Below are 54,893 nucleotides of genomic sequence, written 5' to 3' on the forward strand. Positions count from 1 at the left end.
CCCGGCGCGGCAGGCGGCGGCGTCGTTGCCGACCGGCCCCCGCGCCTCGAAGGCGAGGGCGCTGTCGGCCCCGGTGCGGACCACGGCCAGCTTGGTGCCCCGGCCGAGCCCGAAGGCCGGTGCGCCGGCGGCCCCCGCCACCACCACGCCGGGGCCCGCGCCGAGCGGCTCCAGGGTCAGCCGGGTCGGTCCGCTGCCGCGCACGCACGCCACCTGGCGGGGCCGCAGCCAGCCCAGCTTCCACTTGTGCCAGCCGAACAGGTCGGGGGCCAGTCCGAACTGGCTGCCCATCAGGTCCCAGTCGCCGACGTACGTGTCCCAGTCGCCCTTGCCGTCGGCGGGCCGGTGGTACAGGTCGGGCAGGTCGAAGACGTGCCCGGTCTCGTGGGCCAGCACCAGCCGGTCCGGCGGATGGTTCTCGAACACCGTGACGACGCGCCGGACGTCGGTGCCGTCGGCGCGCATCGGGGTGTCCAGGTTGACGACCTTCGTGGCGTCGGAGTCGACGCCGGGAGCGTCCGGGTCGGCGACGAAGTAGACGACGTCGTAGCGGGAGAAGTCCACGTGCGGGTCTGCGGCGGCGAGCGCGTCGCGCAGGTAGGCGGCCCGGTGCCCGGGGCTCCAGTCGCGCCGTATGTCGTACGCCGTCGACGGCTTCGGCATGCGGATCCAGTGCCGCAGGGGGTGCGGGCGGAGCGTGAACGCGCCGTAGGAGGCGTGCCGGAAGAAGCGGGTGGTGGCCGGGAAGTGATCGGCGGCCAGTTCCGCCGTCGCGGTCAGCGGCCGGGAGTCCGGGAAGGAGAGGAACACCATCACCGCGTCCAGCGAGCGGGCCGGACGCGGGTAGGCGGCGTTCCAGGTGTCCAGGCCCTCGGAGTGGTGGGCCGCGGTGCGCCGCAGCGCGCAGGGCTGCGGGGAGAAGGGCTCGGCGACCGAGGGTGCGGTGACCAGGGAGGTCGCCGCGAGCGCCGACATGGTGGTGCACACCGCGGCCGTGCTGCGCAGTCTGGGCCGGACCGTCCCCGTGGTGCGGCGGCCCGCTCCGAGGCCCTTGAGGACCTCGCGGGGAAGTCGCCTCAGGGGGAGCTGGCGCGGCACAAGGACCTCCGGGTGCGGTTCGCGGGACACCGCACCCAGCTTGTGCATGTTTGTCGTACTGCGCCCTGTTCGCCTGCACCGGTCGGGTGAGTCGCCGGGGGCTCCGCCGGGGTCCGCCGGAGCCGGCACCCGCACCCCCTTCACGGAACGTCACGACTGGTCGGAGGCGTGTCGAAGGCCGTCCAGAGACGGACAGAAACGATCACCCTGAGGGCTCACTCGGTCCGGAAAGCGGTTCGGCGGCTGGAAGAGCCCGGAGTCAGCCTCTATGATCGGCACACTTTCCTGCACGGACAGACGGACCGAGATCGAGGCACTGCGGGAGCGAGCGGTGAGCGGAACCTCCGAAGGGCCGGCGCCCGGGGCAGACCTCGACCGGTCGACCGTCACGGACAGTGACGTCGGCCTGGCCGCACGTGCGGGGTTCCCGGCCTATCGCTCGGTGTTCACGGCCGCCCCGCTCGCGATGGCCGTCGTGGACCCCGAGGGCCTGGTCGTCAGCGCCAACGACACGCTGGGCACGCTGCTCGGCACCGACCCCGCCGAGCTGGCCGGCCGCGCGGCGGCCGACCTGGTCGACCTCGCGTCCGACGCGGACGCCTGGCACGCGTACCGCGAGGTGCTGTGCGGCCGGCAGCCCCGGCTGGACTGCACCCGCCGCCTGAAGCGGGCCGACGGACACTCCCTGTGGGTCCAGGTCACCGTGGCGCGACTGGCCGGGGACACGCCCGGTCTGCTGCTGTCCGTCTGCGACATCAGCGCCCGGCGCGAACTCCAGGCCCGGCTGCGGCACCTCCAGATGCACGACCCGGTGACCCGGCTGCCCAACCGCGCCCTGTTCTTCGAACGGCTGACGGCCGCGCTGGAGGCGGAGTCGTACGAGCACGGCGGCACCGGCCGGGTCGGCCTGTGCTACCTGGACGTGGACGGTTTCAAGGCCGTCAACGACACCCTCGGCCACCGGGTCGGCGACCGGCTGCTGGCCGCCGTCGCCGAGCGGCTCACGCGCTGCGCGGAGGAGGCCGCGGGCACGCGGACCGGGGTGCCGCTGGTGGCCCGCCTCGGCGGCGACGAGTTCGCCCTGCTGGTGGAGGACTCCACGGGTACCGACCAGCTCGCCGAGCTCGCCGAGTCCGTGCTGGCGGCCCTCCAAGAGCCCTTCGAGCTCTCCGGCCGCCGTCTGTCGGTCACCGCGTCGGTCGGCGTGGTCGAGCGGCACACCGCCGGGACGACGCCCACCGCGCTGATGCAGGCGGCCGACACGACCCTGTACTGGGCCAAGGCCGACGGGCGGGCCCGCTGGACGCTGTTCGACCCCGAGCGCAACGCCAGCCGCATGACCCGCCAGGCGCTCGCCGCCACGCTCCGTCCGGCCATCGACCGCGGCGAGTTCGCCCTGGAGTACCAGCCGCTGGTGGGCATGGACGACGGGCGGGTGCGGGGCGTCGAGGCGCTCATCCGCTGGAATCACCCGCAGTTCGGCGTGCTGGCGCCGAACCGGTTCATCTCGCTGGCGGAGGAGGACGGCTCGATCGTGCCGCTCGGCCGCTGGATCCTGCGCACCGCCTGCCGGCAGGCCCGCCGCTGGCAGCTCGACCACCCCGGCGAGCCGCCCCTCTTCGTCAGCGTCAACGTGGCGGTCCGCCAGGTCTGGGACTCCGACCTGGTCGCGGACGTGGCGGCGATCCTGGAGGAGACGGGCCTCGCCCCGCACCTGCTCCAGCTGGAGCTGACGGAGTCCGCGGTGATGGGCTCGGCGGGCCGGCCGCTGGAGGTGCTGAAGGCGCTGAGCGACATGGGCGTCCGCATCGCCATCGACGACTTCGGCACCGGCTACTCGAACCTGGCCTACCTCAGCCGGCTGCCGGTGTCGGTGCTGAAGCTGGACGGCGCCTTCGTCCGGGGCTTCCAGTACGCCGGGGTCGCCGGGGCCTCCGACACCGCCGACGCGTCCGGTGCAGCCGACGCGTCCGGCGACGCCGCGGTGAACCCGGCCGACGAGGTCATCGTCGAGGCGATGGTCCAGCTCGCCCACCGGCTCGGCCTGACCGTCACCGCCGAGTGCGTGGAGACCTCGGACCAGGCGAGCCGGCTGCGCCGCATCGGCTGCGACACCGGCCAGGGCTGGCTGTACTCCCGGCCGGTGGCGCCGGACCGCATCTCCGCGCTGCTGGACGCCTCCCGCACGCCCGGGGTTCAGGCCGGCGCGGGCAAACCGTAGGCGTCGGCGATCAGCTCGTAGGAGCGCAGGCGGACGTCGCCGCCGTGGGCGTTGGCGGTGAGCATCAGCTCGTCGGCGCCGGTGCGCTTCTGCAGGTCGTCCAGACCGGCGCGGACCTCGTCGGCGGTGCCGTGGACGACGTTGGCGTTCCAGGACTGCACGAACTCGCGCTCCATCGGGCTGAAGACGTACGCCTCCGCCTCCTCGGGCGTCGGCACGAGTCCGGGGCGTCCGGTGCGCAGCCGGACCATGTTCAGCGCGGCGGCCAGCACCTGCCGACGGGCCTCCTTCTCGTCGTCGGCGGCGAGCGCGGCGACGCCGATGAGGGCGTACGGCGCGTCCAGCACGGCGGACGGGCGGAAGGACTCGCGGTACAGGTCCAGCGCGGGGATCGTGTTCTGCGCGGAGAAGTGGTGCGCGAAGGCGAAGGGCAGCCCCAGGGTGCCGGCCAGCCGGGCGCTGAAGCCGGAGGAGCCCAGCAGCCACACCGGCGGCCGGTGCGGGGACTGGACGCCACCGGGGGACGTGGCCTGCACGGGGCCCGGCACGGCGTGGATACGGCGGTAGGGGTGCCCGTCGGGGAAGTCGTCGTCGAGGAACCGGATCAGCTCGGCGAGCTGCTGGGGGAAGTCGTCGGCACCCTCGTTCAGCCGGTCGGTGCGGCGCAGCGCGGCGGCGGTCGCCCCGTCGGTGCCGGGCGCCCGGCCCAGGCCCAGGTCGACCCGCCCCGGCGCCATGGCCTCCAGCGTGCCGAACTGCTCCGCGATCACCAGCGGCGCGTGGTTGGGCAGCATGACGCCGCCCGAGCCGAGCCGGATGCGGCCGGTGTGCGCGGCGAGGTGCGCGAGGATCACGGCGGGCGAGGAGGAGGCCACGCCCGGCATCGAGTGGTGCTCGGCGACCCAGTACCGGTGGTACCCGCGCGCCTCGGCGAGCCGCGCGATGTCCACGCTGGTGCGCAGGGCGTCGGTGGCGGTGCGGCCCGCGCCGACGGTCACCAGGTCCAGTACGGAGAGGGGGACGGGCGCGGTGCCGTGGGCGGTGCCCCGGATCTCCTCTGCGGCGTCTGCGGCCATGGTGGGGTGCCTCCTGTTGGTCATGCCGGTGCGCGGGTCGCTGCGCTGGCTAACAGGAGGATGCCTCCGGTTATTCCCCGGCGGGGGCCTTGAGGCTGTCCAGGAACGTGGTGAAGGCGGGGACTGGGAAGGCAAGGGTGCCGTAGGCGGGGTCCTTGGAGTCACGTATACACACGTGAGCGGTACCGTCCGCGATCTCCACGCAGGAGTCGCCGTCGCCGGGACCCGAGTAGCTCGACTTCCGCCAGTTGCCGAGGGTGTCCACGAGATGCCTCACAACTCTTTCGCCAGCTTGTGGATGAGGTCACGCGACCGTTCAGGCTCGATCGACGCGGCCTCCACCTTACGGAAGAGTGTTCGGAACGAGGCCAGTTGCGCTTCGGAGTCGATAAAGGCAGCGCCGTGCGGCGCATCGCGCACGACGGTGTCCAACTTGGGCACGGTGCCCTCCGCATACGCCATCGCACTGCCGGCCCCTGCGAAGCCTTCCAGCTCGAAGGGGATGATCCGCACGGTTACATGCTCCGCTTCGGAGAGTTCGACCAGGTGCGTGAGCTGGGCGCGCGCTGCGGCACGGTCACCGACCATGACGCGCAACGCCGCCTCGTGGATGACGGCCCGGTACGGAGTGGGGGCGGGGCGTTCGAGGATCACCTTGCGTTGCATGCGGTGACGGACTCGCGACTCGATGTCTTCCCTGGGCAGTTCCGGGACTCGGTAGGAGTAGACCGCACGGGCATAGTCCTCCGTCTGCAACAGACCGGGGATGTAGAGGAACTGGACCTCCCGCAGCGAGACCGCGTGGTGCTCCAACTCCGCGAGGTCGAGGAAGGGCGTGGGCAGCACCTCCCGATACTGTTCCCACCAGCCGCGCACCCGACTGGTGGCCATGGCGACCAGCGCCTCGATCAACGCTTCGTCCGAGCACATGTACTGGGCCGCCAGGCGACGCAGCCGCTTCTCACTCACGCCCGCGAGGCCGGCCTCGATCTGGCTGATCTGTGCCGAACTCACTCCCAACAGGGCCGCGGCCTCACGCGACGCGAGACCGGCCGCGTCACGTAGTCGGCGCAGCTCGACCGCCAGGCGCATCTGACGCGCCGTCGGCTCTCGCCTCAGTGCCATCTCCAACCCCTCCCAACACGTCCTTGCGCGCGGCTCGTTCGAGGGGCAGATTACGCGACCGGCTTGCCAGACTTAAAATTCTAGGTCTACCGTCGGTGACGCGCCGCACACTCTGCGAAACGCCGGGGCACCGGAAGCGCACCACTCCGTCGTGCCATGACGGACGCGGCACTGCCACCGCTCCCCACTCCCTCTCCCCTCCGCCGTCTCGACAGGAGCGAGCCATGCCCGAAAGCGAACCGTGGGAGTACTCCCTCTACATCCCCAACGACCCCAGAGCCGTCACCGTCTGCCGCCGCACCCTCCGCCTGATCCTGACCATGCACGGCCTGATCCGCCTGGTGGACGTGGCGGAGCTGCTCGCAACGGAGCTGGTGGGCAACGCCGTTCGGCACACGAAAGGGCCGGCGGCTCTGCGGGTGCGCTGGTCCGGGACGGGAGTCCTCCGCCTCGGCGCCTGGGACGCGGACCCGTCCCCGCCCGAGCCGCCGCAGCCGCTCGACCAGGCCGTGGACCGGGAGGACGGGCGGGGCCTGGCACTGGTGCGGGCCTGCGCCGACGTGTGGGGCTGGCAGCCGCTCGCACGGGAGGGCAACCGCGGCAAATACATCTGGTGTGAGCTGGGCACGCCCCCGGCGGCCGCATCCCGCACGGCCTGACACACCGAGCCATAACGCCCACACCGCCACGGTCACGCGGCCTGGCAGGTGGCACGTGCGTCTGTCTCGGCCCTGTTTCTCATGGGGCTGATCGGCTGGCTGGTCGCTTGGCTCAGGGCGCGACGGGCGGGCTGACTCCTCCTTCACCTGAGCCGGGACCAGGTCAGGACGGCGTAGCCCTCCCCCTCGCGGGGTGCCCTGGTCCACGAGCGGGTGGTGAAGCGGTGCAGGGCGCCGCCGGTGAGCGCGGACCGGGGCAGGGCCAGGGCGTACTCGTCCTCCAGCGCGGCCAGCAGGCGACGTTCGCCGTCCTCGCCGGTCGCGTCCTCGAACAGCCGGGCCGGGTCCAGGGGCCCGGGGATCTCCCCGCTGCGCTCGGTCTCCTCGCCCCGCACCGTGAACGCGAACAGCTCCCGGCCCCGTTCCGCCACCGACAGGTGGACCAGAAGCTCCGTGCGCGTCCGTGCGGGCCGGACCCAGAGCGTCACGCACCGGCCCCCGGCCGAGGCCGCCGTGGCGGGGGACACGAAGAACTGGTTGCCCGGCACGTGCGAGGGGTCCTCCTCGAAGCCGAACGCCCACCCGGACGCCGTCCGTCCCACGGAGAGCACCGCGCGGTCCTCCCAGGGTTCGGCGCCGCCCGCCCTCGGGCGGCGGTTCTCGAAGAAGCGCTCCCGGGGTCCGGCCGGCCGCGGGCTCAGCCCCTCGCAGCCCGGCTCGCCGATCAGGGCGGGCAGGCCGGCCGGTTCGGCGCCCTCCACCCACAGGCAGCGGTAGCCGCTGCGTATCCGGTTGCGCGCGTCGTCCACCAGCCAGCGCAGGCCCGGCGGGTCGAGGTCGGGCACGGGTTCCGGGGTCGGACCGGTGCGGCCCGCGCGCGGTGTGGACACCAGTTCCCGCCAGCGTTCCGGCGTGACCACGCGCCCCAGCACCGAGTCGGCCGTCAGGCCCACCGGCGCCACCAGGTCCGGGCCCGGCGGCGACCAGGACGGCGCCGCCGCCCGGATCGTCCGCCACGCCCCGTCCGCGTCGCCCCAGCGCGCCGCCTCCCGCGCCTCGGACACCGCCCGGCCGAACGCCCCGCCGGGCTCGTACCGGTAGGTGCCGTCCTGGATGCGGGCGACGAGGTCGTCCGCCGCCGCCCGCAGCCCGTCGTCGGCCTCGCTCCCGAGGGCGAGGGTCCCCGGGGACTCCCGGTACCGGTTGTCCTCCACGTGCGCCGCCGCAAGGACCGGCAGCAGCTCGTCGGTGCAGCGGGGATCGGCCACCAGGCCGGTGAAGGCGAAGCGCAGGTCGACCGCCGGGCGGACCGTGAGCTGACGCAGCAGCGCCGCGGCTCCCGGCCGGCCGAACGACCGTGCCTCGGTGAGCAGTTCGGTGGCCGTCTCCACCCGTCCGCGCAGCGCCTCCTCCCTGGCCCGGGCGACGTTGGCGTCCTGGGCGCGGGTGGTGGCGTTCTCGAACCCGGGCACGGAGCCGGCCCGGTCGGCGTGGAACGCGCGGTACCGCGCCTCCATGTACGACCGGAACGACGGGTACCGGTCCGGGAGGTCGCCGTTCCAGCCCTGGTACACGTACAGCGCCCACTCGCCGTCCGCACCGACGTCGCCGGGGTCGAGCAGGGCGTGTGACATGTCGGACTCCGTCTCCAGCCGCAGCGCCCGCCGCCACATCCCCGCCAGCAGGCGGTTCTCCTCGGTGGGGTCCTCGGCGAGGAGTCCCTCGTAGACCTCCGTGAGCCCGGTGGGATCCCCGAACCAGTCGATCTCCGCCACGCCGCCCAGCCGGTACACCGACGCGGTGGCGTCCACCCACCATCCGTCGGAGGCGGCCAGGAACTCCCGGTACGAGGGCGGAAGCCGGGTGCCGAGCCGCTGCTCGGCCGCCGCGACGGCCTCCTCCGAGGCGGGCGGCTCCCCGAGCCGCTCCCGGTGGGTGCCGTACTCGTCCGGAACCCACTCCTCCTGCCAACGACCCAGGAAATCAGGCCAGTTGAAGTCACCGTTCGTCGTCATGCCGGGCATCCTGTCACCCGGCGCCGACAACGGGCCGTCAGGCGAGCCAGTGGCCGTCGCGCATCAGCGCGCGGCCGGTCAGCTCGTTCTCCTCGCGCCAGGCCTGGACGCGGCGCGGGACGAGGCGGAACCAGCGGTACGGCGTGGCCGAGGCGCGCGGGTCGAAGCCGGTGCGTGCGGCGAACCGGTCGCCCCGCCGCGGCGGCAGGGCGTCGATGTCCAGCACCTCGACGTCGGCGTCGATCACGGTGACGTCGCGGGTGTGGCCGAGGGCGAGCCGGGCGACCCGGGTGGCGGCCAGGTTCCGGCCGGTGGGGCTGTCCGCCGGTGTGGCCGCCAGCAGTGCCTCGCCGTCCCAGTCGAAGGACAGCGGTACGAGGTACGGGACGCCGTCCGCCGAGGCGCTGGCCACCCAGACGTCGACGTCGTGGGCGAGCCGGTGCTCGGTGTCCTCGCGGCGCCGGGCGCGGGAGCGGGGGGCGGAGGCGGTGGCGGAGGCGGAGGCGGAGGCGGAGGCGGTGCTCATGGTCACTCCTGGCGGTCGAGGGTGGCACGACCACCCGGTTCCGGCCGGGCCGGTCGTCGTGGTCCGAGCCTCCTCCGGACCGGATGCGGGGCGCTTCCGTGCCGGCCACGGAAACCACCACGGACGGTGAACCGCCCACGGATAATGGCCCGGTGACCAGTCCAGGGATATCGGCGCGGGAAGCGGAAGTGCTCGCGCTGCTCGGAGAGCACCTCAGCAACGCGGAGATCGCGGCCCGGCTGGTCCTCTCCGTGCGCACCGTCGAGTCGCACGTCTCCTCGTTGCTGCGGAAGTTGGGGGTGCCGGACCGGCGGGCGCTCGCCCGGCACGCGGCCGAGGTGGCGCGGGCCGAGCGGTCGCGTTCGGCGCCCGCCCTGCCGGCGCCGTTGACGGCGTTCGTCGGCCGGGTGCGGGAGCGCGGGGAGCTCGCCGAGGCGGTGAAGACGCACCGGCTGGTGACCGTGACCGGTCCGGGCGGGGTCGGCAAGACGCGTCTCGCGCTGGCGGTGGCGGCGGACCTGGCCGGTGACTTCGCGGACGGGGTGTGGTTCGTCGACCTCGTCCCGGTGACCGAGCCGGACCGGGTGGGGGCGGCGGTCGCGGCGGCCGTGGGCGTGGGCGAGCAGCCCGGGCGCGGCGTGGACGACGCGGTGCCGGCCGCGCTGGCGGACCACCGGGCGCTGCTGGTGCTGGACAACTGCGAGCAGGTGCGCGACGGGGTGGCGCCGTTCCTGGAGCGGCTGCTCGCGGCCTGCCCGGAGCTGCGGGTGCTCGTGACGAGCCGGGCCCGGCTGATGGTGCCGTTCGAGCGGGTGCTGCCGGTTCCGCCGCTGTCCGTGGAGGGCGGTGACGCGTCGGACGCGGTGGCGCTGTTCATGGACCGGGCCGCCGCCGTCGGCCAGCCGCCCGGCCCCGCGGCGGGCGACGGGGTCGTGGCCGTCTGCGAACGGCTCGGCGGCATGGCGCTGGCGATCGAGCTGGCCGCGGCGCGCTGGTCCACGCTCGGCCTGGACGGCCTGACCGCCGGTCTCTCCGACCCGCTGCGGATCCTCACCGGCGGGCCCCGCGCGGACGGCCGGCACCAATCGCTGCGGGCGGTACTGGACTGGAGCCACGACCTGCTGGACCCGTGGGACCAGGCGCTGCTGCGCCGGGTGTCGGTGTTCGTCGCGCCGTTCACCGCCGAGGCGGCCGCCGAGGTCGCCGGATTCGATCCGCCGGATCCCGCCGCGGTGGTCGACGGGCTCGGCAGGCTCGCCGAACAGAGTCTGCTCACCGTGACGCCGACGGCGACCGGCACCCGCTACCAGGCGCTGGAGACCATCCGCCAGTACGGGACCGAGCGGCTCGCCGGCGCCGGTGAGCTGACCGGGGTCCGCGCCCGCCACCTGCGCTGGTGCCTGACCGCCGCGACCGCCCTGGAGGACACGTCGGGCACCGGCTGGCGGGCCCGGTTCGACGCGCTGGCGGACGACCTGCGGGCCGCCCTCTCCTGGGCCGCCGGCCTGCCCGGGCGGCGCGCGGACGCGTACCGCCTCGCCGTGTCGCTGGCCGGCCTCGCCTTCTCCCGCACCCTGCTCGGCGAGGCCCAGCAGCGCCACGAGCAGGCCGCCGCCCTCGCCGCCGACGACGGCGCGCGGGCCGAGGCGCTGCGGCAGGCCGCCGCGGTGGCCGGGTGCCGCAGGCTCGGCGACGACATGTACCGGCTGCACCGCGCCGCCGCCGATGCCGCCCACCGGGCCGGGGACGACGCGGGCGCGTGCCGCGACCTGGCGGCGGCGGCCACCGTCGCGTACCGCTTCTCCTCCCTGTTCGAGCGGATCCCGCCCGTGGCGGAGGCGGCGGCCCTCCTCACGCGGGCGCGGGGACTGGCCGACGGGGCCCCGGCCACCGAGGCGGCCGTCGCGCTGGCCGAGGCGGCGGTGCTCTGCGACGCGTACGGCGCGCTCCAGGGCGCCGCGGAGAACACCGCGGAGGACACGGTCGTACGCGCCGAACGAGCCGTCGCGCTGGCCCGGCGCACGGGCGACCCGGTGGCGGAGTCCGCCGCCCTCGACGCGCTGTCCGGCGCCCGGAGCTGGGCCGGTGACGCCTTCGCCGTCGCGGCGGCCGCCCGGCGCCGCGTGGACGTCCTCGCTCCCGTCGCGCCGAGTCCCGCCCGGACGCACGAGGCGCTGGACGCCCTCGCCATGGCCGCCGGCACCGCCCTCGGCGTGGGGGAACTGCGGGACGCCCGGCGGTGGGGCCGGCAGCTCGCCGGCCACCCGCTGCTGGCCGAGGCGGGCCACCACGCCACGGCCTGGCTGCTGGTCGCGGACGCGTTCGCCGGGCACGCCGACGAGGTGACCGGCCACAGCGCGCGGTTCCTGGACGCCTGGGAGCACAGTGGCCGCCGGCCGTCGCTGTCCCTGGGCGCCGCGGCCGCGTCGGTCGCCATGGTCCACGGCCTGCGCGGCGACCACGAGGCCCGGGCGGCCTGGCTCGCGGTCGTCGGCCGGGTGGACACGGCGCCGGAGCAGCACCGTCTCGGTTACGGCGCGGTCTTCGACGCCGTGGTCCTGCTCCACCACGGGGACGCCGACGCGGCCCTGGAGCGGCTCGCCCCGGAGCCCGACGAGGTGTGGAAATGGGTGTGCTGGATCTGGCTGCACTGGTACGTGGCCCTCAGGGCGGAGGCGGCGGTGCTCGCCGGACATCCGGAGGCCCGGGCCCGCGTCGAGGCCGCGCGGAAGGTGGTCGCCGGCAATCCGGTCGCCACCGCCCAGCTGGACCGCGCGCGGGCGCTGCTCGACGGTGACCTGCCGGGGCAGCTCGCCGCCGCGGCGGCGTTCGACGCGGCCGGCTGCCCCTACCAGTCGGCGCGCACCCTGCTGCTCGCCGGGGGCGAACACGCCGCCGCCGGCGAGGCCGCGCTCGCCGGGCTGGGGCTCGCGGCCCGGCCCGTCCGGTAGCCGGGGGGCGCCACCGGCGGGGCGGGCCCGCGTCGTCGGCCCGCCCGTCCACCGGCCGCGCGGCCTCAGCTCACCGCCTGCTTCACGAGGGCCGCGATCCGCTCCTCCACCTCGGGCGTCGCCTCGGTCAGGGCGAAGGCGGTCGGCCACATCGCGCCCTCGTCCAGCTTCGCCGGGTCGTTGAAGCCGAGCGTCGCGTAGCGCGCCTTGAACTTCGCCGCGCTCTGGAAGAAGCAGACGACCTTGCCGTCCAGCGCGTAGGCCGGCATCCCGTACCAGAGCTTCGGCGCGAGCTGGGGAGCGGTGGCCGTGACGACGGCGTGGACGCGCTCGGCCATGACGCGGTCGGAGTCCTGCATCTCGGCGATCTTCGCGAGGAGGTCCCGCTCGGCCTCCGCCGCCTTGTCCGCCTTCGAGCCGCGACGCGCGGCCTTCTTCTGCTCCTGGGCGTGGTCCTTCATCGCGGCCCGCTCCTCGGCCGTGAAACCCTCGTACGTGCTGTCGCCGGTGGTGGTCATGGTCCCTCCCGTGGTCGTGGTTCCCATCGGCCGGTGTGCCGTGCCGGTTCCGGCCGCTGTGATCACATCCTTTCGCCGCCGGGGCGCGCACGCCTCCGTATCGACCACGGAAAGCACCACGGGAACATCACGGAAGCACCCCGGGACGTCTCACGCCTGGATCACCGGCTCCCGCGTGAACAGCGCCCCGAGTTCCGGTGCGTTGACCCGCCGGTCGGCCAGCCGCAGCCCCTCCCAGACGGTGACCTGGCTGGCGGTGAGGAGCGGCTTGCCCAGCTCCTTCTCCAGGACCGGGATGTGCGCCGCCGTGTGCAGGGCGGTGCCGGGCAGGAGGACGGCCTCCGCGTCCGGGTGGTCGGCCGCGCGGGCCAGCGCCAGCACCTCGGTCTCGGTCCAGGTGCCGGCCTCCGCGGCCGTGACGACGCCGGAGCCGGCGACGGAGACGGTCTCCAGGCCGCCGGTGCGCAGGAAGTCCGCGAACAGCCGGGCCACGTCCTCCGGGTACGTCGTGCCGATCGCGACCCGGCGCAGCCCGAGCTCCTTCGCCGCGTGCACGAAGGCGAAGGAGGTGGAGGAGGCCGGCAGGCCCGCCGTCCGGGCCAGGAACCGCACCTGCTCCTGGGCGCCCTCCCAGCCGTGCACGAAGCCGCCGCTGGTGCAGGCCCACACCACGGCGTCGGCGCCGGCCAGGCGCAGTTCCGCCGTGCTCTCCTCGAGCTGCCGCGGCGAGCCCATCTCGCGCAGGGCGTCCACGCGGTGCGCGTCCCCGCCGGTGTCGGTGTGCACCAGGTCCACTCGGATGTCGCTGCCCAGGAGCTGCTCGATGCGTGGGTAGTCGTCCTCGCCGGAGTGTCCCGGGTACAGGAATCCCAGTGCTGTCATGTCCACCCTTCCCGCTGCTGTTCCGTGCCAGGAACTTCCGGAGTCTCTGGAAGTACGGGACCGGCCGGCCCCGGCACCGTGGGGCCGGTCCGCGCCGCCGGGTCGGTCGGCGCCCGGTACGGCCCCACGGCACGGGTACCCAGTCGGCGCGGTGCCGCCCCCACCGTCACCGGGTTGGCCGAGATCACCGGGGTGCGCGGCCCGGCCTCCGGCCGGCGCGTCCGGCAGCGTGCCCGAGGCGGCGCCGGAGGGGACCGCGCCGCCCAGGTCGTCGTCCCGCGCCGGCCATCCGGGCGGGGTCCGGGCCGGTCCCGTCGGGCACGCGGGGGGGCGTCGGGCCGTCGTACCGGGCCGAAAAAGACCGGCATAACCTTCGGGGGTTCGGGTAGCCGCGCGCCCATGGCTCCACCACACAGAACCCCTCCATGGGGCATATCCGTCCGAAGGCCCGGGAGTTCGGGGCCCACTCGCCGATCGCTGCTCGCGGGGGCAGCGGCGCTCGGCGCACTGGGAGCCACCGGCTGCTCGCGGGTCGCGACCGCGTCGAACGTGAAGGGCGGCGACCTGCTCGACCGGCTCAGGGCCCAGGGCGTGGTCCGGCTCGGCATCGCGGGCGAGATCCCCTTCGGGTACATCGACAGGAACGGTGAGCTGACCGGCGAGGCGCCGGAGCTGGCGAAGGTCGTCTTCAAGCGGCTCGGGGTGGACCGGGTGCAGCCGGTGCCGACGGAGTTCGGCTCCCTCGTCCCGGGGCTGGCGTCGCAGCAGTTCGACGTCGTGGCGGCCGGGATGTACATCAACCCGGACCGCTGCGAGCAGGTCGTCTTCTCCGACCCCGACTACCAGATGCTCGACTCCTTCATCGTGCGCAAGGGCAACCCGCTCGGCCTGCGCGACTACAAGGACGTCGTCGAGAAGAAGGCCAGGTTCGCGACCGGCACCGGGTACGCCGAGATCCAGTACGCGGTCGAGGCCGGGTACGAGGAGCGCGACATCCTGATCGTGCCCGACCAGGTGGCCGGCCTCAACGCCGTCGAGGCCGGGCGCGTGGACGTGTTCGCGGGAACGGCGCTGACCACCCGCGAGGTGGTGAAGAAGTCCTCGAAGGCCGAGGCGACCGAGGCGTTCAAGCCGGTCGTCGACGGCGAACCGCACGTCGACGGGGGCGGTTTCGCCTTCCGGCCGACCGAGACCAACCTGCGGGACGCCTTCAACGTCGAGCTCCACAAGCTCAAGAAGAGCGGTGAACTGCTCCGCATCCTCAGGCCGTTCGGGTTCACCGAGGACGAGATGACCGATCTGACCGCGAAGGAGCTGTGCGGCGGATGACGTCCGGACTGTGGGAACTCGTACTGAGGGGCGTCTGGGTCACCGTCCAACTGCTCTTCCTCAGCGCCCTGCTGGCGACGGCCGTCTCCTTCGTGGCCGGCGTCGCGCGCACCCACCGGCTGTGGATCGTCCGCTTCCTCGCGGGCTTCTACACCGAGGTGTTCCGCGGCACCTCCGCGCTGGTGATGATCTTCTGGGTGTTCTTCGTGCTGCCGCCGGCCTTCGGCTGGCAGCTGGTGCCGATGTGGGCGGGCACGCTGGCGCTGGGCCTGACCTACGGGGCGTACGGCGCCGAGATCGTGCGCGGCGCGCTCGCGGCGGTGGACCCGGCGCAGAAGGAGGGCGGCATCGCCCTCGGCTTCACGCCCTGGCAGCGGATGCGGCTGATCCTGCTGCCGCAGGCGGTGCCGGAGATGATCCCGCCCTTCTCCAACCTGCTGGTCGAGCTGCTCAAGGGCACCGCCCTGGTGTCCGTCATGGGCATGGGCGACCTGGCGTTCAGCGGCAATCTGGTGCGCCTGGCGCTCCAGGAGAGCGCGGAGATCTACACGTACGTCCTGCTGATCTACTTCGTGATCGCGTTCCTGCTCACGCGGGGGATGCGCGGTCTGGAGAAGAAGCTGAAGGCGGGCGTCGGCGAGGCGGTGCCGAAGCGCGGCGCCGTCACCGCCGAACCGGCCGGGACCGGGGGTGTCCGATGACATGGGACTGGAACGCGGTCTCCGCGTTCATGCCGCACTTCTGGGACGGCCTGCTGGTCACCCTGCGGATCCTGGTGCTCGGCTCGCTGATCTCCTTCGTGCTGGGTCTGGTGTGGGCGCTGCTGATGCGGCTGCCGTCCCGCTGGGTGACCTGGCCGGTCGGGGTCGTCACGGAGTTCGTGCGCAACACCCCGCTGCTGGTGCAGCTGTTCTTCCTCTTCTACGTGCTGCCCGAGTGGGGCGTGACCGCCTCGGCGCTGACCACCGGCGTGATCGGCATCGGCCTGCACTACTCGACGTACACGATGCAGGTCTACCGGGCCGGCATCGAGGCGGTGCCGGCCGGCCAGTGGGAGGCCGCGACGGCGCTGAACCTGCCGCTCGGCCGGACGTGGACCGCGGTGATCCTGCCGCAGGCCGTCCGCCGGGTGGTGCCCGCCCTCGGCAACTACGTGATCTCGATGCTGAAGGACACGCCGCTGCTGATGGCGATCACGGTGCTGGAGATGCTCGGTGAGGCACGGCTGTTCTCCCAGCAGAACTTCCAGTTCACCGAACCCCTGACGGTGATCGGCGTGGCCTTCGTCATCGTCTCCTACCTGGCCTCCCTTGCCCTGCGAGCCCTGGAGCGACGCCTTGCCCACTGACACCCTCCCCCATCCCGGGAAGAGCCCCGAGCGCAGCGACGGCGAGCTGATCCGCCTGGAGCGGGTCACCAAGCGGTTCGGGGACAACACCGTCCTCGACCACCTCGACTTCACCGTCGACGCCGGCAAGCACGTCACCCTGATCGGCCCGTCCGGGTCGGGCAAGACGACGATCCTGCGGCTGCTGATGACCCTGATCGAGCCCGACGAGGGCACGATCACCGTGGACGGGAAGAGGCTCTTCCCGGCGAGCGGGAAGGAGCGGCGCGAGGCCCGCAAGCAGATCGGGATGGTGTTCCAGCAGTTCAACCTGTTCCCGAACATGAGCGTGCTGCGCAACATCACCGAGGCACCGGTCACCGTGCTCGGCATGGCCAAGGACGAGGCGGCGGAGCGCGCCAGGGGCCTGCTCGACCTGGTGGGCCTGGCCGACAAGTGCGACGCCCGCCCGGCCCAGCTCTCCGGCGGCCAGCAGCAGCGGGTGGCGATCGCCCGGGCGCTGGCGATGCGGCCCAAGGTGCTGCTGCTGGACGAGGTGACCTCCGCGCTGGACCCGGAGCTGGTCGCGGGCGTCCTCGACCTGCTGCGGGACATCGCGCGCAGCACCGACATCACCATGCTGTGCGTGACCCACGAGATGAACTTCGCCCGGGACATCTCGGACCAGGTCCTGATGTTCGACTCGGGCCGGGTCATCGAGGCCGGTGCGCCGGAGAAGATCTTCAGCGAGCCGGAGCACGACCGGACCCGGGAATTTCTCAGCGCGGTGCTGTGACGGCGGGCGTGCCCCGACGTCCGAGGTCGGGACGCCGGGGCACGCCACTGGCATATGCCAGAGTGCCAACGCCGCAGCCGGGGGCGCCGGAATCTCCTCAACGCCCCCTCACGGAAAGCTCTTCGGCGACTATCGTGAAGGTGACCCGCTGTCCGGACCAGGGCCTTCGAAGCGAGCGCAGGGGGAGACCGCCGTGGCGCTGCAGCACAAGCCGACCGCGCCGCACCACTCGGTCCAGGACGCGCTGCGCGCCCTGGAGACGGTGGCGCGGCACAGCACCGGAATCACCGACAGGGAACTCGCCCGGCACTCCGGCCTCGGCCGGGAGCGGCTGACCCGGCTCCTGCCCATGCTGCGCCACGAGGGCTACGTCGAGCAGACCGCCGACGGCGCCTACGTCACGGGCGCGGCCCTGGCCCGCCTGGGCGCGGCGCACGGCCGTGAGGAGGCCCTGCGCGACACGCTCCAGCGCACCCTGGACCGGCTGCGCGACTCGGTGGGCGCCGCCGTCTACCTCGGCCGGTACGTCGACGGCGAGGCCGACATCGTCCAGTACGCCGACGGCCCCGCCGCGCCGCGGGTGCACGAGTGGGTGGACTTCCGCGTCGCGGCGCACGCCACCGCGGCCGGCAAGAGTCTGCTGTCCCAGCTGGACCACGCGGGCCGGCGCGACCACCTCGCCCGGCACGGGACGGTCCGGCTGACCTCGCGCACGATCACCAGCGACCGTCTGCTGCTGTCCCGCCTGGAGTCGCAGCCGCCCACCATGCCCGTCCTCGACCTCCAGGAGTACGCGGTGGGCACGGTCTGCGCGGCCGTCCCGCTGACGGCCGGCTCCGTCGCGGGCTGCCTGGCCCTGTCCCTCCCCGTCGAGCACGCGCACCGGCTGCGGCGGGCCGCGGACGTCCTGAACCGGAGCGCGGCGCGGGTCCTGCTGTCGCTGGCGATCTAGTGCCGCGGCAGGCGACGTTCGCCCGGTGAGGAGCGGCGTCCGGTGCGTGCTCCGGGGGTTCCCCCGGCCGGAGGCCGGGAAAGTGCCGGCCGGAGGCCGGGGAAGTGCCGACCGGAAGTCCTCGCACTGGACGTACGCGGGCTTCCGGCCGGTGCGGCGAGTGGGGGCACCCCCTCCGGGGGAGCGTGCCGGGCGCCGCGACGGGGCGAACGTCGCCTGGTGCGGCACTAGGCCCTGCCCGTGCGGCGGGTGGTCGTGAGCACCCCTTCGGACCAGGTAGTATTTTCGTCGTCGCCGACCGCGGGAAGCGGAAGGCGGGAGTCATGCGCCGCTAGCTCAGTTGGTTAGAGCAGCTGACTCTTAATCAGCGGGTCCGGGGTTCGAGTCCCTGGCGGCGCACAGAAGAGGGCCCCTCGCACACGCGAGGGGCCCTCCTTCGTTCGTTCAGAAGGTCACGTCCGAGCAGGCGTAGAACGCGTTGCCCGTGTCGGCGACCGTCCACACCGACAGGATCACGTGGTGCCCGCTCAGCCCGGACGGCAGGGTGCCGCTGTGGGAGAGCGTGGCCGGCGGCTGCTTGCCGCCGTAGGGCACCGTGAAGAACGGCGTGAGGTTCAGGTCGGACCGGGACAGGGCGTGGTCCTGGTTCCAGCCCGGCTTGGTGACGTAGTACCGGAAGTCGGTCGTGGCGTGCCGGGCGGTGAACTGCCAGCGGAAGGTGTAGCTCTGCCCGCCGTTCACCTTGGTGGTCGGCCACGCCCGGCCGTCGGGCTGCCGGGGCGCGTCGAGCGGGGCGAACGACCCGTTCCCCGCGGAGCAGATCTTCCCGTCGGCCGGACCGGCGGCCGGGAAGCCCTTGGGCCCCTCGACGCTCTGCGGCTCCCACTGGATGGAGCCGCAGCCGGTGACGGTGCCGTTCTGGCACACCTTCTGCCGGCTGACGGGGAGGTCGGTGTAGCCGTGGCCGCTGGCACCGCCGGACGAGAGCACGAGGGCTCCGGTGGTCGCGATGCCCAGCGCCGCGGCGGACAGCTTGGTCCTGGTGCGCATACTGCTTCTCCTGTGACGTGGGGGAAGTGCAGCGAGCATTTCTTGGTCTAGACCAAGTCACAGGTTATGACCGCCGGTTGAACATGTCCATACCAATCGAAGAACCCGGTACGACCCCGTTCACACCTCTGGTCCCGCTCACACCCCCGGCTCCGCCCGTCCCGCGCAGAACGCCACCGTCAGGTCCTTCACCAGCACCTTGCGCTCGTAGTCGTCCAGCTCCACCAGCCCCCGCATCGTCAGTCGGGTCACCGTGTCCTCCACCGAGTCCACGACCGAGGTGAGCACGCTCGCCCGCTGCGCCGCGTCCAGCGCGGCGATCCGGCGCCGGTGCATCGCGGCGGCCACCTCCGGGGCGTACTCCACCCGGGCCGGCCGCACCGAGAACACCTCCAGGCCGACCGGCGCCGCGTCCGCCGCCACCAGCCGGGTCAGCGTCTCCCCCGCCACGTCCGCCGCGCCGCGGACCGTGCCCGCCGGCTCCACCGGCACCCGGGCCAGCGCCGCCTCGACGCACTCGCGCAGGTACGCCTCGTGGTCCTCGACGCCCAGCGTGGCCCGCACGGTGTCCCGCACCCGCCACACCACCAGCGTCACCGTCCGCAGGGGGACCCCGTTGCCGTCGGCGGCGGGCATCGGCTCGCTGCGCCAGTGCCGCAGCCGCACGTCGACCCGGCGGCGCAGGAACAGCGGGTTCACCCACATCAGGCCGGTGCGCCGGACGGTCCCCCGGTAGCGGCCGAACAGACCGAGCACCCATGCCTGCCCGGTCCGGCCCCGGGCCAGCCCGCCGAAGCCGAACAGCCCCAGCGCCCCGGCGGCCGCGTACGCCGCCCACTGCGCGGGACCGAGCCCGGCGCCCGCCTGCGCCGGCAGCCCCAGCGCCTCGACGACGGACGGCGGCACGGTCCCGGCCCACCAGGAGGTGAGCGCACAGCCCACCACCCCGCAGACGCCCGCGGCCACGCCCGCCGTGCCGGGCAGCACCCGGGCCGGACGCTCCGACAGCTCCGGATCGACCGCGGCCACCGGCCGGGGCCGCGCCACGGTGGGGCGCCGCACCCGCGGCTGCTCCCCCGTGCCCTGCCGACTGCCGACGACCGCGGGCCGCAACGGCACCGGCGGCGTGGCGGGGTCGTCCCGGAACAGGAGGTGGACGGGGATCTCGGTGGTCGCCTCGTTGCGGATGAGCCGCGCGGGCCGACCCGCGCCCTCCACCGGCCCGTCGGGCCCAGGGGCCGGGACGGGAGCCGATGCCGATGCCGATGCCGATGCCGATGCCGGGACGGATACCGACGCCGACGCCGACGCCGGAACCGACGCCGATTCCGATGCGGGTGCCGATGCCGGACCCGGTGCCGGGGTGGACGAAGGTGTCGTCGAAGAGGTCGTACTCATGCGTGCTCCAGCCTCCGCGCCAGATGCGTCATGAACGGGTGATCACGAACGGTGACCCCGGGGGGCCGGTCACGAGAAGAGCCGTCGCCAGGTCTCCGGGCCCGGGTAGCCGTCCGCCGCGCCGCCGCGCCAGCCCTGGGCGCGCTGGAAGGCTTCGACGCCCCGCCGGTCCGCCTCGTCCCAGCGCGGCCCCGGTCCCCTCGTGCAGTACGTGCCGAATCCTTTCCTCATCAGCTGTTCGCCGAGCCGGGTGACGTACGGGTTGTCGGCGCCCGGGCGGAACATCGCCCGGCCCGGATAGCCGGGCACCCCGTGCGAGGCGGGCGGGGCGGACGTCCCCGGCCGGTCCGAGGCGGTGACGGGGGCCCCGCCCGCCGCGGACGCCGTGGCGTTCGTCACCCCCTTGTAGCGGTAGGGGAGGTACTTGGCGGAGTCGTTCCAGTAGGCGTAGGGCGTGGACCGCCTGCGGGTGTGCGGCGGGGTCTGCTCGTAGGCCGTGTAGGAGGTGTGCGCGTCGTTCGCCCAGCCGCCGAAGATCACCACGTGGGAGCCCTGCTGCGGGGCGGACGCGTTGTGGAACAGCAGGATGTCGCCGGGCTGGAGCTCCTCCTTGGTGATGCGGTCCGCGAAGGCGCCGAGGCTCCCGGTCCATTCGTTCGTGGGCAGTTTCCATGCCATCGACACATAGCCCGAGCAGTCCTGCCGGTAACCGTCGGACCAGAAGGAGGTCGCGCTGTAGGGGACCTTCGCCGTGACCCACTTCTCGGCCCGCTCGATGATGTCCGTACGGGTGATCGCGGGCAGCCGCGTACCGGCCGCGGGACCCGCGGGGCGGCCCGTCGGACCGTGCAGCGGGGCCCTGGTCCCCTGCGGGGTGTCGCTTTCCTCACCCGCCGGGACGCCGGGCCGGTGGGGCCCGTGGGCGGCCGGGGCCGCCGCCGCCTCGCCCGCGCCGAGGGCGGCGGTCGCGGTGGCGGCGGCCACGACGAGGACGCGGTGGGCGGCCGGATGGGCGAGGGCACGGCCGGCCGGGGCATGCGGCAGGACGCCGCGCCAGTGCCGGCAGCCGGGGCAGTCGCAGTCGCTCGCGGGATCGATGTCCTCGAATACCGGAGTCTCCATGCGATTCCCCTCACACTGCAGGTGAAAAAGTCCGCGGCGGCGTGCGCACGGGCGCACGGTGATCAGTCTCACAACTGTCTTGCCCGCGCGCATGTTGACGGCCCGAACGATGTACCCGGATGGCGCGCACGGGGGACGCCCGTCCGGCCGTGGTCCGGAGCACCCGTCGGCGTCGGGTAGAGTTGTCCAGGTCAGCAGGCGCCGCTAGCTCAGTTGGTTAGAGCAGCTGACTCTTAATCAGCGGGTCCGGGGTTCGAGTCCCTGGCGGCGCACAGACGGTCGAAGGCCCTCCGTACACACGGGGGGCCTTCGGCGTACCCGGGGTCCGGGCCCCTTGCGATCATGACGAACGCCGTAGAACTCTGGTCCGGTTGGGGGGACGGATGCCGAGGGGGGCATCATGCAACCGGGGGCCGCTGTCCTCTGTCTAGGTAAAGTGTGGATGCCGTGGTGACAGCAACCCACCATTGTGACGTCCGTGAAGGTCGAGGGGGACCCGGCGGACCAAGAAAGCGACGAAACGCGCGTTGACTCGCGTGTGGGGGGATGACTCATGACGTCGACGCCGACGGGCGCCGGGCAGGACCAGGACCCGTCTCAGACGACCCAGCTACGGGTGCCTTCGCACCGGAACTGGAACACCGGCACGTTCCGCCGGATACGCAAGGCGCTGCCGAAGTACGACTACGAGCACTACAGCCGGCTCGCGGGCCCCCTCACCCAGCCGGACCCGCACAAGCCGTACAAGGTGCAGTACCGCTCGCTGCTGTCGCAGGAGCCGCACCGCATCTGGGTCGCCCTGATGCTGGCCGGGGCCCCGCTGCTCTCGGTGGTGCTGCTGGTCTGGCTGCTCCAGCCCCAGCACTGGACGGAGCGCGACTACCCGGCCTTCGACTGGCTGCCGGCGCTCGACATGGTGATGCTCGTCTCGATCGGCCTCATCGAGCTCTTCCGCTGCCTGAACGTGCTGTCGAACGCGCACGCCACGCTGGTCGCCCGGGACCCCATACCCGTGGTGCCCGAGACCGGCACCCGCGTCGCCTTCCTCACCTCCTTCGTGCCCGGCAAGGAACCGCTGGAGATGGTCACGAAGACCCTGGAGGCGGCCGTCAAGATCCGCCACCGCGGTCTGATGCACGTCTGGCTCCTCGACGAGGGCGACGACCCCGAGGTGAAGGCGGTCTGCGAGCGCCTCGGCGTGCACCACTTCTCCCGCAAGGGCGTCGCCAAGTGGAACCAGGCCAAGGGCCCGCACCGCGCCAAGACCAAGCACGGCAACTACAACGCCTGGCTCGACGCGCACGGCGACGACTACGACTTCTTCGCCTCCGTCGACACCGACCACGTGCCGCTGCCCAACTACCTGGAGCGGATGCTCGGCTTCTTCCGCGACCCGGACGTCGGCTTCGTCATCGGCCCGCAGGTCTACGGCAACTACGACAACCCGATCACCAAGGCCGCCGAGTCCCAGCAGTTCCTCTTCCACGCGCTGATCCAGCGCGCGGGCAACCGCTACGGCGCGCCGATGTTCGTGGGCACCTCCAACGCGGTGCGCATCAAGGCGCTGAAGCAGATCGGCGGCCTGTACGACTCGATCACCGAGGACATGGCGACCGGCTTCGAGATCCACCGCCACAAGAACCCGGCCACGGGCCGCAAGTGGCGCTCGGTCTACACCCCGGACGTGCTCGCCGTCGGCGAGGGCCCGAACGCCTGGACGGACTTCTTCACCCAGCAGATGCGCTGGTCGCGGGGAACGTACGAGACGATCCTCAAGCAGTACTGGAAGGGCTGGTACTCGCTGCCGCCGAGCAAGCTCTTCAACTACACGATGATGATCATCTTCTACCCGATGTCGGCCCTGAACTGGATCCTGGCGGCGCTGAGCTGCGCCCTGTTCCTCGGCGCCGGCGCCTCGGGTGTGAACATCGACCCGGTGGTCTGGCTGATGCTCTACGGCAACGCCTCCGCCCTGCAGATCGGCCTGTACGTCTGGAACCGCCGCCACAACGTCTCGCCGCACGAGCCGGAGGGCTCCGGCGGTGTGGCCGGCATGGTGATGTCCGCGCTGTCGGCGCCGCTGTACGCGAAGGCGCTCATCGACTCCGTGCTGCGACGCAAGAGCAAGTTCGTGGTCACGCCCAAGGGCGACTCGGCGAGCCCGGACACCCTGTTCGGGACCTTCCGGTACCACTGGTACTTCATCCTCATCTTCGCCGGCTCGATCACCGCCGGCCTCGTCCTCGGCCACTCCCACCCCGCGATGATCATCTGGGCGACGTTCGCACTGCTGATCACCGCCTCGCCGATCTTCGCCTGGCGGCACTCCCTGCGGGAGGCGAGGAAGAAGCCCGCCTCGGCGGCTCCCGCGGAGCCGCCCGCCCGAAGCGAGGACGCGGCGCCCGCGGGGCCGTACCAGCCGCATCCGCTGCCCGCGCAGGACGCGTTCCACGGGACGCGGGACGCGCACGAAGCGCACGGGGCGCACGAAGCGCACGGGGCGCACGCGCCGCGGCAGAAGCCCAGCTGGGCCGCCTCCCCCGACGGGGACAGCGACCAGACCATGCAGATCGCCCTTGGTGGACTTGGGGGACGTAAGGAATGAAAGACCGTGCCGGCCGCCGCCGCGCCCGTCGCTTCGCGATAGGCACGGCGGTGGTAGTAGCGCTGGCCGGGATGAACGGGCCGTGGCTCTACCGCTTCGGAACCGAGAAATACCACCAGTACAAGATCAACAAGCCGGAGTACAAAGCCGCCAACGGCAAGTGGGAGATCATCGAGTTTCCCGAGAAGTACCGGCAGAACACCATCCACGCGGCGCTGCTGCGCACCGGCAAGGTGCTGCTCGTCGCGGGGTCGGGCAACAACCAGGACAACTTCGACGACAAGAAGTACGACACCCGGATCTGGGACCCGGTCAAGGGGACCATCAAGAAGGTGCCGACGCCCACCGACCTGTTCTGCACCGGCCACACCCAGCTCGCCAACGGCAACCTGCTGATCGCGGGCGGCACCAAGCGGTACGAGAAGCTCAAGGGCGACGTCACCAAGGCCGGCGGCCTGATGATCGTCCACAACGAGAACCCGGACAAGCCGATCACGCTGCCCGCGGGCACCACGTTCACCGGCAGGGGCAACGGCAAGACGTTCGTCTCCAAGGACCCGGTGCTGGTGCCGCGCGCCAAGAAGGTCTTCGACCCGGCGACCGGCAAGTTCCTGCGCAACGACCCGGGCCTCGGCCGGATCTACGTCGAGGCGGAGAAGAGCGGCGCCGAGTACGAGACGGGCACCGAGGACAACTACCGGATCCAGGGCCTGTCGGGCGCCGACGAGCGCAACACCTACGGCATCGCGCAGAAGCTCGCCCTCGACAAGAAGGACTTCCAGGGCATCCGGGACGCCTTCGAGTTCGACCCGGTCGCCGAGAAGTACATCAAGGTCGACCCGATGCACGAGGCCCGCTGGTACCCGACGCTCACCACCCTGAGCGACGGCAAGATCCTCAGCGTCTCCGGCCTCGACGACATCGGCCAGCTGGTCCCGGGCAAGAACGAGGTCTACGACCCGAAGACCAAGAAGTGGACCTACCTCGACAAGGTCCGCCAGTTCCCGACGTACCCGGCGCTGTTCCTGCTGCAGAACGGCAAGGTCTTCTACTCGGGTTCGAACGCCGGCTACGGCCCCGACGACGTCGGGCGCGACCCGGGCGTCTGGGACGTGGAGACCAACAAGTTCACCGAGATCCCCGGCATGAGCGACCCGAACATGCTGGAGACCTCGGGCACCGTGCTGCTGCCGCCGGCGCAGAACGAGAAGTACATGGTGATCGGCGGCGGCGGGGTCGGCGAGTCCAAGCTGGCCAGCGAGAAGACCCGGATCGTCGATCTCAAGTCCGACGACCCGAAGTTCGTGGACGGGCCGTCGCTGGAGAAGGGCACGCGCTACCCGCAGGCCTCGATCCTGCCCGACGACACCGTGCTGGTCTCCGGCGGCTCGGAGGACTACCGGGGCCGCGGCGACTCCAACATCCTCCAGGCGCGGCTCTACCACCCGGACACCAACACGTTCCAGCGGGTCGCCGACCCGCTGGTGGGCCGCAACTACCACTCGGGCTCGATCCTGCTGCCCGACGGGCGCCTGATGTTCTTCGGCTCCGACTCGCTGTACGCCGACAAGGCCAACACCAAGCCGGGCAAGTTCGAGCAGCGCATCGAGATCTACACGCCGCCGTACCTGTACCGGGACTCGCGGCCCGACCTGTCGGGCGGCCCGCAGACCATCGCGCGCGGCGAGTCGGGGACGTTCACCTCGCGGGCGGCCTCGACGGTCAAGAAGGTGCGGCTGATCCGGCCGAGCGCCTCGACGCACGTCACGGACGTCGACCAGCGGTCCATCGCCCTGGACTTCAAGGCGGACGGGGACAAGCTGACGGTGACCGTGCCGGAGGGCAGGAACCTGGTGCAGTCGGGGTGGTACATGCTGTTCGCCACCGACGGTGAGGGAACGCCGTCCAAGGCGCAGTGGGTGCACGTGCCGTAGCGCTCGTACGGGGTGTCAGCAGGGGCGCGGGAGCGCTGTGGCCGGCCACAGCGCTCCCGCGCCCCTGCTTCTCCTACTTCTCCGAGCCCTGCGCCAGTTTCAGGGCGTACTCGGTCCACCAGGCGCCGGCCTTCGGGCCGCCCTTGCACTCGCCGTCCGACTCGCCGGGGCGCTTGACCCAGAGGTAGGCGTCGACCAGGGGGTCGGCCGTCCTGGTGGTCGGCGTCTCGCCGAGGGCGCGGCCCGGCGGGTTGCACCAGCGCTCGTCCGCGGCGCCCTCGGTGTAGGGGCCGTTGCCGTTGCGGCTGGTGTCGATGACGAAGTGCTTGCCGCCCACCTTGGCGGAGAGCTGCTTGCCGTAGGCGATGGAGTCCTCGGTGGTGTAGAAGTTCGACACGTTGACCGCGAAGCCGTCGGCCTGGTCGATGCCGGCCCACTTCAGCGGCTCGAAGATCTGGTCGGGGTGGCCCCAGCCGGCGTTGCCCGCGTCCAGGTAGACCTTGGTGTTCTTCAGCGCCGTGAGCTTGGCTATGGCGCCCTTGAGGAGGTCGTAGCGCTCCTCGTGGAACTCGTCCGGCGTGCAGCCGTCGACCAGGTGGAGCACCGCGTCCGGTTCCAGGACGACCGTGGCGGCACGGTCGCCGATGCCCTTGGCCACGCCGTCGATGAACGCGCGGTAGCTGTCGCCGTCGGCGGCGCCGCCCTGCGAGTACTGGCCGCAGTCACGGTGCGGGATGTTGTAGAGGACGAGCAGCGCGGTGCGCCCGGCCTTGTCGGCGGCCTCGGTGAAGCCGCGGGCCTGCTCCTCCGGGTTCTCCGGGCTGATCCACTCGCCGGTCGGCTGCTGGGCGATCTTGCGGATCCGGGCGGCCTCGTCCTTCTTCCCGGCCTTCTCCAGGTGCGCGACCTGCTCGGCCGCGTGACTGTCCGGATTGACCCAGAACGGGTCGGCCTCCTTGGGCTGCTGGGTGATCCCGGCCGCCGCGTCCTTCTTCTCGTCCCCGCCCTCACCGGACGAGGAGCACCCCGTGATCAGCAGTGCCGCCCCCAGCACCGCCGCGGACGCCCGCCTCGCGGTCGTCGTTCCGACCCCCCTGCTGCCGTACATCCAGCCCCCCTCGGTGCACTGTTCGAAGGCTCAATCCTGACATACGCGGGTCATGAGCCGGTGCCCGTGAGGTAGGCGGAGACGACCACGTTGGCCGTGTAGCGGCCGGTGGCGCGGTCGAAGGTGCCGCCGCAGGTGATCAGCCGCAGTTCGGCCCGTCCCGGGGCGCGCGGCCCGTAGGCCTGCCGGGCGTCGAAGTCGTCGCGGTCGAGGACCTGGACGTCGTCGACGGTGAACTCGGCGGCCTCGGCGCCGGCGCGGACCACCCGGAGCGTCTCGCCGGGTTCCAGGGTGCTGAGCTTGTAGAAGACGGCGGGTCGGGTCTCGGTGTCGACGTGCCCGACCATCAGAGCGGTCCCGGCCGCCCCGGGGGTCACGCCGGCCGCGTACCAGCCGACGGTGTCGGCCTGGGCGAAGGAGGGCGGTTCGATCGCGCCCTTCGCGTCGAGGCCGCGCTCCGTCACCGGGGCGCTGACGCCGAGCCCGGGGACGTCGAGCCGTTCGGGCGGGGCGTCGCGGAGGGGCGGGTGGGCGGGGGGCAGCCGTATGTCGGGGGGTCGTCCGGCCGCCGCCATGTCGCCGGTGGCCGGACGGGATATGCCCTCGCGCACGTCGGTGGCCTCGCGGCCCCACAGCCACAGCCCGAGGAGCAGCACCATCCAGGCGATGCCGCTCACCAGCCGGCCGGGGCCGACGGGGCCCACGGCGGCCTGTTCCCGGCGTCGATCACGGTCGGACATGGTCAGTCCGCCCCGCGGCTCCGGCTGCGGACCCCGCGCAGCCCCACGGCGACGGCGGCGATCCCGGCGAGGACCAGGCCGGTCACGGTGTGCGCGGTGCCGGGGGGATCGACGCGTGCCGCGTCGTCGGAGTGCGGCGCGGCGAGCCGGGCGGCACCGCCACCGCCCGCGTCGACGGGGGCGACGGGAGAGGAGGGGGCGGACGGGCGGTGCGCCGGCCGATGGGGCGCGTCGACGGTGATGGTGCCCTGGCGGGCGTCCCGGCCGCAGGTGACCCGCACGGCGTAGGCACCGGCCGCCGCCGAGGAGCGGACCCGGCTGGAACCGACGAGGACGCCGCCCTCGTCGGCCGCGGAGAGCCGCACGTCCGACTCGAACGCCGCCGACACGGCGACGGCCGTCCGCTCGGTGCAGTCGGGTACGCGGAGCGCCACGTCGGCGCCGGGCGCCGGTGAGGACGGGGTCACCGCGACCCCGTCCCCGTCCGCCGCGTACGCCGCCGGTGCGACCGGCGTGCACACCGCGGCCAGCACGGCTCCGGCACAGAGAGTTACCTTCAGCGAGCCCATCGTGTACCTCCAGTCCCCTGGAGGCTCCCCCGCGGAGACCGCCCCCGCATCCGGTGCGGGGGCGTTATTGCGCCGAACGGGCGACGCGGGGGACGCGGGGGGTTTCAGACCCGCTCGACGAGGTCCGCGATGGAGTCGACGATCCTGGACGGCCGGTACGGGAAGTTCTCGACCTGCTCGGGCCGGGTCAGGCCGGTGAGCACCAGGAAGGTCTGCATCCCGGCCTCCATGCCGGCCAGCACGTCGGTGTCCATGCGGTCGCCGATCATCGCGCTGGTCTCGGAGTGGGCGCCGATCGCGTTGAGCCCGGTGCGCATCATCAGCGGGTTGGGCTTGCCCGCGAAGTAGGGCTGCTTGCCGGTCGCCTTGGTGATCAGCGCGGCCACCGCGCCGGTCGCCGGGAGCGGCCCTTCGGTGGAGGGGCCGGTCTCGTCGGGGTTGGTGCAGATGAACCGGGCACCGGCGTTGATCAGCCGGACCGCCTTCGTCATGGCCTCGAAGGAGTAGGTGCGGGTCTCGCCGAGGACCACGTAGTCCGGTTCGTGGTCGGTGAGGATGTAGCCGATGTCGTGCAGGGCGGTGGTCAGACCGGCCTCGCCGATGACGTACGCCGAGCCGCCGGGCCGCTGGTCGTCCAGGAACTTGGCGGTGGCCAGCGCGGAGGTCCAGATGGCCTCGACCGGCACCTCCAGGCCCATGCGGCGCAGCCGGGCGTGCAGGTCGCGCGGGGTGTAGATCGAGTTGTTGGTCAGGACGAGGAAGGGCTTGCCGGACTCGCGCAGCTTCTTGATGAAGGCGTCGGCGCCGGGGATCGGGACGCCCTCGTGGATGAGCACCCCGTCCATGTCGGTGAGCCATGACTCGATGGGCCTGCGGTCTGCCATGTGCGGGTCTCCTGCCGTACGCGGTCCAGCGTGCGCCCCAGCCTAAACAGAGCGGGATCTTCGGCGGAACGGCCGCTCAGCTTCCGGTGGCCTCCTTCCAGGCGTCGACGTACGAGGTGAGGTTCCGCTCGATGTCGTTCCAGTCCGGCTCGAAGATCTCGACGCCGTCCATCAGCTCGGCCAGCTCGACGGCGTTGTCGTCGGTGGCCTTGACGTCCTGGCGGGCCGCGAAGCCGCCGCCGATCTCGCTGGCCTGCGCCTGTGCCTTCCGGCTCAGCATGTAGTCGAGGAGCTTCCTGCCGTTCTCGGTGTGCGGGGCCTTGGTGACCAGGCCCGCCGCGTACGGCAGCGCGAAGGTGGTGGGCCGGCCCCCCTCGGGCGCCGGGAACCAGATGCCGAGGTTCGGCATGGACTTCGACTGGGCGTGGTTCATCTGCACGTCGCCGTTGGCGACGAGCAGTTCGCCCTTGTCGACCTTGGGCGCGAGCTTGCCGGTGGAGGCGGACGGGCCGACGTTGTTGGCCTGGAGCTTCCTCAGGTACTCCATGGCCCGCTTCTCGCCGCCGAAGTCGTGCATGGCCTTGATGAGGACGGCGGTGCCGTCGCCGGCGACGCCCGGGGTGGAGTACTGGAGCTTGTTCCTGTACTTCCCGTCGAGCAGGTCCTCCCAGGTGGTGGGGGCCTGCTTCAGCTTCTCGGTGTTGTGGACGAAGCCGAAGTAGTTGTTGACGACGGCCGTCCAGGTGCCGTTCTCGGCCTTGTCGGCGCCGCTGACCCGGTCGGCGCCCTTCGGGACGTACTTCTGCAGCAGGCCCTTGGTGTCGGCCTGCTGGATGAACGGCGGGAGGGTGACGAGGACGTCGGCCTGCGGGTTGCTCTTCTCGCGGACGGCGCGCTGCACCATCTCGCCGGAGCCGCCCTCGACGTACTCGACCTTGATGCCGGTGTCCTTCTCGAAGTCCTTGAAGACCTGGTCGTACCAGCCGTCGCCGTTCTCTCCCTTGAGGCCGTCGGCGCTGTAGACGGTGACGGTCTTCTCGTCGGAGGCGGCCGAGGTGCCGGAGCAGGCGGTCAGGGGGAGGGCGAGGACGGCGAGGGCGGTGATCGGCTTGAGGGCGTTCCTGGGCATGGCGAGGCGGACTCCTTGCGTGTCGGGGAGGAGGACGGGCGGGCGGTTACCGGTACGAGGCTCTGGTGCGGATCCTGGAGACGGCGAACAGGACCAGCAGGGTGGCCGTCATCAGGACCACGGCGATCGCGGAGCCGGTGAACAGGGAACCGCGGTCGGTGGAGGCGTGGATCAGGACCGGCAGCGGGGTCCAGTCGGGCGGGTAGAGCATCATCGTGGCGCTCAGCTCTCCCATGGAGAGGGCGAAGCAGAGCCCGGCGGCGGCGGTCAGGGACGGCAGCAGCAGGGGGAGCCGCACCCGCCACAGGACGTACGCGGGGCTCGCGCCGAGGGAGGCGGCGGCCTGTTCGTACGCCGGGTCGAGGCGGGTGATCGCGGCGGAGACGGACTGGTGGGCGAAGGCGGTGACCAGCACCGTGTGGGCGATGATCACGATCCAGCGGGTGCCGTTGAGGAGGAACGGCGGCTGCGAGTACGCGACCAGGATCGCGAGGCCGACCACCACCGAGGGCACGGCGACCGGCAGCACGAACAGGGCGTCCACCACCGTGCGGTGGCGCTTCCTCGACGCGGCGGCGGCGAGCGCGGCCCAGGTGCCGACGGCCAGCGCGAGCAGGCTCGCGGTGAGGCCGGTGACCAGACTGGTGATGAGTGCCTGCAGGGCCTCGCCGCGGGTGGCGGCCCGGTAGTTGCCGGTGGTGAGGCCGGAGGGCAGGACGCCCGACCAGTGGGTGGCGAAGGAGGCGCCGAGGACGACGAGGAGGGGCAGGGCGAACAGGGGGAGGAAGAGGACGAGGAAGACGGCCCACAGGGCCCGCCTCGCCCCCCGGCTATGCACCAGCACGGCGGCTCACCACCCGGTACAGGCCGTACAGGCCCACGGAGATCAGGACGTTGACGACGGCGACCACGCAGGCGCCCGGGTAGTCGGACTCCAGGATCGCCTTGCCGTAGACGAGCATCGGCAGGGTCGTGACACCCTTGGCGCCGGTGAACAGGACGATGCCGAACTCGTTGAGGCACAGGACGAGGACGAGGCTGCCGCCGGCCGCGAGGGCGGGCAGCGCCTCCGGCAGGATGATCCGCCGCACGATCCGCGGGGCGCGGGCGCCCAGCGAACTGGCCGCCTCGATCTGCGCGGCGTCGATCTGGGAGAACGCGGCGAGCAGCGGGCGCATCACGAACGGCGTGAAGTACGTGATCTCCGCGAGGAGGACGCCCCAGGGCGTGGTGAGGAACTGGAAGGGGCCCTCGGCGGCGCCCGTGACGCCCGTCCACGCTCCGTTGGCCATGCCGACCGTGCCGTAGACGAACAGGAGGGCCAGCGTGATCAGGAAGGAGGGGAAGGAGAGGAAGACGTCGATGAACCGGGAGACCGCGCGGGCGCCGGGGAACGGCACGAAGGCGATGACCAGGGCGAGGACGAAGCCGAGGACCAGGCAGCCGGCGGTGGCGGCCGGCGCGAGCCAGACGGTCGTCCACAGCGCCTCGCGGAACGACTCGGAGGCGAAGACGTCGGCGTACGGCTGGAGGGAGGTGCCGCCGGTGTCGGGCCGGACGGACTGCCGGACGACGAGGGCCAGGGGGTAGAGGAAGAAGACGGCGAGCAGGGCGACGGGAGGAAGGGCCCACAGGAGCGCCGCACGGGGGCGCGGGTCCGTGTCCGCTGCGCGGCTGCCGCCGCTCGGGCGCGACCGGCCGCGCCCGGCCCGCACCCGGGAGACGGCCTCAGTCACCGTTCACCCCCGCGGGCAGCAGCACCGCGTCGTCCGGTGCGAAGTGCAGCGTCACCGCGTCTCCGAGGGCCGGCGGGTCGCGCAGTTCACGCAGGTCGGCCATGATCCGGTGGCCGTTCACGTCGACGTGGAGCCGGTGGGTGGCGCCGCGCCACTGGATCTCCGAGAGCGTGCCGGTGAGCCGGTTGGGACCGTCGCCGATGCCGACCCTGTGCGGCCGGACGCAGAGGGTGGCGCGCGCGCCGGTGACCGCGCCCGCCGTGTCGACGTCGACCTCCGTGCCCGCGAAGTCGGCGCCCTCGGTGCCAACGGTCACCGGCAGGAGGTTCGCGCCGCCCACGAAGGACGCCGTGAACTCGTCGGCCGGCGCCCGGTACAGCTCCCTCGGGGTGCCGCAGGCCCGGAGGCGGGCCCTGTCCATCACCGCGATCCGGTCGGCGAGGGTCAGCGCCTCGATCTGGTCGTGGGTGACGTACAGGATCGACACGTCGGGGAGTTCGCGGTGGAGGCGGGCCAGTTCGGCGAGCATTCCCGATCGCAGCTGGGCGTCGAGGGCGGAGAGGGGCTCGTCGAGGAGGAGGACGTCCGGACGGACGGCGAGGGCGCGGGCGATGGCGACGCGCTGCTGCTGACCGCCCGACAGCTCGCGCGGGTGGCGGCGGGCGAAGGCGGCCATGCCGGTCATCTCCAGGGCTTCGCCGACCCGTTCGCGGATCTCGGCCTTGGGCGCCTTGCGGGCCTTGAGGCCGAAGGCGACGTTCTCCTCGACCCGCATGTGCGGGAAGAGGGCGTAGCTCTGGACGACCATGCCGATGCCCCGTCGGTGCGGAGGCAGGTCGGTGACGTCCCGCTCGCCGAGGAAGACCCGCCCGGAGGCGGGCCGTACGAAACCGGCGACCGCCCGCAGCGCGGTGGTCTTGCCGGATCCGGACGGCCCGAGCAGCGCCATGACCTCGCCCGGTCCGACGGTGAGGTCGAGGGCGTCCAGGACGACGTTGCCGTCGTAGGCGACGGTGACCGAGTCGAAGCGGATGCCACTGCCGGTGGTGCTCATCGGCCGGCCGCTCCCCGCAGGAGGGCGGGCAGGTCGGCCACGGAGTCCAGCACGTGGGTCGCGCCCGCCGCGTGGAAGGCGTCGTCGCCGTGGGCTCCGGTGCGCACCCCGGCGACCAGTCCGGCCCCGGCCCGTACGCCGCTGAGCACGTCGTAGGAGGTGTCGCCGACGACGGCGACCTGGGCGAGGGAGTCGGCGGCCCCGGTGCGCAGGAACGCCTCCAGCACCATGTCCGGGTACGGCCGTCCGCGCCCGCCCGCGTCGGCGGGGCACAGGGTGAGCGGCACCAGACCGTGCCAGCCGAGGGCGCCGAGGACGGCGTCCTGGGTGACGCGGGCGAACCCGGTGGTCAGGACGACGGTCCGGCCGTCGGCGGCGAGTTCCTCGACGGCCTCGCGGGCGCCGGGGACCGGGGCGACGAGGCCGCCGGCGACGAGTTCGCCGTACGCCTCCTCGAAGGCGGCGTTGGCGCGCTGCGCGCGCTCCTCGTCGCCGAAGAGGTGACGGAAGACGGAGATCTTGGACTCGCCCATGGTGGCGCGCACGTAGGCGAGCTTCTCGGCGTGGTCGGGGGTGCCTGGCTCGACGCCGAGTGCGCGGGCGGCGGCGCCGAAGGCGCGCTCGACGAGGCCGCCGTCGGCGACGGTGGTGCCGGCCATGTCGAGGACGACGAGGCGGATGTCGGGGGTGGTCGCGGTCATCGGGGGTTCACCAGCCCAGTTCGTTCGCGGTGGTCTCGGCTATGGCGGGCGAGCAGGTCATGCCGCGCCCGCCGGGCCCGGTGACGAGCCAGACCCCTTCGCGTACCTGTTGCCGGTGCACCACGCGGGTGGTGTCGGTGCACTGCGCGTACACGCCCGCCCAGCGGCGGCGGATCCTCGGCAGCGGGCGGCCGAGGAGGGACTCGACGACTCCGGTGAGGTGCTCGTAGGGCTCCTCGACGGTGTCGAAGGCGAAGGGGTGCTCGTACTCGTGGGTGTCGCCGATGGTCAGCCCGCCGTCGGCGCGCTGGACCATGAGCAGTTGCATGCGGTGCTCGGCGGCGGTGGCCGGCTGCGCCTGCCGGGCGTTCAGCTCGTCCAGGGCGGGCGAGGCGTACGCCGGGTAGTAGCGGAAGCTGTCGGCGTCGGCCACCGAGGTGGTCAGGGTCTCGCCGAGCGGGTCGGTCTGCATCATCTGCAGGCGGACCCGGCGCACCGGCAGCTCGGGCCCGGCCAGTTCGCGGACCAGGCCGCCGAGCCAGGCACCGGTGCACAGGACGACGGCGTCGGCGGTGTGGGTGTCGCCGTGGTCGTCGCGGACGGTTCCCGGTCCGGTCACCTCGCGGACCTCGCGGCCCGGCAGGAAGGTGTAGTTCGGGGACTTCGACAGCTCGGCGCGGAGGGCGAGCTGCGCGGTGCGCGGCTCGACGGCCGCGTCCCGCTCGCAGTACAGGGCGGCGTCGAACTCGCCGCGCAGGGCGGGGTTGACCGCGCGGGCCTCCCCCGGGGTGAGCAGCTTGTAGCCGCGGGCGGCGGCGTCCGCGCGGGTCACGGCGGCCTCGGCGACGGCCAGTTCGAGGTCGCCGCGGACCGGGGTCAGGGAACCGTTCGGGCGGAAGCCCAGCGCCGGGACGCGGCCGCCGATCCCCTCCCACAGCTCCCGTGCCCGCAGCGCGGTGTCCAGTTCCTCACCGCCCGCGCGACCGCTCACCCAGATCTGGCCGAAGTTGCGCAACGAGGCGCCGCGAGCCTCCCGCTCGCGCTCGATCTGTACGACCTCGTGGCCGCGTTCCACCGCTTGCCAGGCGTGCATGGTGCCCACCACGCCGGCTCCTACGACTGTCACTCTCACGTCCGTCACACTCCTCGCCATCGGGGAACCGGAGGGGTCCGGCCGTCGACGAGAGCGTGAACCCGGCATCACGTTTGGGCTAGACCCGTTACCTTTTCGTTATGGGCGAGTGGGTGGATCCACGGACTTTCCGGACGGTCTCAGCCGCGCAGACGGGCCGAGAAGGAGAACCGGTCACCCCGGTAGAGCGTGCGCACCCGCTCCAGCGGCAGGCCGTCGGTGTCCCGGGAGACACGGTGGATGAGCAGCATCGGCAGGGCGGGCGGGGTGCCGATGAGCAGCGCCTCGCGCGGGGTGGCGAGCACGGTCTCGATCCGCTCGTCGGCCTCGCCGAAGGCGATGCCCCGCCCGGCGAGGTGGGCGTAGAAGGAGGAGTCCGGGTCGAAGGCGGTGTCCAGGTCGGGCAGCCGCTCGACGGCGACGTACGTGCTCTCCAGGCCGACCCGCTCGTCGTCGGCGAGGAGCACGCGCTCCAGATGCCAGACGGGCTCACCGCGCGTGAGGCCGGTCTCGGCGGCGAGCGCCTCGGGGCACGGGAAGCGGTCGAGGGTGACGAGCACGCGTCCGGGTGTACGGCCCTGGCGGCGCACCCCCTCGGTGTAGCTGGCCAGCGACAGCGGCTGCTCCAGCTTGGGGCCCGCGACCACCGTGCCGCGGCCCCGCCGGCGCAGCTTGCCCTCCAGCACCAGCTCGCGCAGTGCCTGCCGGACGGTCTCGCGGGCGACCTCGTACCGCTCGGAGAGATCGCGCTCGGTGGGTATCGGCGCGCCCTCCCCCAGCTCGCCGACGAGACGGTCGATCCGCGCCTTCACGGCGTAGTACTTCGGCACGCGGCCGTGCTCCGGGACGCCGGAGCGGACAGGGGCGCCGGGGGCCTGGTCGTTCGGGTAGTCCACGCAGGGATCGTCGCAGACGCGGACGCGGGAGCGGGCGGGACCTCCGGGGCGGTGCGGAGGGAGGGGAGTCCGTCCGGGTCAGCGGCGTCCGCGGGACAGCAGTACCGCCGCGGCGCCGACGGCGACGAGCAGGGCGGCGGTCGCCAGGGCCGCGTCGAGGTGGCCCGTTCCGGTGCCGGCGAGTTCGTCGGCGAACGGGAGACCGGTGCCCCGGCCGTCGGGGGTGGAGGCGACGGAGGGGGCGACGGGCCCGTCGCTCCGCGCGGCGGCCGACTCGCCAGCGGACCCGTCGGGGATGCCGCCGGTGCCGATGCGGAAGCGGTAGTCGTTCGACCGGCCGACCCAGTCGCCGTCGTCGCCGCGGCGCTGGACGACGGCCGCGTTGGCGGTGACCTCGCCGGGCGCCGTGTCCGAGGTGAGCGCGAGGCGCACCTTCACGGTGAGGGTCTCGCCGGGGCCGACGGTGAAGCCGGGGAAGCCGGGGAAGCCGGGGCCGTCCTGGCCCCCGCCTTCCCCGAAGGCGCCGATCAGCTCGTCGCGGTCGGTCGTCTCGAAGGCGACGGGGTGGGGGCGGTCGCCGTCGTAGAACTCCAGGCGGGCCTGGGCCGGTTCCAGGACCCGCCCGTCGTCGACGAGGACGACGACCGGGTGGATGGCCTCGCAGGTGCGGGACGTGGTGTTGGTGAGGTCCAGGTACCAGGTGCCGTAGCCGCCGCCGGACTCGTAGGTGCTCGGGCCGCCGTGGATGCGGGTGGTGAGCGGGAAGGTGTGGTCGTCGGGGGCCGTGCAGGCGGGCAGCGGGGCACGGGGGACGGCGGGGGCCGCGGGGGAAGCGGACGGGGCGGCCGGTGCGGTGGCGGGGGCCGACGCGGTGGCGGCGGCCGGCGCGGAGACGGGGGCCAGCGCGAGGACGGGGGCCGGCGCGGAGACGGGGGCCGGCGCGGAGACGGCGGCCGGCGCGGAGACGGCGGCCGGCGCGGAGACGGCGGCCGGCGCGGTGGCGGTCAGGAGGGCGGCTGCCGCCGCCAGGCAGGGGAACGCGGGCGTGAACAGTCGCATGAACACATGAGCGTGTCGGACGTCCCCGGTCACCGGAACCGCCGTTCGGGGCGCGCCCCCCGAACGGCGGCGACGGTGCCCTCGTCCGGCGTACGGGGTCCCGGGTGGTCCCCGTACGCCGGTCAGGGGCCGTCGCCCCGCCCGAACAGCGGCGCGAGCAGCAGCTGGGCCGCACCCCGGGCGACCCCGCGCGTCCCGCCGGGCGCGGTCCGCACCGGTACGGCGCCCTCGCGCCCGCCCTCTCGCCGGGCACGGGCGTCGAGGACCGCGCCGACCCCGGAGACGAACACCTCGGGCGCGGCGGCGACGGTACGGCCGCCGAGCAGGACCAGGTCGATGTCGAGCAGCCCGGCGAGGTTGGCGGCGCCGGCGCCGAGCACCCGGGCCGCCTCGGCGAGGTCGCCGCGGGCGACGGCACCCAGGCACAGGGCCTCGATGCAGCCGCGCCCGCCGCAGGTGCAGGGCGGTCCGTCCAGCTGGAGGACCTGGTGCCCGAACTCCCCGGCCCCGGTCCGGGCGCCCCGGTGCACGGCGCCGCCGAAGACGAGGCCGGCGCCGAGTCCCGTGCCGAGGTGCAGGTAGGCGAAGGACCCGCCCTCGCCTCCCCCCTCGCCGCCGACCGCGAGCCCCAGTGCCGCCGCGTTGGTGTCCTTGTCGACGACGACCGGCACGCCCAGGCGCCCGGTCAGCGCGTCCCGCAGCGGGTAGCCGTCCCACTCCGGGAAACCGGTGACCCGGTGCAGTACGCCCCGGACGTGGTCGAGGGGCCCCGGGAGGGCGACGCCGAGCCCGAGGAGAGTGGGGGCGTCGGCGAGACGGCCGTCCGGCACGCGCAGCACGTCGGCGACCAGCTCCCCGGCCGCCCGCGCCACCCCCTCCAGCACGGTCGGCGCCCCCGCGCCCAGGTCCAGCGGGGACCGCCGCTCCCCCACGACCGTCCCCTCCAGGTCGACCAGCACGGCCCGCAGCTCGTCCCGGTCCAGGTGCACGCCGACCGCGTGCCCGGCCTCCGGCACCAGCCGCAGCACCGTGCGCGGCTTGCCGCCCGTGGAGGCGCGGCGCCCGGCCTCGGCGGCGAGGCCCTCCGCCCGCAGCCGTGCGGTGATCTTGCTGACCGCCTGCGGGGTGAGCCCGGTGCGCTCGGCGAGTTCGAGCCGGCTGATGCCCGGTGTCCCGGCGGTGCGCAGCAGGTCGAGGACCAGGGCGGTGTTGTGGCTGCGCAGGGCGAGCAGGTTCGCCCCGCCCGCCGCACCACCGCGCCCGCCCCCACGCACGCCGCTCCCGCTCCCGGCACCGCGCATGCCGCCGTCCGTCGCGGCACTCCGCGCACCGTCGCCCGTTCCCCCGCCGTCAGCCCTGTTCACGCCCCCATTGTCTCCGGCGCTTGCACTTTGGCAACAGCGTTGCCAAAGTGGGACGTATGACTGGTACTCCCCCCGGCACCCCCCTGCGCGTCGGTCTCGTCGGCTACGGCCTCGCGGGCTCCGTCTTCCACGCCCCGCTGATCGCCGCCACCGAGGGCCTGGCCCTGGACACGGTGGTCACCTCCGACCCCGACCGGCAGCGGCAGGCCCGCGACGAGTTCCCGGACGTGCGGACCGTCGCCACGCCGGACGAGCTGTTCGACCGGGCCGCCGAGCTGGACCTGATCGTCGTCGCGTCCCCGAACAAGACCCACGTCCCGCTCGCCACGCGCGCCCTTCAGGCCGGTCTGCCGGTCGTCGTGGACAAGCCGGTCGCGGGCACGGCGGCCGAGGCGCGCGAGCTGGCGGCGCTGGCCGACAAGCGCGGCCTGCTGCTCTCCGTCTTCCAGAACCGTCGCTGGGACAACGACTTCCTCACCCTGCGCAAGCTGCTGGACGAGGGCGCGCTGGGCGACGTGTGGCGCTTCGAGTCCCGCTTCGAGCGCTGGCGGCCGCAGCCCAAGGGCGGCTGGCGCGAGTCGGGCGACCCGGCGGAGATCGGCGGTCTCCTGTACGACCTCGGCAGCCACGTCGTCGACCAGGCGCTCGTCCTGTTCGGCCCGGCCGCGCGGGTCTACGCCGAGTCGGTCGTGCGGCGCGCGGGCGCCGAGGCCGACGACGACACGTTCATCGCGATCACGCACGCGAACGGCGTCCGCTCGCACCTGTACGTCTCCTCCACCGCCGCCCAGCTCGGCCCCCGCTTGCGGGTACTGGGCTCGCGGGCGGGCTACGTCAAGTACGGCCTGGACCCGCAGGAGGCCGCGCTGCGCGAGGGCAGGCGGCCGGGCCCCGGCTGGGGCGAGGAGGACGAGTCGCTGTGGGGCCGCGTGGGCTCCGGGGAGTCCCCGCTGACCGGCGGCGGACGCGTGGAGGCGTCCGTCCCGGGCGACTACCCCGCCTACTACGCGGCGGTGGCGAAGGCGCTGCGGGAGCAGGGCCCCAACCCGGTCGGCGTCCTGGAGGCGGCCGCCGCCCTGGACGTCCTGGAGGCGGCCCGCCGTTCGGCCCGCGACGGAGTGGTGGTGTCCCTGTGACGCGCGAACAGGTCCCCGCTCCGACCGTCGAGGAGCTGGAGGAGCAGGAACGCCGCCTGGTCTTCCGCCGGTTCACCCACGACGACGCGTGGGCGCTGGGCTCGCTCCTGGTCGAGCTGGCCCGCGAGCGCCGGGCACCCGTCGCCGTCGACATCCACCGGGCCGGCCAGCAGCTCTTCCACGCGGCCCTGCCCGGCTCGACCCCCGACAACGACGCCTGGATCGCCCGCAAGCGCCGGGTGGTGGAGCGGTACGGCTGCGCGTCGTACCTGGTGGGCGCCCGTTTCCGGGCCAAGGGCACGACGTTCGAGGACTCCTCGCGGCTCGACCCGGACACGTACGCGGCGCACGGCGGTTCCTTCCCGGTCACCGTGGAGGGCGTGGGCGTGGTCGGCGCGGTGACGGTGTCGGGACTGCCGCAGGTGGAGGACCACCGGCTGGTGGTGGAGGCGCTGGAGCGGTTCCTGGGCGAGTAGCCCGGACGGCGGCACCGGACGGGCCCGGACGGCGGCGCCGGACGGCCGTACCCGGGAATCATCGCCGTCCCCCTCCGGTCGGCACACGACGTACGACAGACGGTCACATGCCCACCGGAGGGATCGGAACCGATGAACGACGCGGGCACCGGCCACGTCGCCCTCCGGGTGGTGGAGGCCGACCCGGCGTCCGCACCGAGGGAGGACCGGCGCCGGCCGGCCGTCCTGCCGGGGTGAGTCGCCCGGAACAGTCACCGTGCGGTTGCGAACGACGCAACAACCCCTGCGCGGGGCTCCCGCGCCGTCGGGGGAAACCCGGAAGGGTTCGAAGCCCTTCCCCGGGAACGCGGGAGCCCCGCCGATTCCCTGCCGCGCCGCCCCGGGCCTACCGCCCGCATCGGCCGAGCGGGTCCGTACTCGTCCTCCACCCGGTGATGCGCGGCCCGGCTCGTCCTGCGAACCGGGCGTGACGCGGCGGTATCGAGCAGTCCGGTGCGAGCTGGACTACCTTTCCGGACGACCGACTGCGCGGGCAGCCGAATTCGCCTTGACCGCCGCCGCGGTGAGGAGCGCGAGAACCACGACGAGCCCGGCCAGCGGGACGATGACGACAGCCGGGTTCTCGGCATCGTTCAGCGTCAACGCGAGGCTGATCGCCAGCGAGATCGCGCCCGTGGCGTAGGCGGTCAGGAAAGTGACCGTCAGCATCGGGGCCGCCGAGGCGTGCCCTGTCCGCCATGCGCCGTCCGAGGACATCGTCGCCTTGGTCCGGATTCCCACCGCGGAGTTGCGCTGGATTCTTCCGCTCGCAGCTTGGTTCTTGACGTAATGAACCATCACGCCCAGCGTTGTCAGCCCCACGCCGAAGGCCAGTCCCGCGGCCGAATCCATTGCCCGTCCTCCAAGAACGTCGACACCACCGCCTCCCCCCCCTCGGGGATGCCCTCCCCCGTCGACAAGGACCAAGCCGCCTGCCGACGGACCAAGTTGCAACCGTAACGCGCTCACCTCGGGCGTCTGAAGATCTCTTCAGGACACGTCCCGTGCCGGTCCGGCGTGTTACGGGTGGTCGGGAACTCCGTCCGGACGCGGGCGGAGCGGTCCCGGAACGTGGTGGAGGCCGACCCGGCGTCCGCGCCGAGGGAAGGCCGGCGCGGGCCGGCGCAGGCCGGCCGCCCTGCCGGGGTGAGCAGCCGTTCGAGGGGGGCACCGTCCGGACGTGGACGGCGCACGGCACCACGACAGAACGAAACCAGTCACTTCTGGTCAGCCAAGGAAAGCATCCGCCACCAACCGTTCACCCCTAACTCACCTTGATAGAGGGCGAGTTGTTCGAACGAGCACAATGAGGCGAGGGAGCTTTCACGCCACCCGCGAAGTGAACTTACGTTCCCGTCGATCACCGCACACCTAACATGATCGTCACGCTCGGCGGATCCGACCCCTCCGCCATCGCGCGCATCGACCAGTGACCGGGGGACACCGTCGATATGGGGGATTTGGCATGCCGCACGCCGGCTGTTCCGCGCGCGCACGGATTCGTGCGGGCTCGATCACCGCTGTCACCGCTGCGACGCCGGCCGGCACCGTGACCGTCGCGAGTGCGGAGGGCGCCGCCGGCTCCGCCCTCGCCCCGGCTCGAAGGGCTCGGTAGCCGTGCGCACGAGGGGCATCCACCATCTGACGAGCGGTCCCGTCGTCGCGGTCCTGGCTCTGGCGGGGATCGCCGCGAGCGTCCTGGTCGGCCACGGCGGTCTGGACACGGTGGTGGGCTGCGGGATCCCCAGCGACAGCTCCCCCTCCCAGACGGCGAAGGACTGGGTCGCGGGCGCCGACTACGTCGTCATCGCCACGCCGACGGCCGAGAAGGACGCCAACCGGCGCGACTTCGACAAGGGCACGCTCCGGTACCAGACCGACCGCGCGGTGACCTTCCGCACGGACGACGTCCTGTGGAGCTCGAAGCGCTCCCGGCAGTCGCTGGGCGAAGGCTTCGAGATGGTGGCCGCCGGCTGGCAGGTCTTCCGCGGCAGCGACGACCGCGTCAAGCGGACGACCGCGGCGGCTCCCCGGCTGGAGCCCGGCCACACCTACCTCCTCGCCCTCCGCTGGTCCGCCGGCCAGTGGACGGTGCTCGGGGAGGGCGCCTCCGTCCCCTTCGACCACGGCACCGTCGGCCGAGGCGAGTGGTGCGGGCGCAGTCTGAGCGAGGACGACGTCGCCCGGGGCGAGCGTTTCTCCCGCCGGGACGATCACAGCCTCGAGAAGACCTTGCACGGCCAGGACAAACAGGCCGTCACCCGGGAACTCGAACAGGCCGGCACCCGTACGCAGACGGATTCGCGGTGAGCCCGGACGGCGCCATGGGAAGGCGGAGGCGGGCGGCCCGGCGGGGGACGGGCGGACCGGAGACGGATCCGGCGGGAGGCCGCGGCCCGCGCTCGGCGCCCCGCCGCGACCCGCGCCCACCGCCCAGCCACGGCCGCCGGACCACCTGACCGCCGGCCCGGCGGACCGGTCCGGCGGATGAGACGGCTCCTCAGGCGTCCTTCAGTTCCTGCCGCTGCCGCCCCAGCCCCTCGATCTCCAGCTCGACCACGTCCCCGGCCCGCAGATACGGCTTCGGCTCCGGCTGCCCCATCGCCACCCCCGCCGGCGTCCCGGTGTTGATGACGTCACCGGGCCGCAGCACCATGAACTGACTCACGTACCGCACGACCTCCCCCACCGGGAAGATCTGCTCCGCGGTCGTCCCGTCCTGCTTCAGCTCCCCGTTCACCCACAGCCGCAGCGACAGCCGCTGCGGGTCGGGCACCTCGTCGGCGGTCACCAGCCACGGGCCGAGCGGGTTGAACGTCTCGCAGTTCTTGCCCTTGTCCCAGGTCCCGCCCCGCTCGATCTGGAACTCCCGCTCGGACACGTCGTGCGCGACCGCGTACCCCGCGACGCACGCGAGCCCCTCCTCGGCCGAGTCCAGGTAGCGGGCCGTACGGCCGATCACGACCGCCAGCTCCACCTCCCAGTCGGTCTTGAGGGAGCCGCGCGGCACGAGCACGGTGTCGTCGGGCCCGACGACCGTGTCCGGCGCCTTGAAGAAGACGACCGGTTCGGCGGGCGGCTCGGCCCCGATCTCGCGGGCGTGGTCGTGGTAGTTGAGCCCGATGCACACGATCTTGCCGATGCGCCCCAGGGGCGGTCCGACGCGCAGCCCCGCGGCGTCCAGGGCGGGCAGCTCGCCGGAGCCTGCGGCGGCCCGTACCCGGTCGAGCGCCGCGTCGTCGGCGAGCAGCTCGCCGTCGATGTCCGTCACCAGGCCCGACAGGTCACGCAGCGTCCCCTCGGCGTCGAGCAGCGCGGGCCGTTCCGACCCCGCCGTACCGACTCGCAGCAGCTTCATGATCCCCAACTCCCTCATTCGCGGGCGCCCGCCCGATGAGGTGCGGTCTGGTTGCGGCAGCGCGCAGCCATCGGAGGACTTGTTCGATCGTCCAAGGTCGGCTTCCGCTCCGCAATACCCCGTTCACGTACTGGACCGTCACCACGGACCGTCACCGCGGACCGGCGCCCGGGCTCAGCGGTACAGGACGGCCCGTTCGACGGCGCTCCACGTCGTGCTGGTGACAATGTAGAGGGCGGCGGCCAGCGGTACGACGGCCACGGTGACGAGCGTGAAGAAGGACATGAACGGCATGACCTTGGTGATCGCCCCCAGCCCGGGCACCTGCTGGTCCCCGTCACCGGCGGCGGGCAGCACCGGCCGGGCCGCCATGGTCCGCCGGGTGAGCCGGTAGCCGAAGGCGGCGACACAGGCGACCAGCGCGAACAGCACCGCGTACACGAGCCCGGCGCCGCCGAACATCCCGCCGTCCCCGAGCGCGTCGGCCCACCGTCCGCCGAGCGGCGCGGCGAACAGCCGGTGGGACAGGAGGGCGTTGGCCTCGCCGCCGATCGAGGTGCTGGAGAAGAGGTGGTAGAGGAGGAAGAACGCGGGCAGCTGGCACAGGCTGGGCAGGCAGCCCGACAGCGGCGACACCTTCTCCTCGGCGTGCAGCTCCAGGACGGCCTTCTGCAGCTTCTCGGGGTTCCTGGCGTGCTTGCGCCGCAGCTCGGCGATCTTCGGCTGGAGCGCGGTGCGCGCCTTCTGCCCGCGCGCGGCGGCCCGGGACAGGGGGTGGACGAGGAGGCGTACGAGTGCGGTGAACAGGACGATGGCGGCGGCCGCGGCGGAGGCGCCGAACAGCGGCTGGAGCAGGTCGGCGAGGTGCTCGACCAGGCTGGCGAAAACGGACATGGGTGAGGAGCCCTCCGGGGGTCTCGTCGTGCCGGTGCGATCGGTGATCGGGGTGTGCGGCATGACGACCCGCGCAGGTGCATGGGCCTTGCGGTGGTGAAGGGATGCCCTACGCGGTGGTCGCCGTCGGGGCGTGTCCGGGTGCCCGTGGCCGGCGGCGGCCGGGGGCGTCGGGATCGCGTTGCGGCAGGAAGGCCGTACGGCGGTCCCGGTCCCTGATGGCCGTGCGCACCCGGGTGGGCGGCACGGCGGGCACGCAGCGCGCGGCGATCAGGGCGCAGACGGCGAGCGCGGCACCGGCCGCGGCGGTCGCGGCGAGCGCGACGGTGGCGGAGAGGCTGCCGACGTCGACGAGGGCGACGGGCAGGAGCACCAGCAGCAGCACGGACAGGGGACGCGGGACGGCCCGGTCTCGGGTCATGAGCGACTCCCCCCTCTCGTACGCGCGTTTGCCCCAGTTATACAGGACCCGATACGGCGCCCGACAGCGCGCGGGCGGACACCGGGCCGCCCGGGCGGGCTCCGGGCGGCCACCGGCGGCGACGGCGGCGGCGGGTCCGAGCGTCCCTGCGCTCCGGGTGGCCGGGCGCTCCGGGTGGCCGGGCGCTCCGGGTGGCCGGGCGTCCCTGCGCTCCGGGTGGCCGGGGATGTCCCTGCGCACCGGGTGCCGCCCTAGGCTCTGCGCCCATGACTGTCTACTGGTTCCTGGCCCTCATACCGTTCCTCGGCGGACTCGCCCTCACGGCCGTCGAGGCCAGGATCGCGATCACCGAGCACGTGGTGCGCCGCCTGGGCCGTCACGCCGAGGGCGTGGTGTCGGACCACGTCGCGTCCCGCGAGGGCACCTACCCGACGTTGCACCCGGTGGTCCGATGGACCGACGGCGACGGCACCGAGCACGTGCACGCCCTCCCCGGCGCGACGGACGCCCACCGGCTCGCCAAGGGCGCCCGCGTCCACCTGCGCCACCTCCCCGGCGCCCCCGACAGCGTGGTCCTGGACTCGCCGGAGCGCTACCGGACGGCGGTGCTCGGCATGTGGCTCGGCGTACTGCTGTGGGTCGGGACGCTGACGGCGGTCCTGATCCGCGTGGCGACCCTGCTGCCGGGGAGCCGGTACTCCTTCTGACCCTCCGCTCCGTCTCCGTCCCCGGTCCCGGCCTCTGGCCTGTGGCCCCCTGACCTTCGTCACCTCTCGGCAGTACGGTGTCACCCATGCGCCCCGACACGCCTGCCGAAAACGTCGACCACACCGCCGAAGCCGCCCGCCTCGAGCGGACCGCCGGTCTGTACCCGGAGGACACCGAGGCCCTCCTCGTGCGCGCCGCGGCCCACCTGGAACTGTCCGGCGACCGTCCCGCCGCGACCAAGCTCTACGACCGCCTGCTGTCCTCGCCGGACGGACTGGAGAGCCCGTCCCTGGTCCGCGCGCTCAAGGCGTCGAACCTCTGGGAGTACGGCCACGAGGCCGAGGCCAGGGCGATCATCGAGGGCGTCCGCACGGCCGCGCCGCGTGACCCGGCCCCCTGGGTGATCGTGGCCGAGGCCCTGGAGGCCCACGACGAACTGGAGGCGGCCCAGGAGACGTTCACGGAGGGCGCCCGTCTGCTCCTGACGGACGTGGCCGAACCGCCGTACGCCACGCATCCGCTGCTGTACGGGCGTCACCGCGTACGGCGCATGCTGGGCGCGCCCCACGACGACTGGGACCGCCTGGCGGACACCCTCCACTCGATGCCGGTGTCCCTGGACGAGCTGCACGACCCGAAGCGCGTCTGGTCCCTCGGTTCGGACGATCCGGCCGACCTGCGGGCGGAGATCTCCCGCCTGCGTGCCGAGCTGGGCGCGTACCGCGAGGCCCTGTCCCGTCCCTTCCCCGTGGCCATGCTCCACTGGCCGGCGGACGAGCTGGCGGAGCTGCTGGAGGCGCACCCGTCCCTGTCCGCCGAGTACCCCTCGTACGAGGAGCACCTGGCGGCGATAGAGGCGGCCCTGCGCGAACTGGCCTCGTCGGGCACGCCGAACCTGGGTGTCGTCCGGGGGACGGTGCCGTCGTACGAGGCGTTCGCGGCCTCGGAGGGCACGTCCCCGTCCGACGCGACGCTGCTGCCGCAGTACGCGACGACCCTGGCGGCCCGGGGCCGCGCGGTGGCGTGGCCTCCGCAGCGGGGCGCGGAGTGCTGGTGCGGTTCGGGCCGGACCTACGGGGAGTGCCACGGAACCAAGGCGTGACGGGACGCGTCTCTCCGGGGCCACCTGACGCCGGTACCGGACCACCGGGACGACGCTCGGGTCGACCGACGTGTGCCTCGGGGGGAGCCCGCCATGTCCCAGCCCTGGTTGACCATCGCCCTGCTCTTCGCCGCCGGGTGGACGGCCTACGGCGTCCGCGTCACCCACCTCGCCCTGCGTGTCCGGCGAGGCCTGCGCCTCCTCGGCGCCCGGGGCACCCGCACGGACGGCGAGGTCGCCCGCGGCCCCCGCCGCGAGGGCCCGGTCCTCCATCCGGCCCAGGTCCGCTACCAGGCGGGCCCGCACCGCCAGACCTACCGCCGCGCTCCCCTCAACGCCCACCTCCACGCCCTCCACGTCGGCCACAAGGTCGTCGTCCGCTACGACCCGGAGGATCCGCGCCGGGTGGTCGTGGTCCGGACGCAGCAAACGTTCACCCCGGGGACGTACCTGGTGTGGGGGGTGGTGCTGGTCCTGTTCGGGCTGGCGTTGGGGGTGTGGGCGGTGGTCTGAGGGTGGTCCCGGGCGGGGCGGGAGGCTGCGTCACCCGCCGAGCAGGCGCTCGCGCAGCGCTTCGCCGAGGGTGACGGGTTCGCGGCCGATCAGGGTGGCCAGGGTCGGGTCGACGGCGGCGAACTCGCCGGCCCGGGCGGCCGCGAAGATGCCCAGCAGCCGGCCCGCCGTCTCGGCGGGAACGCCGTGGCCCACCAGCTGCTCCCGGAACCCGTCGTCGGGCGTGGTGGTCCTCGTGAAGGTGCGGCCGGTGATCTCGGTGGCGATACGGGCGATGTCGTCGAAGGTGAGGGCCTGCCCTCCGGTGAGCGGCGGGGTGGGGCCGTCGAAGCGGCCTTCGTCGGCCAGGATGACGGCGGCCGCCTCGGCGAGGTCGGCGTGCGCGGTCCAGCTGACGGGCCCGTCCGCGGGGAGCGCGATCCGGCCGGACTCGACGGCGGGCTCGAGGAAGTGCGCCGCGCTGGCGGCGTAGAAGCCGTTGCGCAGCGCGGTGAACGGCACGCCGCAGTCGCGCAGCGCCTCCTCGGTGGCGGCGTGGTCGCGGCACGCCTGGAAGTGCGACGACGCGCCGGCTCCTATCTGGCTGGTGTAGAGGATGCGCCGGGCGCCCGCCGCGACGGCCCCCTCGATCGCCGCACGGTGCTGCTTGACGCACTCCTCGCCCATCGTGTCGACGGAGACGATGAGCACCTGGGAGGCGCCCTCGAAGGCGTGGGCGAGCCCGGCGGTGTCGGTGAAACTGCCCTGCCGGACCCGCACCCCCCGCTCCGCGAACGCCTTGGCCTGTGCCTTCCGCGGATCGCGGACGCTGACGCCGACCCTCTCCACCGGTACGCGCGTGAGCAGCCTCTCGACGATCTGACGGCCGAGCTGTCCGGTGGCTCCGGTCACGATGATCATGATGTCTCCCCATATGTACGGCATACGCACGGCCCACTGATTCCAGTGGAAACGCATTCAACGTATCACCGATACTAACGACGGAACCGACAGAGCGCTACCATCGATACGTGCCATCGCCTTCACGTCGCGGTAACAGCGACACCGCCGCCAAGTCCGATCCCGCGCCCCCGAGCCGGGAGGAGCCCCGTCGGCGGGTCGTCGAGGCCGCCATCGACCTGCTGAAGCGCGGGGGCCGCGACGCGGTCACCACCCGCGCGGTCGCCGATGCGGCGGGCATGCAGCCGCCGGCCATCTACCGGCTGTTCGGCGACAAGGACGGACTGCTCGACGCCGTGGCCGAGTACGGCTTCGCCTCGTTCCTCGCCACCAAGCGCGTCGACCCGGACCCGCCGGATCTCATCGAGGACCTGAGGGCCGGCTGGGACGTCGCGGTCGAGTTCGGCCTGGCCAATCCCGCGCTGTACACCCTGATGTACACCGAGCCCGCCAGGACCCCCTCGGCCGCCTTCGAGACCGGCATGGAGATCCTGAGGGGCCGCATCCGCCGCCTGGCCGCCGCCGGCCTGCTCCGCGTCGACGAGGAACTCGCGGCCCAGATCATCCACGCCACGGCACGCGGCGCGGTGCTCACCTGGCTCTCCCTGCCCGAGGACCGGCGCGACCCGGCCCTCCTGACCACCCTGCGGGAATCCATGGTCACCGCCGTCACCAACCAGCGCCCGGCCGTGCAGGAGCCGGGCCCGGCGGGCGCCGCCCGCGCGCTGCGCGCCGCCCTGTCCGACCGGACGCCCCTCAGCGGGGCGGAGCAGCACCTGCTGAGGGAGTGGCTGGACCGCCTCGCGGCCGAGGGATGAGGCACGGGCGGCGCGGCATCGCCGTGCCGACGCGGCCGCGCTCCGGGCGCGGCGGACGTTCACCCCGACGGCGAGCCCGGTGTGCGGTGTGCGGTGTGCGGTCGGGCCTGTTCGGGCCGAGGCCAGGGCCGGGGGTGTGGGCGACGACCTGGCCCGACGTGGCCGCGGCACCGCGACGGGCGCACGGGATCCCGCGAAGAACCCCTCGGCGGGCCGATGAGGTTCCGCGTCCACGGACGTCTACAGGTGCGACCACCTCACGCGAGGCGTGAGGCCCCGGAAACCCGAAAGATGGAGACGGCACATGAGCACCGAGCAGACCACCGCGGCCGAGGGCTTCTCCTACGCCCTGACCCGCGTCCTGGACGCCCCCGTGGCCCGGGTCTGGGAAGCCTGGACCACCCCCGACCAGTACGCCCAGTGGGCCCACGCCGCCCCCGGCTCCGTCGAGATGGACGTACGCCCCGGCGGCGCCTGGAAGTCCACGATGCTCACCCCCGACGGCGGCGCGTTCCCGCTGACCGGCTCCTACGTGGAGGTGGCCGAGCCGCACCGCCTGGTCCTCGGCATGGACGTCCCCGGCCGGCCGGACCCGGCGACGATGTCCCTGGAACTCACGGAACAGGACCCGGACCGCACGGAGATCGTCCTCCGTCAGACGAGCGACACGGCGGAGGAACGGGACATGGCGGAACAGGGCAGCGGCATGCTGCTGGACGGGCTGGCGGAATTCCTGGCGGACAAGGCGCGGGGCTGAGCCCCTTGCGCCGTCGCCCTCGCCGACAGGACACCGGTCTCGCGCGGCGCGATCGCTTCGCCGCGAAGTGTTCGCGCCGCGCTCATGTGCCGGCACACGGCCGCCACCGGTGCCGCGCCGTCGGGAACCGCACGACGGACGCGGCGCCGTCGTCGACGGAAGCGGTCAACACCTGCCGCTCTACGCACTGTTGCCGCCGTCCCGGCCCCCGGTAGCCTGCCCTTCGGCCATGGAGACGCGTCAACGGGGATACGCGAGGGGCACCGTGGAACGGCAGGACGTACGAGGGCACTACGACGGTGAGGACGTCCCCGAGGGGCGGGTCCGGCTCCCGTACGAGGAGCTGGACGCGATGTGGCCGAAGGAGTCCGTGCACCACGTCACCGGCCGAGCGGAGCCCGTCATCCGGCTCGACCAGCCCGACCCCGCCGAGTACTACCGGTGACCGCGGCCGACGCCACCCCCGCCCTCGACGACGTCACCGGGGCCCGGCAGGAGCTGACCGTCCTCCTGCCCGCACGGCTGCGTCGCACCCCGGGCTGGGCGCAGGGTCCGTTCCCGTTCGAGCTGGGCAGCCGTCGTACGGACGCGGCGACACGGTCGACGTACTTCGCCCCCGCCTCGGCCCGTGCCCTCTACGGGGCTCCGGGGCGCCCGCGCCGCTGGCACCTGCCGATGGACGTCAAGCACGACGGACTGCATCTGATCGGCGTGGAACTCCTCCGTGCGGCCACCGCGCGCGCCCCCGAACACGCCCTGGCCGTGCTCCACTTCACCGTGGAGAGACCACTGCTCCCGGTCCTGCGGGACATCGCCGGCCGGGGCTCGGCCGCCCTCGGCACACCGTTCGCCGGGCTCACCGGCCCGTTCGACCCGGTCCGGCTCCTGGACGGCATCGCCGACGTCCGTGACCTCACCACCCCCTTCGCCGTCGCCCGCCCGTACACGGTCGCGTTCCTGTCCCCGACGGCACGGCACACGCCCGCACTGCGCGACGGCCTCGAGGGAGAGCTGCCCGCGACCGCCGACCGCTGGCTGTGGCAGCTGGCCTCCCGCTCCAACCCCCAGGACTTCCCCCTGGCCCCCGAGACGGCCGCGAACCACCTCAAGGACACCGTGCGCATCTCCGCGGACTGGAGCGCCCTGGTCCTCCGGCAGGGCGCCGCCTTCCTCGGCCACCGGCCGGACACCGGCGACGGCGACTTCTACGGCTTCGGCGCGCTGCACTCCCGCACCGTCTACCTCGACGCCCTGCTGCTGGGCTCCCTGCAACGCGACCACATCGACGAACTCACCGACGAGCTGTCGGACGTCTTCGCCTCCCCCAGGCGCCTGGCCCGCCGGGTCGCCACCCTGGAACGCAACATCGCGCTCTTCCGCAGCGGCTACTGGCGGCAGCACCTCACGGCCCACGGCCCGGCGAACGAGCTGCTGCTCGCCTTCCAGAACCAGCACCGGCTGCCGCAGCGCTTCACCGAGATCCTCACCGAGGCCGCCGACTACAGCCGGCTGGTCCAGACCCAGGAGAGCCAGCAGATCAGCGGCGCCCTGGGCGTCCTCACCATCCTCGGCCTCCCCCTGGGCACGGCCCTCGGCATCCTCCAGGTCCTGGACGACGACTCCCTCTCCCACCTCCTCATCGCCCTGGCCCTGTCGGTGGTGGTGACGGCCGGGGTGCTGACGACGCGGTACGGGCGGCTGGTGCTGTCGTCCCTGCGGGGCGGGTGGAAGGGGCGGTAGCCCGGTCGGGTCCGCCGCCAGAACACCTACCTCGCGCGACGTGAGCAACTTCCCCGCGAAGTGTTCGTACCGCGCTCATATGAGCCCGGTACGGCCGTCCCCGACGCCGTGCCGCCCGGCCCCCGGCCGGCTGGTCCGTTTCCGTGTGGTCAGAACGAGCCGGCAGGATGCGGTCTTCACCGACCGAAACGACGTACGTTCATGGGGCGCGGCAGTATTGGACAACGTGAAGCCCTCCTCCCCCGCCGTCTCGGCGCGCATGTCCCGCCAGGCCAGCAAAGACACGAACGCCGAGCTGTCCGTTCGGCGCCTGCTGCACGCGGCCGGGCTTCGCTATCGCGTGGAGTACCCGGTGCCGGGCATGGCCCGGCGGCGTATCGACGTGGCGTTCACCCGCGCCAAGGTGGCCGTTCTGATCGACGGCTGCTTCTGGCACGGATGCCCCCAGCACGCCACGCAACCGAAGTCCAACGCCGAGTGGTGGCGCACCAAGCTGGACCGGAACATGGCCCGCGACCGGGAGACGACGGAGCATCTGACCGCCCTGGGGTGGACGGTGCTGCGCTTCTGGGAGCATGAGGATCCGGTAGAGGTGGCCGCTCGGGTGAGAGCGGCCGTGGAGCGGCGCCTGGGGGAACGGGCGGGAAAGCAGGAGACGTGGGGGGACTGACCTTCGTGGACGTGTGCTCGGGGGCGGGAGGGCTCGCCCTCGGCCTGGAGCAGGCCGGATTCGAGCCGCGTCTGCTCCTGGACGACGACGATGACGCCGTCGCGACCCTGCGGGCCAACCGGCCGCACTGGAACGTGCTCGGCGCCGACCTGCTCGACTTCGACCCGTCCGAGCATCCCGAGAGCCATGACGTGGACCTCCTCTCGGCGGGACTGCCGCGGGTGAAGTCGAGCGCGACCGCCCGACGGGCCGAATCGGGCCTGGAGGAGCGCCTGTTGAAGGCCACGGTCTACCTGGCCCACGCCATCAGGCCGCGAGCGGTGATCATCGAGAACGTCCCCGATCTCGCCCACTCGGACAGGTACCAGAGCTTCCGTGACTTCGCGCGCGCCGAACTGGCTCACCTGGGTTACGAGTTCAGATGGCTCGTCGTGAACGCAGTCGACTTCGGAGTGCCGCAGAACCGTAAGCAGGGTGTGTTGGTGGCCGTCGAGCGGCGTTGGGCCGGGGCCTTCCGGCCACCGACACCCACGGTGTCGGAACCGCGGACGGTCGGCGCCGTCCTGGCGCAGTCCATGGCGGCACGCGGTTGGCCGGACGCCGCCCGGTGGGCCGCCCAGGCCGACCAGCCGGCTCCGACGCTGGTCGGAGGCTCGAAGAACCGAGGTGGCGCCGACCTCGGGCCGACCGGAGCCAAACGGAAGTGGGCGACGATGGGCGTCAACGCCCACACGGTGGGCAACGAGGTCCCCGGCCCCGACTTCGTGTGGGACCCTCGGCTCGGCAAGGACAACATGGTGAAAATCACAGTGGAGCAGGCGGCGCTCCTCCAGGGGTTCCCCGGGTCCTGGGAGGTCACGGGCCTGAAGACCGCCCGTTACCGCCAGATCGGGCACGCGACACCGCCGCCCGTCGGTCTGGCCCTGGGTCGGGCCGTTGCCGATGCTCTGCGCGGGGAGCCAGAGACCCCCGCTGCCGGCTAGACTTCCGCCACATGACCAGCACGCCGCCCCACCAGTCCATCCTCGACAAGCCCTTTGTCCTGGACCTCTTCGCAGGGCCCGGTGGGCTGGACGTCGCTGGTCACCGGCTGGGCGTCCCGAGTCTCGGGATCGAGTGGGACAAGAGCGCGTGCCTGACGCGTTACGCGGCCGGCCTGGACACCCTCCACGCCGACGTGAGCGCGGTCCGCAGGGAGTCCTTCGAATCCCTCCCACCGGAGATCAACGTGCTCGCCGGCGGGCCTCCGTGCCAGACGTACTCGGTGGCCGGTAAGGGCGCGGGACGTGAAGCTCTGGACAAGGTCAAGGAGTTCATCGCACGGCTCATGGCGGGTGATCCCGACGAGAAGATCGACGAGGATCTGAAGAACCTCAGCGACCCGCGCACCGCGTTGGTGCTCGAACCCCTCCGGTACGCGATCCAGGCGACCAGGAGTCCGAACCGGGGCCACCGGCCGTACGACGTCATCGTCCTGGAGCAGGTCCCCGCCGTGCGGGCGCTCTGGGAGAGCTACGCCGAGGTCCTGCAGAAGGTCGGTCTTCCCGACGGCACCAAGTACCAGGTCGTCGTCGGCGTCCTGGCCACCGAGATCTACGGAGTGCCGCAGACCCGATCTCGCGCCGTGCTGATCGCTCGTCGTGAGGGACTCGGCAAGCCCTCGCTGCCCGCACCGACCCACCGCACCTACGAGGCGAAGGGGTGGAACCGCAGGAACAGCGGCACCGCGGTCTCCACGGCTCAGCCGACCCTCTACGACATGGAGATCCCCGAGCCTGGACAGGGCCCCACGGAGGACGACGGTCTGGAGCACTGGACGTCGATGGGCGACGCCCTCGCCGAGCCGGTCGGCACGCACCCGGGGCGGAGGACACCCTTCTGGGTCCGGTCGAACTACGGCAGCTCCGGAGACCCGAAGCGACGCGGAGTGCGGACCGATCGACAGCCCGCCACCACCGTCACCGGACGTATCTCGCGCTTCGTGGTCTTCGAACCCGTCGGCGACCACCACCCCCACGTCGTGTGTGAGGGTCCGAGGTTCAGCATGAACGAGGCGGGGATGCTGCAGAGCTTCCCGCCGGACTACCCCTGGTCGGGGACGGCCCAGGCCCAGCAGGTGGGCAACGCCGTGCCGCCCCTCTTCGGCGCGCACCTCCTGAGCGCCGCGCTCGGACTTCCCGCACCGACCCCGGACGCGCTGCGGAAGCCGTGGGTGCCCGCCACCGAGGAACAGCGGGCCAAACTGCGGAGCCACGGGTGCGGAACAGCGGACGACTGCACCGCCCGCTGCCCGCGTCCCGAGTAGCTCGACTCCGCCGAATCAGTCCTCGCTCTTCCGGCCCCTGACCGGGGCGGTCTCGAACAGGTCGGTGAAGTAGTCGGTGAGCGCTGTCACGGACTTCTCCGGAGCGGGGTCCTCGTCGGGCCCCTCCGGGAGGACGTGGCGCGAGACCGGTGGAGCCGTCTGCGCCTCCTCGATCCAGTCCCGCAGACGGGCGGGGTCCCGGGGCTCGTCCGGCGCGAGGGCGTCGTAGATCACGGTTGCTCCGGCCGCGTTGATGGTGACGCCCAAGCCGTTGATCTCCCGTCCGGTGGTGACCTTCCCGCTCTTCAGGAGACGGACCAACGCCTGTGCTGTGGGACGGTGGTCGATGAGGTCCATCCGGAGAACGGTGTGGATGAGGTCCTGGTTGCCGCAGGCGATCTCGACCGGCCCGTAGTCTGCCCCGTTCCGGAAGAGTTCGGCCGCCCACCACAGGCGGGAGAAGCACTGCCGGTCCGCAGGACCCTGGAAGCGCGCCGCAGCCACACGCCGAGACGAATCCGACAAGTGACGCCAGACGACGTAGTCAGGGGCGACAGCCAGCGCCAAGTGGTTCCACAGCCTGCTGTCCGCCGCTTCCTGCCGCGTCAGTCGCAGCGTGGCATGGAGCCGGGGCGCCAGCCACGCGTCGGCCCGGGTGCGCTCCTTGTCGAAGGCGAACATGGCGTCGTCCACCAGGCTGCGGATCGGCTCGACCCCCCACCTGGCGTCGTCCTCGGGAAGAGGCTCGACGACCTTGGCGAGGTCGAGGCCGCTGTGGACCTCTTCGCCCCTGAGCAGTCCCTCCGTGAGGAAGGTGTCGGCGGCCGAGCCGGAGAGCCGTGCCAGGCGCTCCGGTACGTGGTGGGGCTGGGTGATCACGACTCGCTCTCCCTGTTCGTCCGTTCCAGGCTGCGGATCATGTAGCCCACCGCCTTGGCGGCCTCGGCGCGCCGGACCGCCGCGTAATGGATGCGCGTCTGCAGCTCGCCCCAGCCCGACTCGCCGGTGCGCCGGCGGTGGACCTGACGCAGGGCCTCCTCGACGTGCACACCGGGGACGAC

54 protein-coding genes, 2 tRNA genes and 1 pseudogene (2 of these 57 cut by a window edge) are annotated in these 54,893 nt (G+C 73.0%); 25 read left to right on the top strand and 32 right to left on the bottom strand.

What is annotated here, in order from left to right; all coding sequences use genetic code 11:
• Positions 1–1,146, bottom strand: the 5' portion of a protein-coding gene (locus ACIRFH_RS01745; protein ID WP_403516568.1) for a M6 family metalloprotease domain-containing protein. It extends 231 nt beyond the left edge of the window; only the first 1,146 of its 1,377 coding nucleotides appear in the window; its start codon is at positions 1,144–1,146; its stop codon lies beyond the left edge, outside the window.
• Positions 1,147–1,429: 283 nt separating this feature from the next.
• Between ACIRFH_RS01745 and ACIRFH_RS01750 the strand changes: the two genes are divergently transcribed.
• On the top strand, positions 1,430–3,319 hold the full coding sequence (locus tag ACIRFH_RS01750) for a putative bifunctional diguanylate cyclase/phosphodiesterase (RefSeq protein ID WP_403516569.1): 1,890 nt from the start codon (positions 1,430–1,432) through the stop codon (positions 3,317–3,319).
• Here ACIRFH_RS01750 and ACIRFH_RS01755 read toward each other — a convergent pair.
• From ACIRFH_RS01755 to ACIRFH_RS01765, 3 genes are all read right to left on the bottom strand, one after another.
• Positions 3,295–4,395 carry an LLM class flavin-dependent oxidoreductase gene (locus ACIRFH_RS01755; RefSeq protein WP_403516570.1) on the bottom strand — a complete coding sequence of 367 codons (1,101 nt, stop codon included), beginning with the start codon at positions 4,393–4,395 and terminating at the stop codon, positions 3,295–3,297. The two genes, ACIRFH_RS01750 and ACIRFH_RS01755, sit on opposite strands and share 25 nt — an antisense overlap.
• A 70-nt stretch (positions 4,396–4,465) precedes the next feature.
• Positions 4,466–4,660, bottom strand: coding sequence for a DUF397 domain-containing protein (locus ACIRFH_RS01760; RefSeq protein ID WP_403516571.1), 195 nt, complete (start codon positions 4,658–4,660; stop codon positions 4,466–4,468).
• Positions 4,661–4,668: 8 nt separating this feature from the next.
• On the bottom strand, positions 4,669–5,520 hold the full coding sequence (locus tag ACIRFH_RS01765) for a helix-turn-helix domain-containing protein (RefSeq protein WP_403516572.1): 852 nt from the start codon (positions 5,518–5,520) through the stop codon (positions 4,669–4,671).
• A 224-nt stretch (positions 5,521–5,744) separates the two neighbouring features.
• Here ACIRFH_RS01765 and ACIRFH_RS01770 point away from each other — a divergent pair, with 224 nt between their 5' ends.
• Positions 5,745–6,179, top strand: a complete 435-nt coding sequence (locus ACIRFH_RS01770) for an ATP-binding protein (RefSeq protein ID WP_403516573.1) — start codon at positions 5,745–5,747, stop codon at positions 6,177–6,179.
• Between the two features lie 143 nt (positions 6,180–6,322).
• Here ACIRFH_RS01770 and ACIRFH_RS01775 read toward each other — a convergent pair whose 3' ends face one another.
• On the bottom strand, positions 6,323–8,194 hold the full coding sequence (locus ACIRFH_RS01775) for an SMI1/KNR4 family protein (protein ID WP_403516574.1): 1,872 nt from the start codon (positions 8,192–8,194) through the stop codon (positions 6,323–6,325).
• A gap of 37 nt (positions 8,195–8,231) precedes the next feature.
• Positions 8,232–8,720 (bottom strand): pyridoxamine 5'-phosphate oxidase family protein, encoded by a 489-nt coding sequence (locus ACIRFH_RS01780; protein ID WP_403516575.1) that lies wholly within the window; start codon positions 8,718–8,720, stop codon positions 8,232–8,234.
• A 152-nt stretch (positions 8,721–8,872) separates the two neighbouring features.
• Here ACIRFH_RS01780 and ACIRFH_RS01785 point away from each other — a divergent pair, with 152 nt between their 5' ends.
• The gene (locus ACIRFH_RS01785; RefSeq protein WP_403516576.1) at positions 8,873–11,671 is read left to right on the top strand and encodes an ATP-binding protein; all 2,799 of its coding nucleotides are present in this window, start codon (positions 8,873–8,875) and stop codon (positions 11,669–11,671) included.
• A gap of 65 nt (positions 11,672–11,736) precedes the next feature.
• On the opposite strand, the gene ACIRFH_RS01790 is transcribed toward ACIRFH_RS01785, so the two are convergent.
• The 3 genes and pseudogenes from ACIRFH_RS01790 to ACIRFH_RS01800 form a co-directional block, all read right to left on the bottom strand.
• Positions 11,737–12,189 (bottom strand): iron chaperone, encoded by a 453-nt coding sequence (locus ACIRFH_RS01790; protein ID WP_403516577.1) that lies wholly within the window; start codon positions 12,187–12,189, stop codon positions 11,737–11,739.
• Positions 12,190–12,339: 150 nt separating this feature from the next.
• Complete coding sequence (locus ACIRFH_RS01795; protein ID WP_403516578.1) at positions 12,340–13,071, bottom strand: aspartate/glutamate racemase family protein; 732 nt, start codon at positions 13,069–13,071, stop codon at positions 12,340–12,342.
• Positions 13,068–13,280, bottom strand: a pseudogene (locus ACIRFH_RS01800) (decarboxylase); the annotation flags it as partial. The pseudogene ACIRFH_RS01800 and the gene ACIRFH_RS01795, both read right to left, overlap by 4 nt.
• Before the next feature lie 190 nt (positions 13,281–13,470).
• On the opposite strand from ACIRFH_RS01800, the gene ehuB reads away from it, so the two are divergent.
• From ehuB to ACIRFH_RS01830, 6 genes are all read left to right on the top strand, one after another.
• Positions 13,471–14,400, top strand: a complete 930-nt coding sequence (ehuB, locus tag ACIRFH_RS01805; RefSeq protein WP_403516579.1) for an ectoine/hydroxyectoine ABC transporter substrate-binding protein EhuB — start codon at positions 13,471–13,473, stop codon at positions 14,398–14,400.
• The gene (gene ehuC / locus ACIRFH_RS01810; RefSeq protein ID WP_403516580.1) at positions 14,397–15,101 is read left to right on the top strand and encodes an ectoine/hydroxyectoine ABC transporter permease subunit EhuC; all 705 of its coding nucleotides are present in this window, start codon (positions 14,397–14,399) and stop codon (positions 15,099–15,101) included. The genes ehuB and ehuC overlap by 4 nt, the downstream gene beginning before the upstream one ends.
• Positions 15,098–15,748: an ectoine/hydroxyectoine ABC transporter permease subunit EhuD gene (gene ehuD / locus ACIRFH_RS01815; protein ID WP_403516581.1), complete on the top strand. Its 651-nt coding sequence runs from the start codon at positions 15,098–15,100 to the stop codon at positions 15,746–15,748. The genes ehuC and ehuD overlap by 4 nt, the downstream gene beginning before the upstream one ends.
• The gene (locus ACIRFH_RS01820; RefSeq protein WP_403516582.1) at positions 15,738–16,523 is read left to right on the top strand and encodes an amino acid ABC transporter ATP-binding protein; all 786 of its coding nucleotides are present in this window, start codon (positions 15,738–15,740) and stop codon (positions 16,521–16,523) included. Before ehuD ends, ACIRFH_RS01820 begins: the two co-directional genes overlap by 11 nt.
• 193 nt (positions 16,524–16,716) lie before the next feature.
• Complete coding sequence (locus ACIRFH_RS01825; RefSeq protein WP_403516583.1) at positions 16,717–17,475, top strand: IclR family transcriptional regulator; 759 nt, start codon at positions 16,717–16,719, stop codon at positions 17,473–17,475.
• Between the two features lie 325 nt (positions 17,476–17,800).
• A tRNA-Lys gene (locus ACIRFH_RS01830) sits at positions 17,801–17,874 on the top strand.
• A gap of 45 nt (positions 17,875–17,919) precedes the next feature.
• Here the strand turns inward: ACIRFH_RS01830 and ACIRFH_RS01835 are convergent.
• The 3 genes from ACIRFH_RS01835 to ACIRFH_RS01845 all read right to left on the bottom strand — a co-directional run bounded on the left by ACIRFH_RS01835 (position 17,920) and on the right by ACIRFH_RS01845 (position 21,045).
• Positions 17,920–18,525, bottom strand: coding sequence for a lytic polysaccharide monooxygenase (locus ACIRFH_RS01835; RefSeq protein ID WP_403516584.1), 606 nt, complete (start codon positions 18,523–18,525; stop codon positions 17,920–17,922).
• A gap of 138 nt (positions 18,526–18,663) precedes the next feature.
• On the bottom strand, positions 18,664–19,743 hold the full coding sequence (locus ACIRFH_RS01840) for an SPFH domain-containing protein (RefSeq protein WP_403516585.1): 1,080 nt from the start codon (positions 19,741–19,743) through the stop codon (positions 18,664–18,666).
• A gap of 249 nt (positions 19,744–19,992) precedes the next feature.
• The gene (locus tag ACIRFH_RS01845; protein ID WP_403516586.1) at positions 19,993–21,045 is read right to left on the bottom strand and encodes a peptidoglycan-binding protein; all 1,053 of its coding nucleotides are present in this window, start codon (positions 21,043–21,045) and stop codon (positions 19,993–19,995) included.
• 198 nt (positions 21,046–21,243) lie between these two features.
• On the opposite strand from ACIRFH_RS01845, the gene ACIRFH_RS01850 reads away from it, so the two are divergent.
• The 3 genes from ACIRFH_RS01850 to ACIRFH_RS01860 all read left to right on the top strand — a co-directional run bounded on the left by ACIRFH_RS01850 (position 21,244) and on the right by ACIRFH_RS01860 (position 25,584).
• Positions 21,244–21,317 (top strand) — tRNA-Lys (locus tag ACIRFH_RS01850).
• A gap of 281 nt (positions 21,318–21,598) precedes the next feature.
• Positions 21,599–23,650: a glycosyltransferase family 2 protein gene (locus tag ACIRFH_RS01855; RefSeq protein ID WP_403516587.1), complete on the top strand. Its 2,052-nt coding sequence runs from the start codon at positions 21,599–21,601 to the stop codon at positions 23,648–23,650.
• On the top strand, positions 23,647–25,584 hold the full coding sequence (locus tag ACIRFH_RS01860) for a galactose oxidase-like domain-containing protein (RefSeq protein ID WP_403516588.1): 1,938 nt from the start codon (positions 23,647–23,649) through the stop codon (positions 25,582–25,584). The genes ACIRFH_RS01855 and ACIRFH_RS01860 overlap by 4 nt, the downstream gene beginning before the upstream one ends.
• Positions 25,585–25,657: 73 nt before the next feature.
• Here the strand turns inward: ACIRFH_RS01860 and ACIRFH_RS01865 are convergent, their stop codons facing one another.
• The 13 genes from ACIRFH_RS01865 to ACIRFH_RS01925 all read right to left on the bottom strand — a co-directional run bounded on the left by ACIRFH_RS01865 (position 25,658) and on the right by ACIRFH_RS01925 (position 37,893).
• On the bottom strand, positions 25,658–26,692 hold the full coding sequence (locus ACIRFH_RS01865; RefSeq protein ID WP_403516589.1) for a glycoside hydrolase family 6 protein: 1,035 nt from the start codon (positions 26,690–26,692) through the stop codon (positions 25,658–25,660).
• A gap of 50 nt (positions 26,693–26,742) precedes the next feature.
• Complete coding sequence (locus tag ACIRFH_RS01870) at positions 26,743–27,432, bottom strand: class F sortase (RefSeq protein WP_403516590.1); 690 nt, start codon at positions 27,430–27,432, stop codon at positions 26,743–26,745.
• A 2-nt stretch (positions 27,433–27,434) separates the two neighbouring features.
• Positions 27,435–28,001, bottom strand: a complete 567-nt coding sequence (locus ACIRFH_RS01875) for a hypothetical protein (RefSeq protein WP_403516591.1) — start codon at positions 27,999–28,001, stop codon at positions 27,435–27,437.
• Positions 28,002–28,105: 104 nt separating this feature from the next.
• Positions 28,106–28,885, bottom strand: coding sequence for an HAD-IIA family hydrolase (locus tag ACIRFH_RS01880; RefSeq protein WP_403516592.1), 780 nt, complete (start codon positions 28,883–28,885; stop codon positions 28,106–28,108).
• Positions 28,886–28,961: 76 nt separating this feature from the next.
• Positions 28,962–30,014: a 2-aminoethylphosphonate ABC transporter substrate-binding protein gene (locus ACIRFH_RS01885; protein ID WP_403516593.1), complete on the bottom strand. Its 1,053-nt coding sequence runs from the start codon at positions 30,012–30,014 to the stop codon at positions 28,962–28,964.
• Positions 30,015–30,060: 46 nt separating this feature from the next.
• The gene (locus ACIRFH_RS01890; RefSeq protein WP_403516594.1) at positions 30,061–30,858 is read right to left on the bottom strand and encodes an ABC transporter permease; all 798 of its coding nucleotides are present in this window, start codon (positions 30,856–30,858) and stop codon (positions 30,061–30,063) included.
• Positions 30,845–31,750 carry a 2-aminoethylphosphonate ABC transporter permease subunit gene (locus ACIRFH_RS01895; protein WP_403516595.1) on the bottom strand — a complete coding sequence of 302 codons (906 nt, stop codon included), beginning with the start codon at positions 31,748–31,750 and terminating at the stop codon, positions 30,845–30,847. Before ACIRFH_RS01895 ends, ACIRFH_RS01890 begins: the two co-directional genes overlap by 14 nt.
• On the bottom strand, positions 31,743–32,804 hold the full coding sequence (locus ACIRFH_RS01900; RefSeq protein ID WP_403516596.1) for an ABC transporter ATP-binding protein: 1,062 nt from the start codon (positions 32,802–32,804) through the stop codon (positions 31,743–31,745). The genes ACIRFH_RS01895 and ACIRFH_RS01900 overlap by 8 nt, the downstream gene beginning before the upstream one ends.
• Positions 32,801–33,505: an HAD family hydrolase gene (locus tag ACIRFH_RS01905; RefSeq protein WP_403516597.1), complete on the bottom strand. Its 705-nt coding sequence runs from the start codon at positions 33,503–33,505 to the stop codon at positions 32,801–32,803. Before ACIRFH_RS01905 ends, ACIRFH_RS01900 begins: the two co-directional genes overlap by 4 nt.
• Positions 33,506–33,512: 7 nt before the next feature.
• Positions 33,513–34,658, bottom strand: a complete 1,146-nt coding sequence (locus ACIRFH_RS01910; protein ID WP_403516598.1) for a TIGR03364 family FAD-dependent oxidoreductase — start codon at positions 34,656–34,658, stop codon at positions 33,513–33,515.
• A 119-nt stretch (positions 34,659–34,777) separates the two neighbouring features.
• Entirely contained in the window at positions 34,778–35,533 is a 756-nt protein-coding gene (locus ACIRFH_RS01915; protein WP_403516599.1) for a GntR family transcriptional regulator, read from the bottom strand.
• Positions 35,534–35,611: 78 nt separating this feature from the next.
• Positions 35,612–36,598 (bottom strand): hypothetical protein, encoded by a 987-nt coding sequence (locus ACIRFH_RS01920; RefSeq protein ID WP_403516600.1) that lies wholly within the window; start codon positions 36,596–36,598, stop codon positions 35,612–35,614.
• Between the two features lie 116 nt (positions 36,599–36,714).
• Complete coding sequence (locus tag ACIRFH_RS01925; protein ID WP_403516650.1) at positions 36,715–37,893, bottom strand: ROK family protein; 1,179 nt, start codon at positions 37,891–37,893, stop codon at positions 36,715–36,717.
• Positions 37,894–38,012: 119 nt separating this feature from the next.
• Between ACIRFH_RS01925 and ACIRFH_RS01930 the strand changes: the two genes are divergently transcribed.
• Both ACIRFH_RS01930 and ACIRFH_RS01935 read left to right on the top strand, forming a co-directional pair.
• Positions 38,013–39,092, top strand: a complete 1,080-nt coding sequence (locus tag ACIRFH_RS01930; protein ID WP_403516601.1) for a Gfo/Idh/MocA family oxidoreductase — start codon at positions 38,013–38,015, stop codon at positions 39,090–39,092.
• Positions 39,089–39,568: a heme-degrading domain-containing protein gene (locus ACIRFH_RS01935; RefSeq protein ID WP_403516602.1), complete on the top strand. Its 480-nt coding sequence runs from the start codon at positions 39,089–39,091 to the stop codon at positions 39,566–39,568. The genes ACIRFH_RS01930 and ACIRFH_RS01935 overlap by 4 nt, the downstream gene beginning before the upstream one ends.
• A 504-nt stretch (positions 39,569–40,072) precedes the next feature.
• Here ACIRFH_RS01935 and ACIRFH_RS01940 read toward each other — a convergent pair.
• Complete coding sequence (locus tag ACIRFH_RS01940; protein WP_403516603.1) at positions 40,073–40,459, bottom strand: SdpI family protein; 387 nt, start codon at positions 40,457–40,459, stop codon at positions 40,073–40,075.
• Between the two features lie 765 nt (positions 40,460–41,224).
• Between ACIRFH_RS01940 and ACIRFH_RS01945 the strand changes: the two genes are divergently transcribed.
• Positions 41,225–41,917: a hypothetical protein gene (locus tag ACIRFH_RS01945; protein WP_403516604.1), complete on the top strand. Its 693-nt coding sequence runs from the start codon at positions 41,225–41,227 to the stop codon at positions 41,915–41,917.
• A gap of 190 nt (positions 41,918–42,107) precedes the next feature.
• Here the strand turns inward: ACIRFH_RS01945 and ACIRFH_RS01950 are convergent, their stop codons facing one another.
• From ACIRFH_RS01950 to ACIRFH_RS01960, 3 genes are all read right to left on the bottom strand, one after another.
• Positions 42,108–42,965, bottom strand: coding sequence for a fumarylacetoacetate hydrolase family protein (locus ACIRFH_RS01950; protein ID WP_403516605.1), 858 nt, complete (start codon positions 42,963–42,965; stop codon positions 42,108–42,110).
• A gap of 174 nt (positions 42,966–43,139) precedes the next feature.
• A complete protein-coding gene (locus ACIRFH_RS01955; protein ID WP_403516606.1) occupies positions 43,140–43,859 on the bottom strand; it encodes a YidC/Oxa1 family membrane protein insertase in 720 nt (239 codons plus the stop codon).
• A 109-nt stretch (positions 43,860–43,968) separates the two neighbouring features.
• Positions 43,969–44,280 carry a DUF6412 domain-containing protein gene (locus tag ACIRFH_RS01960; RefSeq protein ID WP_403516607.1) on the bottom strand — a complete coding sequence of 104 codons (312 nt, stop codon included), beginning with the start codon at positions 44,278–44,280 and terminating at the stop codon, positions 43,969–43,971.
• A 266-nt stretch (positions 44,281–44,546) separates the two neighbouring features.
• On the opposite strand from ACIRFH_RS01960, the gene ACIRFH_RS01965 reads away from it, so the two are divergent.
• The 3 genes from ACIRFH_RS01965 to ACIRFH_RS01975 all read left to right on the top strand — a co-directional run bounded on the left by ACIRFH_RS01965 (position 44,547) and on the right by ACIRFH_RS01975 (position 46,603).
• Positions 44,547–44,987 (top strand): DUF3592 domain-containing protein, encoded by a 441-nt coding sequence (locus ACIRFH_RS01965; protein WP_403516608.1) that lies wholly within the window; start codon positions 44,547–44,549, stop codon positions 44,985–44,987.
• Positions 44,988–45,073: 86 nt separating this feature from the next.
• The gene (locus ACIRFH_RS01970) at positions 45,074–46,090 is read left to right on the top strand and encodes an SEC-C domain-containing protein (RefSeq protein ID WP_403516609.1); all 1,017 of its coding nucleotides are present in this window, start codon (positions 45,074–45,076) and stop codon (positions 46,088–46,090) included.
• A gap of 93 nt (positions 46,091–46,183) precedes the next feature.
• Positions 46,184–46,603 carry a DUF3592 domain-containing protein gene (locus ACIRFH_RS01975; protein ID WP_403516610.1) on the top strand — a complete coding sequence of 140 codons (420 nt, stop codon included), beginning with the start codon at positions 46,184–46,186 and terminating at the stop codon, positions 46,601–46,603.
• 30 nt (positions 46,604–46,633) lie between these two features.
• Here the strand turns inward: ACIRFH_RS01975 and ACIRFH_RS01980 are convergent, their stop codons facing one another.
• The gene (locus ACIRFH_RS01980) at positions 46,634–47,503 is read right to left on the bottom strand and encodes an NmrA family NAD(P)-binding protein (protein ID WP_403516611.1); all 870 of its coding nucleotides are present in this window, start codon (positions 47,501–47,503) and stop codon (positions 46,634–46,636) included.
• 110 nt (positions 47,504–47,613) lie between these two features.
• Here ACIRFH_RS01980 and ACIRFH_RS01985 point away from each other — a divergent pair, with 110 nt between their 5' ends.
• The 7 genes from ACIRFH_RS01985 to ACIRFH_RS02015 all read left to right on the top strand — a co-directional run bounded on the left by ACIRFH_RS01985 (position 47,614) and on the right by ACIRFH_RS02015 (position 53,832).
• Complete coding sequence (locus ACIRFH_RS01985) at positions 47,614–48,360, top strand: TetR/AcrR family transcriptional regulator (RefSeq protein WP_403516612.1); 747 nt, start codon at positions 47,614–47,616, stop codon at positions 48,358–48,360.
• 304 nt (positions 48,361–48,664) lie between these two features.
• Positions 48,665–49,117: an SRPBCC domain-containing protein gene (locus tag ACIRFH_RS01990; RefSeq protein WP_403516613.1), complete on the top strand. Its 453-nt coding sequence runs from the start codon at positions 48,665–48,667 to the stop codon at positions 49,115–49,117.
• Positions 49,118–49,346: 229 nt separating this feature from the next.
• Positions 49,347–49,562, top strand: coding sequence for a hypothetical protein (locus ACIRFH_RS01995; RefSeq protein ID WP_403516614.1), 216 nt, complete (start codon positions 49,347–49,349; stop codon positions 49,560–49,562).
• Entirely contained in the window at positions 49,559–50,857 is a 1,299-nt protein-coding gene (locus ACIRFH_RS02000; RefSeq protein WP_403516615.1) for a hypothetical protein, read from the top strand. The genes ACIRFH_RS01995 and ACIRFH_RS02000 overlap by 4 nt, the downstream gene beginning before the upstream one ends.
• 259 nt (positions 50,858–51,116) lie before the next feature.
• Complete coding sequence (locus tag ACIRFH_RS02005; RefSeq protein ID WP_403516651.1) at positions 51,117–51,527, top strand: very short patch repair endonuclease; 411 nt, start codon at positions 51,117–51,119, stop codon at positions 51,525–51,527.
• A complete protein-coding gene (locus tag ACIRFH_RS02010) occupies positions 51,515–52,510 on the top strand; it encodes a DNA cytosine methyltransferase (RefSeq protein ID WP_403516616.1) in 996 nt (331 codons plus the stop codon). The genes ACIRFH_RS02005 and ACIRFH_RS02010 overlap by 13 nt, the downstream gene beginning before the upstream one ends.
• Positions 52,511–52,521: 11 nt before the next feature.
• On the top strand, positions 52,522–53,832 hold the full coding sequence (locus ACIRFH_RS02015; protein ID WP_403516617.1) for a DNA cytosine methyltransferase: 1,311 nt from the start codon (positions 52,522–52,524) through the stop codon (positions 53,830–53,832).
• A 15-nt stretch (positions 53,833–53,847) separates the two neighbouring features.
• On the opposite strand, the gene ACIRFH_RS02020 is transcribed toward ACIRFH_RS02015, so the two are convergent.
• Together ACIRFH_RS02020 and ACIRFH_RS02025 are read right to left on the bottom strand one after the other, a co-directional pair.
• On the bottom strand, positions 53,848–54,711 hold the full coding sequence (locus ACIRFH_RS02020) for a DUF6339 family protein (protein WP_403516618.1): 864 nt from the start codon (positions 54,709–54,711) through the stop codon (positions 53,848–53,850).
• Positions 54,708–54,893, bottom strand: the end of a protein-coding gene (locus ACIRFH_RS02025; protein ID WP_403516619.1) for a hypothetical protein. Its footprint extends 810 nt past the window's final position; 186 of the gene's 996 nt are visible here — the last part of the coding sequence; its start codon lies beyond the right edge, outside the window; the stop codon is at positions 54,708–54,710. Before ACIRFH_RS02025 ends, ACIRFH_RS02020 begins: the two co-directional genes overlap by 4 nt.

Origin of the sequence: Streptomyces sp. NPDC093586, from assembly GCF_044764905.1 — a bacterium.
Lineage (GTDB): Bacteria > Actinomycetota > Actinomycetes > Streptomycetales > Streptomycetaceae > Streptomyces.

What these genes read in the sequence shown, in the direction of transcription:
- ehuD (WP_403516581.1), top strand. Translation starts at nt 15,098, where the DNA reads ATGACATGGGACTGGAACGCGGTCTCCGCGTTCATGCCGCACTTCTGG.
- ACIRFH_RS01880 (WP_403516592.1), bottom strand. Translation starts at nt 28,885, where the DNA reads ATGGCAGACCGCAGGCCCATCGAGTCATGGCTCACCGACATGGACGGG.
- ACIRFH_RS01925 (WP_403516650.1), bottom strand. Translation starts at nt 37,893, where the DNA reads ATGCGCGGTGCCGGGAGCGGGAGCGGCGTGCGTGGGGGCGGGCGCGGT.
- ACIRFH_RS01970 (WP_403516609.1), top strand. Translation starts at nt 45,074, where the DNA reads ATGCGCCCCGACACGCCTGCCGAAAACGTCGACCACACCGCCGAAGCC.
- ACIRFH_RS01960 (WP_403516607.1), bottom strand. Translation starts at nt 44,280, where the DNA reads ATGACCCGAGACCGGGCCGTCCCGCGTCCCCTGTCCGTGCTGCTGCTG.
- ACIRFH_RS02015 (WP_403516617.1), top strand. Translation starts at nt 52,522, where the DNA reads ATGACCAGCACGCCGCCCCACCAGTCCATCCTCGACAAGCCCTTTGTC.
- ACIRFH_RS01875 (WP_403516591.1), bottom strand. Translation starts at nt 28,001, where the DNA reads ATGGGCTCGCTGAAGGTAACTCTCTGTGCCGGAGCCGTGCTGGCCGCG.
- ACIRFH_RS01870 (WP_403516590.1), bottom strand. Translation starts at nt 27,432, where the DNA reads ATGTCCGACCGTGATCGACGCCGGGAACAGGCCGCCGTGGGCCCCGTC.
- ACIRFH_RS01795 (WP_403516578.1), bottom strand. Translation starts at nt 13,071, where the DNA reads ATGACAGCACTGGGATTCCTGTACCCGGGACACTCCGGCGAGGACGAC.
- ACIRFH_RS01780 (WP_403516575.1), bottom strand. Translation starts at nt 8,720, where the DNA reads ATGAGCACCGCCTCCGCCTCCGCCTCCGCCTCCGCCACCGCCTCCGCC.
- ACIRFH_RS01990 (WP_403516613.1), top strand. Translation starts at nt 48,665, where the DNA reads ATGAGCACCGAGCAGACCACCGCGGCCGAGGGCTTCTCCTACGCCCTG.
- ehuC (WP_403516580.1), top strand. Translation starts at nt 14,397, where the DNA reads ATGACGTCCGGACTGTGGGAACTCGTACTGAGGGGCGTCTGGGTCACC.
- ACIRFH_RS01950 (WP_403516605.1), bottom strand. Translation starts at nt 42,965, where the DNA reads ATGAAGCTGCTGCGAGTCGGTACGGCGGGGTCGGAACGGCCCGCGCTG.
- ACIRFH_RS02005 (WP_403516651.1), top strand. Translation starts at nt 51,117, where the DNA reads ATGTCCCGCCAGGCCAGCAAAGACACGAACGCCGAGCTGTCCGTTCGG.
- ACIRFH_RS01860 (WP_403516588.1), top strand. Translation starts at nt 23,647, where the DNA reads ATGAAAGACCGTGCCGGCCGCCGCCGCGCCCGTCGCTTCGCGATAGGC.
- ACIRFH_RS01845 (WP_403516586.1), bottom strand. Translation starts at nt 21,045, where the DNA reads ATGGAGACTCCGGTATTCGAGGACATCGATCCCGCGAGCGACTGCGAC.
- ACIRFH_RS01905 (WP_403516597.1), bottom strand. Translation starts at nt 33,505, where the DNA reads ATGACCGCGACCACCCCCGACATCCGCCTCGTCGTCCTCGACATGGCC.
- ACIRFH_RS01835 (WP_403516584.1), bottom strand. Translation starts at nt 18,525, where the DNA reads ATGCGCACCAGGACCAAGCTGTCCGCCGCGGCGCTGGGCATCGCGACC.
- ehuB (WP_403516579.1), top strand. Translation starts at nt 13,471, where the DNA reads ATGGCTCCACCACACAGAACCCCTCCATGGGGCATATCCGTCCGAAGG.
- ACIRFH_RS01930 (WP_403516601.1), top strand. Translation starts at nt 38,013, where the DNA reads ATGACTGGTACTCCCCCCGGCACCCCCCTGCGCGTCGGTCTCGTCGGC.
- ACIRFH_RS01790 (WP_403516577.1), bottom strand. Translation starts at nt 12,189, where the DNA reads ATGACCACCACCGGCGACAGCACGTACGAGGGTTTCACGGCCGAGGAG.
- ACIRFH_RS01975 (WP_403516610.1), top strand. Translation starts at nt 46,184, where the DNA reads ATGTCCCAGCCCTGGTTGACCATCGCCCTGCTCTTCGCCGCCGGGTGG.
- ACIRFH_RS01955 (WP_403516606.1), bottom strand. Translation starts at nt 43,859, where the DNA reads ATGTCCGTTTTCGCCAGCCTGGTCGAGCACCTCGCCGACCTGCTCCAG.
- ACIRFH_RS01995 (WP_403516614.1), top strand. Translation starts at nt 49,347, where the DNA reads ATGGAGACGCGTCAACGGGGATACGCGAGGGGCACCGTGGAACGGCAG.
- ACIRFH_RS01885 (WP_403516593.1), bottom strand. Translation starts at nt 30,014, where the DNA reads ATGCCCAGGAACGCCCTCAAGCCGATCACCGCCCTCGCCGTCCTCGCC.
- ACIRFH_RS01755 (WP_403516570.1), bottom strand. Translation starts at nt 4,395, where the DNA reads ATGGCCGCAGACGCCGCAGAGGAGATCCGGGGCACCGCCCACGGCACC.
- ACIRFH_RS01775 (WP_403516574.1), bottom strand. Translation starts at nt 8,194, where the DNA reads ATGACGACGAACGGTGACTTCAACTGGCCTGATTTCCTGGGTCGTTGG.
- ACIRFH_RS01940 (WP_403516603.1), bottom strand. Translation starts at nt 40,459, where the DNA reads ATGGATTCGGCCGCGGGACTGGCCTTCGGCGTGGGGCTGACAACGCTG.
- ACIRFH_RS01980 (WP_403516611.1), bottom strand. Translation starts at nt 47,503, where the DNA reads ATGATCATCGTGACCGGAGCCACCGGACAGCTCGGCCGTCAGATCGTC.
- ACIRFH_RS01900 (WP_403516596.1), bottom strand. Translation starts at nt 32,804, where the DNA reads ATGAGCACCACCGGCAGTGGCATCCGCTTCGACTCGGTCACCGTCGCC.
- ACIRFH_RS01865 (WP_403516589.1), bottom strand. Translation starts at nt 26,692, where the DNA reads ATGTACGGCAGCAGGGGGGTCGGAACGACGACCGCGAGGCGGGCGTCC.
- ACIRFH_RS01765 (WP_403516572.1), bottom strand. Translation starts at nt 5,520, where the DNA reads ATGGCACTGAGGCGAGAGCCGACGGCGCGTCAGATGCGCCTGGCGGTC.
- ACIRFH_RS01770 (WP_403516573.1), top strand. Translation starts at nt 5,745, where the DNA reads ATGCCCGAAAGCGAACCGTGGGAGTACTCCCTCTACATCCCCAACGAC.
- ACIRFH_RS01910 (WP_403516598.1), bottom strand. Translation starts at nt 34,658, where the DNA reads ATGGCGAGGAGTGTGACGGACGTGAGAGTGACAGTCGTAGGAGCCGGC.
- ACIRFH_RS01965 (WP_403516608.1), top strand. Translation starts at nt 44,547, where the DNA reads ATGACTGTCTACTGGTTCCTGGCCCTCATACCGTTCCTCGGCGGACTC.
- ACIRFH_RS01855 (WP_403516587.1), top strand. Translation starts at nt 21,599, where the DNA reads ATGACGTCGACGCCGACGGGCGCCGGGCAGGACCAGGACCCGTCTCAG.